The organism is Paenibacillus sp. S33 (assembly GCF_053615415.1).
In genome coordinates this window covers 3432913-3490583 of the sequence record NZ_JBSIEZ010000001.1, presented here as the reverse complement: position 1 = coordinate 3490583, position 57671 = coordinate 3432913, and the positions used below count along the sequence as shown (strand labels likewise).

The following is a 57671-nucleotide window of genomic DNA, read 5'->3' as shown; positions in this document are numbered from 1 at the left end:
CAGTACTGGCGCCCAAGGTTGCGGGACTGGTAAATCTGGACCAAGCCAGTAAGGACATTGCTCTTGACTTCTTTATCCTGTTTTCGTCAGGTACGGGAGTGGGTGGTAATGCAGGTCAGTCTGACTATGCTGCCGCGAATGCTTTTATGGACGCATATGCCTGGTACCGCAATACCTTGGTATCCTCCATGGAGCGTACAGGCAAAACGCTGTCCATCAATTGGCCGTTATGGAAAGATGGCGGAATGCGGCCTGACCAGGAGACGGAGAAGGCCATGCAGAAGGTGGGTATGTATGCGATGAGGACAGAGACAGGAATGAGCGCCCTGTACCAAAGCATAGCCTGTATTTCGGATCAGGTCATGGTGATCGAAGGAGACGTAGAGCTAATCAGCAACATGATGATCATGGAGGGACAGCTTGAAGAAAGCGGCAAAGCATCCCGGGATCAGGCGCTCGGATCAGAAGCTGAAGCATACATCGTTTCCTCCACAGCAAACAAGACAGAGTCCGGCCGTGAAGGAGACCTGTTGCGTGAAAAGACGGTCCATTACTTGAAGACCCTGCTTTCATCGTCCATCGGCCTGCCCGTATATCGAATTGAAGAGGATACCCCTTTTGAAAATTATGGGGTTGATTCTATAAAGTCTATGGAGTTGACCGACCAGCTGGAGAAAACATTCGATCAGGTATCTAGGACTCTATTTTTTGAATATCCGGATATCCGGAGTTTAACGGAATATTTTGTGGAAGCCTATCGAGACCAATTGATTGCTTTGTTTGGTATAGATCAGGTAGCGGTGGCAGGCGCGAAAGCTGACACAACTTTTGCAGCAAACGAGGAAGTGTCCGGCAGAGCAGAGGACCTGCTGCGTGAAAAGACGGTCCATTACTTGAAGACCCTGCTTTCATCGTCCATCGAACTGCCAATATATCGAATCGAAGAGGATACCCCTTTTGAAAATTATGGGGTTGATTCTATAAAGTCTATGGAGTTGACCGACCAGCTGGAAAAAACATTCGATCAGGTGTCGAGGACTCTATTTTTTGAATATCCGAATATTCGGAGTTTGACGGAATATTTTATGGAAGCCTATCGAGACCAATTGATCGCTTTGTTTGGTATAGATCAGGCAGCAGCTGCGGGTGCAAAAGCCGACACAACTTCTATAACAAATAAGGCAGTGTCCAGCCAGGAAGAAGAGCTACTGCGTGAAAAAATGACAAGTTACCTAAAGCGCCTGCTCTCTTCGTCCACTGGACTGCCGGAACAGCGCATTGAAGAGGACAAAAATCTGGAAAACTATGGTGTTGACTCCATAAAGTCAATGGAATTAACCGATGAGCTGGAAAAAAACTTCGGACCGCTATCGAGGACCTTACTTTTTGAATATCCGAATATCCAGAGTTTAATAGAATATTTCCTGGAATCGCATCGGGGCGAATTGATTGAATGGTTTGGTATGGAGCAGGTAAAAGCCCCTTCTCCGATATTCCGTCATCCCCAATTTTCGGCAACCGAGGGAGAGCCTTCGGAGGAGAAGAAACAAGAAACAGGAGCGATGGACATTGCTGTTATCGGGATGTCCGGGAAATATCCAGGTGCGGAAAATCTTCAGGAGTTCTGGAGCAATCTCCAAGAAAGCAAGGACTGCATTACCGAAGTTCCAAAAGATCGTTGGGAGCATGATCTTTATTTTGACAAGGAGAGAAACAAGGCGGGAAAAACCTACTGCAAGTGGGGCGGTTTCATGGAACGAATAAGCCTGTCAGAGCCAGCATTCTTTCATCTCACCCCCTATGAGATCAGTTTAATGGACCCAATGGAGCAACTCTTCCTGGGGATAATATGGAATTTGCTTGAAAGTGCAGGATATACGCGAGAGGCATTACAGAAGAAACACCAGAACAAGGTTGGCGTCTATGTGGGCGCTACGTATCACAAATACTGCTCCTGTGATATCGAACCGGACTCTGCTCAACGGGTAACATCATTTGGGTCTGTTGCAGTCGCAAACCCCATGTCGCATTATTTCAATTTCCAGGGACCGAGCATATCCATTGATACGATGAGCTCTTCCTCAGCTGTAGCTGTCCATATGGCATGTGAAAGCCTGATCAGGGGAGAGTGTCAAATAGCGGTAGCTGGCGGGGGGAATCTATTGACCAGTCCCAAAAAATATATTGAATCCAGTCAAAATCAGTTGATTGGAAGTCATGAAGATAGCAGAAGCTTTGCAGATGGGGATGGGTACCTTCCAGCGGAAGGAGTTGGAGCGGTACTCTTAAAACCGCTTCATAAGGCTGTACAGGATGGAGATTGCATTTTAGCGGTTATTAAATCCACGGCAACCAATCATGGAGGACATAGCAATGGATATACAATCCCTAACCCCAATGCGCAGGCGCAACTAGTCGAAGAAAACTTTTTGAAAGCCGGTATAGACCCCCGGACGATCAGTTATGTAGAGGCAGCCGCAAATGGGTCTACATTGGGAGACCCTATTGAACTCGCTGCTTTGAATAAAGCATTCCAGAAATTCACGACCGAGCAGCAATTTTGTGGCATTGGCTCAGTCAAATCCAATATTGGGCATGCAGAAGCGGCTTCGGGGATATCACAGCTAACCAAGGTCATATTGCAATTGTGGCATCGAAAACTGGTTCCTACCATTAAGGCCGAGAAGCTTAACCCTAATATTAATTTCAGTAATACTCCATTTTATTTGCAGCGGGAAGTTCAGAAATGGGAGCGGCCTGTAATTGAGATGCAGGGAGAAAAACGGGAATTCCCGTTGCGGGCAACCGTAAGCTCCTTTGGTGCGGGAGGCTCTAATGTGCATTTCATTCTGGAAGAATATATCCCTTCAGAAAAAGACAACATTCATTTACGAGTGGCAGATCAGCCCGAAGTGGTGATTCTCTCGGATATAAACCGGGAGAGACTGATGGCGCTTGCCAATCAATTACTGGGATATCTGGAGCAGCAGAGCGATGATGCCTTACAAGATATTGCCTTTACACTTCAGACAGGTCGCGAAGCGATGACATGGCGGGCGGCAATCGTAGCGAGTACGCGGCAGGATCTACTCACGGGTCTTAGGGAACTTCTCGAAATAGCTGATAGCGGCAACGGACCCGAAGGGGCATCTATTCCTTTATTTATAGGAGAAAGCGTAGAAGACTCAAACACGAGTGCGCTTCTCTCAGGGAAAATAGGAGAGACCGTTTCTCAATTGCTGCTAGAGGAGAAAAACATGGAAAATATAGCGATGTATTGGACCCAGGGGGGCAGGATTTCATGGGAGGCACTCCATGAGGATAAAGATGTCCGCAGGATTCCCCTACCGATAACCCAGTTTTAAACATAAACAGGGAACCGATCACTATCAGATAGAAATTACAAATTATTCTGGAGGTAAATCATGAGGGAATTTAAAGATAAGATAGCCGTAGTTACAGGAGCTGCCAGTGGGATTGGCCGCGCTATTGCGGACCGATGTGTAAATGAGGGCATGAAGGTCGTTCTTGCGGACATTGAGGAGGAGGCCCTTCTAAGGGCTGAAAAACAATTGAAAGACATGGGCGCAGAAACGTTATCCGTAGTGACGGATATTTCCAAAGAAGCTGATATACGTGCATTAGCGCAAAAAACGGTTCAGACATTTGGAGCGGTGCATCTTTTGTTCAACAATGCAGGGGTGGACGCCGGCACGGGCTGCTTATTGTGGGAAAATACGGTGGCAGATTGGCAGTGGGTAATAAACGTAAACATATGGGGGATTCTCTTTGCAACTGAAGTTTTTGTTCCTATTATGCTGAAACAGAAAACCGCATGTCATATTGTAAATACAGCATCCATCGCCGGACTATTGTCCGGCCCCGGTAATGGAATATATAGCGCGTCAAAACATGCCGTTTTAAGCTTGTCTGAAACGCTACACCAAGAACTCAGATTGATAGGTTCCAATGTAGGAGTTTCAGTTGTCTGCCCTGGGTTCGTACGTACCCAAATTATGGATGCGGAACGGAACCGACCGGCGGAGCTGAGTAAGCAGACCGGACTAGGAAATCTTCCCCCGGAAAGACAAGTCATTAATCAATTGGCCCGTAAGGCTGTCCAGAATGGAATACTTCCAGAGGATGTAGCAAATCAGATGTTTGAGGGAATCAAAAAAGGGCAGCTATATATCATAACAGAGCCGAAATTCAAACCTGCAATAAGACAACATATGGAGAATGTTCTTAACGAAAGCAATCCTACACCTTCCCAAATGCAATTAGTTCGCAATTTACTGTGAAATATTTATTTTAAATGGTTTTATTAGGATTTTATCAATGAGTATGTTGTGGGAGGTTAGAATGGACAGATCTGTGATTTTTATGTTTTCAGGCCAAGGCTCACAATACTACGGCATGGGAAGAGAATTATATAGGTTAAATTCAGTTTTTCGGAAATGGATGACCAAGCTGGATGAGATTCATACGGATATTACAGGCAGGTCCGTATTAAAAATGCTGTACGACGACAACCGTGGGAGGGGGGACGTGTTTGATAGCCTGTTATATACTCACCCTGCAATTTTCATGGTGGAGTATGCCCTCACACAGGTATTACTGGAAAAGGGGATTTATCCTGATTATGTTTTGGGTTCCAGCCTCGGTGAGTTTGCATCTGTTGCTGTGGCTGGCTGTATGAGTTATGAAGATACTCTTCAAAGCCTTGTCAAGCAAGCACAAATGGTAGAAAACTACTGTCCAAAGGGTGGCATGCTGGCCGTAATTGGCGACCTCAGTCTGTATGACCAAATATCCGTATTGAATGCCAACTCAGAGTTAGCATCAATCAATTATGACTCGCATTTTGTCATTTCGGGCAGCTGTGAGGAACTGGAAAAAATTGAACGCTACTTGATAGCTAATGAGATTATTTGTCAAAGACTGCCGGTCCAGTTTGCTTTTCACTCTTCCTTAATGGACCCTATAGCCTTGGAATATACAGCGTTTTTAAAGCTTAAAACTCTAAGGAATCCGACCATAAATTTGGTCTCATCTATGTACGGAGGCAAGGCAACATCCCTTGACAACCGTTTTCTTTGGGATGTTGCTAGAAAACCTATCCGTTTTCGGAACGCTTTAAAATGTCTGGGAGACGGGGACGGGATTATCTATATTGACCTTGGACCCTCAGGCACTCTTGCTAATTTTGTGAAGTACAATTTTGGTAGCAAGAAAATGGCAAGTATTTGTTCTATTCTTTCGCCTTTTCAAAACGATATGAAAAATTTGGATCGTCTATTTAAAATATTCGACTAATATGCATTCACTAGCAAAAAGGAGGACACAAATGATCGCATATCTGTTCCCTGGACAAGGGGCTCAAGCCAAAGGCATGGGAGTAGAACTATTTGACGAATTTCAGGAATTGGTTGCAAAAGCGGATGCTATTCTTGGTTATTCTATTAAAAAACTGTGTCTTGAAGATCCTGCCAATCAACTAGGACAAACGGATTTTACCCAACCGGCGCTATTTGTCGTAAACGCTTTGAGTTATCTTAATACATTAAAAGAGACTGGAAGAAAACCCGATTATGTTGCAGGACATAGCCTGGGTGAATACAATGCCTTATTTGCCGCAGAGGCATTTGACTTTGAAACGGGCTTGAAGCTGGTTAAAAAAAGAGGAGAGCTGATGGTCAAGGCTACCGGTGGTGGTATGGCAGCGGTCATAGGCTTGAAGGAGGAAGTATTTAGAGAAGTTATCGAGAAAAATAATTTAAGGGAGATTGATGTTGCCAATTTTAATTCGCCAAGTCAGATTGTCATCTCAGGACCGAAGGAAATGATTGAACGGGCGCAGCCAATTTTTGAGGATGCAGGAGCCACAAACTATGTGATTTTAAATGTAAGCGGAGCATTTCACTCCAGGTATTTGGAAGATGCCAGACAGAGATTTGAGGCCTATGCGTCACAGTTCGAATTCTCAAAATTAAAAATACCAGTCATTTCAAATATCTATGCCAGACCCTACAGGCAGCAAGATGTAAGAAGTACGCTGATCAACCAGATCGTAAGTCCGGTCAAATGGTCGGAAAGTATAAGATATCTAATGGGTAAAAATGTAACCCAATTCATCCAGGTTGGACCTGGAAAAGTCATAACAGGGTTAGTTAATGCAATACAACGAGAAGCAGAACCGCTGATTGTGAGGGAGGATGAAGAACATAGCGAGCAGGTACAGGAAGTAAAGTCGAGGAATAGTATATCCGGCCAACGATTTACAGCGGAGTCTCTTGGTCATAGCGAATTCAAACAATATTATGGACTTAAATACGCGTATCTTATGGGTTCGATGTATAAGGGAATATCTTCAAAAGAGATGGTCGTTAAGGCAGGTAAGGCAGGAATGATGGGATTCTTTGGGGCAGGGGGAGTCAAAATTGGGGCCCTTGAAGAAGCTATAAAGTATATTCAGAAAGAATTGAACCAAGGCGAAGCCTATGGAATGAATCTTATTCATGTTCCCGATCACCTGGAAATAGAAAATAACATCGTTGATTTATACATAAAATACGGTGTTAGAACTATTGAAGCCTCTGCGTTTATGAGTATAACGCCTTCTTTGGTAAGGTACAGATTGAAAGGTTTAAAACGAGATGAAAAGGGGATCGTAACACCGCAGAACAGGATTATAGCGAAAGTATCAAGACCCGAGGTTGTGGAGGCATTCTTGAGTCCTGCGCCTCAGAATATCGTAAATATACTGCTAGAGGAAAATAGGATAAGCCGGGATGAGGCCCGGATGGCGATGGAAATTCCTATGGTAGACGATCTGTGCGTCGAGGCTGATTCAGGCGGGCATACGGATCATGCGGTTGCATATGTACTGGTTCCGTTAATGCTTAAAATGAGGGATGAAGCGTTACTTAAGTATAAATACAATAAAAGTATAAGGGTAGGGGCAGCCGGGGGGATAGGGACTCCACAAGCAGCTGCGGCAGCGTTTATACTGGGTGCGGATTTTATCATGACAGGATCAATCAACCAATGTACGGTTGAAGCAGGGACAAGTGATGATGTAAAAGATTTGCTCCAGCAGTTAAATATACAGGATACAGACTACGCTCCCGCAGGGGATATGTTTGAAATAGGAGCGAAAATTCAGGTTATGAAAAAAGGAGTTTTTTTCCCGGCCAGGGCGAATAAATTATATGATCTTTACCGTAATTATAACTCCATAGATGAAATTGATAGCGGAACCAAAAAATATATTGAAGAAAAGTATTTTAAGAAGAGTATTGAACAAGTATATGAAGATATTAAAGCTTATTACCCGGCTGAGATCATTGAAAAAGCTGAAAGGATTCCTAAACGTAAGATGGCGTTGATATTTAGATGGTACTTTACTTATTCTACACGACTTGCAATGAATGGAGACAAACACAGTAAGGTTGATTATCAAGTACACTGCGGACCAGCCCTTGGCGCTTTTAACCAATGGGTCAAGGGAACAATCTTTGAGAATTGGAAGAACAGGCATGTTGATGAAATAGGACAAAAAATAATGGTTGAAACTGCGGAATACCTGAATGAAAGGTATAAAGCTTTAACGATAATGTGAGTATAAGTATGGAGAAAAATAGAAATTACTAAGATAATAGGGGATAAAAGAAAGTGAGGTTTTTCATGCATAGTTATAGGACTCATAACTGTGGAGAACTGGATCAAAAACATGTCGGCGAAGTAGTGAGAATCGCAGGATGGATAAAAAATATGCGTGACCATGGCGGGGTTATTTTTATTGACCTTAGGGACCATTATGGAGTAACGCAGGTTGTTGTTTCTGATAATAACGAATTGAAAGATTTTGTATCAAAGATCAGCAGGGAGTCAACCATTTCTGTTACAGGTACTGTATGTAACAGATCTGAAAATACGATTAGTCCCACTATGAAAACCGGGCATATTGAGTTAGCTGCCAATGAGATAAAAGTTTTAGGGAAGGTAGTGAATCCATTACCTTTTGAAGTAACTTTAGCAAATGAAGCTCGGGAGGATTTAAGATTAAAGTATCGTTTCTTGGATCTGCGGAATGAAAAACTACACAATAATATTATACTTCGTTCTAAAGTAATTCAAAGTATCAGAAGAAAGATGATCGATTTGAATTTTTTAGAGATTCAGACACCTATCCTGACAAGTTCATCTCCAGAAGGCGCCAGAGACTATTTAGTTCCTAGTAGAGTGCATCCAGGTCAATTTTATGCCTTGCCTCAAGCACCTCAACAATTTAAACAATTATTAATGGTTTCGGGCTTTGATAAATATTTTCAAATTGCTCCGTGCTTTAGAGATGAGGATGCAAGAGCAGACAGATCACCAGGCGAGTTTTATCAGCTGGATTTGGAAATGGCTTTCGCAACACAGGAAGATGTCTTTAATATAGTTGAAAATATGCTATATGAAGTTTTCTCCGAATTTACAAATTTTAAAATCTTAAAGCCTTTTAGCAGGATTCCATATCAAGAAGCCATGCTCAAATACGGGAGCGATAAACCTGATTTAAGGAATCCATTAATTATCCATGATGTTACAGAGCTGTTTACAGAGACTGATTTTAAAGTATTTGAAAATAAAACGATAAGAGTTATTGCTGTTCCTGGTTGTGGAGCACAGCCAAGAAGCTTTTATGACGATATAGTAAACTTTGCTGTTGAAGCTGGAGCGAAAGGCCTCTCATGGATTAAGTTCAATGATGATATGTCTCTTAGTGGCTCTATTGCAAAATTCATCTCTGAAGAGGTAAAAAACCAATTAATACATGTTACGCAAGCTAGTTCAGGATATGCACTGTTTTTTGCTGCTGACCAACTTAAAAATGTAGAAAAAATAGCCGGTGCTGTCAGAAATCAATTAGGAAAAAGACTGGATTTGCTGGAAAAGGATATATATAAATTTTGCTGGATAGTTGATTTTCCTATGTTTGAATTGGATCCTGATACTCATAAAATTGGATTTAGCCATAATCCTTTTTCGATGCCACAAGGTGGTATGGATGCGCTACTGAATATGAATCCTCTTGATATCCTTGCGTACCAATATGATATTGTATGTAATGGGATTGAACTGTCCTCGGGTGCTGTCCGGAATCATGATACGGAGATTATGGTAAAAGCCTTTGAGATTGCAGGTTATACATATGGAGACATCAAGAGTAAATTTCCTGCACTCTTTAATGCTTTTCAATTTGGGCCGCCGCCTCATGCAGGTATAGCACCTGGAATTGATAGGATTGTTATGATCATTGCAAATGAATCGAATATCCGCGAGGTTATTGCTTTTCCAATGAATAGCAAAGCGCAGGATATATTAATGGGAGCACCTTCGGAGGTTACTGAAAAACAATTGAGAGATGTTCATATAAAATTGGTAAATACTCAGCCAGAAACAGAATAAACAGATTCAACAACATACTGAAAGCAAAGGCTCAATCCGGCACGTATTTAAATCTCATTGAGTGTGTTAAAAACTCTCCCTGCTAGATGCAGAGGAGAGTTTTTTTATTTAGCTCAGATTAGGGTTGTTCACGATGACAATCTTCATCGGTACACTGGAAGGTATGGCAGGCTTATCGAGTGGAGCTATACCAAAAAGTAGAAATTATAGGAATACAGGAAAATCGAAATAGCTAGAAACGAAAGAATCAGCGTCGCGGTGTATGCCTTTCTTAACCATGTAGTTTGGGTAACACTGCATCTTCTTACAGCAAGATAGGCGGCCGATACAAAGGCAAGCCCCAGTACCCAGAAAAAGATAATATTCAAATTGAAATTGGACATAGGCTGATAGGGGTCGTCTATCAATTGGATGCTTGAAGCAATGAGATTGACGATCACAAGCAGACCCAGCAAGGGTATTACGGTTACACTGTCAGGCAAGGGAAGCCGCGAAGTACTCTTCTGCTTTCTTGCGTCCTTGAGCTTCCGCAGCCATCCAATAATACCGAAAATAGACCCAAGCGCAAACCAAATACCACATCCCCCAACCAGAATATAACTGAAAATGGATGTTTGCAGGAAGGATATCGGCAATTGGTCATCGATCACTCCATATGACAACTGCGTCACTTTACCATCGGCATTGGTTAAGAAAAAAAGACGGCTGATATTTAGGCCCGCATGATCATAAGGAGTGCTCCCGGGAGTCACACGTTCAAAAAAATAGGGTTTGGTTTCTACATAATCAACATTAATATTCATGGATGGAATACTCAGAGTGATTCCGCCATTGCCGTTGGCTGTGACCACTTCTTCCGCATTGGATAATACGGGTATAAGCTTCAATATACCAGATGATACTGCGCGAGCAGAACGGTATTTTCCCGCCACATCCGCGCTATGCTTCAACGTGCTGTCCGCTTGCGGAGTAGCGTCGGAACCCCCGACAAACAGGTCAATGAGTTCGCTTCTCGCCCCGGACATTTCATTTTCCACATTAGTCAGAATACTGATCCCAAAGTTTTGATCCGACACGATAGAGACCAGAGAGGAGAATGAATCTGTATTTCCACCGTGCTCGATAACACGATAATCTCCCGCGAACCGTTCCCAAAAGCCATGGGCATTCCCCGGAAGCTCGGGATAGTGGGTATACGAAGCCTCATGCATTTCTCGCAAGGTTTCATTCTTGTTGAACAGCGAATATTTTAAGGAATGGTCCATGTTCAGATGAGCAAGCATAAAATGAGCCATGTCCTCCGAAGTAATGTTTAACGCACCAGCCGGCACATCATTAAAGAAAACATTCGGTTTTGCCACCCAGTTTCCATCCTTCTTGGAGTAGCCTGTTGCTTTATGTTCGATAACCTCTGGGATAAGATCATACCGTTGTGTAAAGTAAGAATGTTTCATGTCCAGAGGCTCAAATATATGTTTCTGAATATAGGTTTCAAAAGGCATTCCGGATACACGTTCTATAATATAACCGGCCAGGTTGGTCCCATAGTTGGAATAAGCAATCACTGTTCCGGGCTCATAAATCTGTTGAGGCTGATTTCCGGGTGCGATATGCTCCTTGAGAGGCCTAAGATCAGCAGCATCATGAACCAGAAGTTTTTCCAGGCGCTCCTCAAAACCTGCCGTGTGGCTCATCAGTGATTTCAGGGTAATAGGCTTATCAAAAGAAGGCTTGAGAAAGCCGTCAGGCAAGTATGTGCGGATGTCCGTATTCAAATCCAGCTTTCCTTGCTCAACCAGTTGCATTACTGCCGTCCAGGTGAACAATTTCGATACGGAACCGGCCTCCATATAGGTTGTTTCCGTACTCATGGGTGTTTGTTTCTCGATGTTTGCGTATCCGTAACCTTTTGAAAAAACAATTTTTCCGTCCTTTACTATGGAAACCGCAGCACCAGGAATCGCTGTTCCTATATATTTTTTCATAATTTGATCTGTTCTGTTTTCGATTTCGGAAATCGGAATTCCAGAGGGAGTGGTTGGAACGGACCCAGAAGCATATGCCTGGACCGGGATAAATGCCATCAATGCCAACAGGAACAAAGAGGCAAATCGTTTTTTCAATTTCATATCAAGTCTCCTTTTTGCTGCGCTTGAATCTTTAAGAGCAGTCTGTTTTTTGGAACATTTTTAGTGTAGCAGTCAAGTCTTTCTTATTTCTCTCCTGTTCCTTACTTTTTTCTTTCTCAAATGAAGCTTCAACTCTCAAATGATTTACCGAAAAAAAGCTATATTTACGTTGGTACAGCTTTATATGTATGTTGACAACCTATAAAATAAAGACAAGAAGAATCCTCATAGTTGAAAAAAATAGGAGATGACAATAAATGAAAGCCTGTGAACCTCTGACTATTTCATCTGAAAGCGGATACAATCTTCAAACTGATGAAAGTGTGCCCATTGCCCACGCTTGGAACATGATTGCGCGAGATCATAAGCAAGTGTTTGGCCGCGAACCATTGCTAACAGAAGTAGAGCCCTCGATCATTATCCGTTATGCGCAGGAAGGAGATAGCTGTCCGCATTGGCCAGAGGGCTATTGTCTGCGTTTTGTTGCTGGTAGCAAGGGAACGGTACTCCATATTATTGGCCGTGATGAATTAGGAATTATTTATGGACTGCTTCATTACAGCCGTTTCGCTCTGGGTGTGGAGCCGTTCTGGTTCTGGGCGGAGATTCTACCGCCTAAGCGGGATACCATAGTTTTGCCGAGTCAGAATGTTGACAGTATACCGTCCAAGGTCCGATATCGGGGATGGTTTGTCAATGATGAGGTATGCTTGATTGGCTGGAAGGATGATTATCCACCGACGGAGCAGGTGTGGCAGCCCGTTTTTGAAGCGTTACTGCGCTGTGGTGGAAATATGGTGATTCCCGGAACCGATTTACCACGCACAGGTATCCATCATAAGCTTGCAGCAGACATGGGCTTATGGATCACACATCATCATGCTGAACCGTTGGGGGCGGAGATGTTTTTGCGCGCCTTTCCGGGTAAACAAGCTAGCTACAGAGAGCATCCCGAGTTGTTTGAACAGCTGTGGCAGGAAGCGATTGAACGGCAAAAGGAAGAGAAGATTGTATGGGTATTATCTTTTCGCGGGCAGGGTGACAAGCCTTTTTGGGAAGATGATCCTTCCTTAAATACGCCGGACAAACGTGGACAATTAATCTCATATGTGGTTCGCAAGCAGTACAATATGATCTGTGAATTTGTGGAGCATCCCGTGTGCTGCATGGCGATGTATGGTGAGATTGCCGAGTTATACAAGCAGGGGCATATTGAAGTACCCGAAGGGGTGATCAAAATATGGGCGGACAATGGTTACGGTAAAATGGTATCTCGACGCCATGGGAATCTTAATTATCGTGTACCAGCATTGCCTGAGGCGCAGGATGGGGGCAAGAATGGAGTATATTACCATGTGACCTTCCACGACTTGCAAGCGTCAAACCATCTTACCCAATTTCCCTCCTCAGCCAGCTTGATTGTAGAGGAATTAACAGCAGCGTTTACTTCAGGGGCAGACGAGTACCTGCTGGTCAATTCAGGTAATATTTTGCCACATGTATATACGCTGGATTTAGTAGCAAATTTATGGACGAAGGGTGAAGTGGATGCTGAAGATCAGCTTACTGATTTTATCGGGCGGCTGTACAGTAGTCAGCTTCAAGAGATTTCCCAATTATACCGGGATTATTCCCGCTGCACGATCGTTTATGGCCCGCACAAGGATGATCGAGCAGGGGAGGAATTCTATCACCATCCAGCTCGGCAAATTATGGGGCATTGGCTACAAGGCAAAGAAAGCCGTGATGAACGGCTGTACTGGGCTGCTGGAGAAAGGCCTTTTCCTGACCAGGTTCGCTGGTTCAAGGAAAAAGCTGAGTCGGTAATCCCGGACTGGGTTGAACTGCGAGAGCGGTGTCTACGAATTATGAGGCAGTTGTCAGAAGATGAATGTCGAAGGCTGTATAATCAACTGCTTGTGCAGATTGAACTGCATCTAAGTGGCTCACGTGGACTGGCAAGCTTATGTAGCGCTTATGGGCTGTTCCTTGAAAAAGATTATCCACGAGCATTTATACAAGCTTCTCATGCCGTTTGGAGCTACCGAATGGGTAAAGAAGCTTTATCGCTCGCAGGAACTGGAAGATGGGAGCATTTCTACCGGGCAGATTGGTTAACCAATCTAGATAACACTATTTCTCATGCGGACACTGTGCGGAGATTTCTTCGTCTTCAGGGAGACAGTCCGGATATGTTCCTGTGGTCCAAACAATATTTAATGCCAGAAACAGAGAAATATATCTACCTAGAGAATACGCATCGCAAGCCCCTTCCCGATGATGAGTTGGCACGCAGTCTGGAGAAGGTATTATATTAAAAAGGAAGGCATGTAGCATAAGAAGCAACAGCGTCTGCCTGCAACCTTTCCAGCTTATACTACGTCAATGAAGTTGTTAATGGCCAAGCGGCCTAATTCAACTACAAGGTGGAACTTAACATGAGTATGAGAAAAAGTGCATTCGCAGCCATTACAACCGTAGCCATTTTGTCCTTCTCCTTTGGAAGTCAATTGTCTGCGGCAGACAGTCAATTCAAGGATTTGAACAACGTAAGCGGCAAAGAAAAAATCATATCCCTTAAAGATCAGGGTCTACTCAAAGGTGTCTCTGACACGCAGTTTCTCCCGTCATCTAAAGTGACCGCTGCCCAAGGCATTCAGTTGATCTCCGGCGGACTCCAGCTCAGTTTGGCCGCGATTGATTTTAATAAGGCGCCACAGGCCAGCGGACTGTTTACCCATGTTAAGGATACTGCATGGTATGCCGAAGCCTTTATCAACGCGCATTATAATGGCGTAGAGATTCCAAAGGATATTGATCCTGCCAAAGCTCTGACTAAGGAAGAGTTCACCTACATGCTGATTCAGGGTATGGAAAAAGCAGGCGCTCTTCCGATGATTAAAATCGCACCTGCGAATATTGCGGATGACAGCGAACTGGAGCCTTCTTACCAAGGTAGCATTCAACGCTCGCTAGTCTACAAGGTCAATACCTTGGATGCAAATGAAAAGTTTCATCCAAAAAAAGAGATTACACGTGCCGAAGCTGCTGTTATGTTATATAATGCATTGGAATACCTGAATACTCATACAAAATCGTAATAAATACAGCAATAAAGAGCTTTTCTTCTGAGGGGATTTAAGCTTTCAGTTACTTGACATCATTATCGTTAATGTTATAATAAGGAAATCGAATTTAGACCTGCGGTAGCTGATTACCGTAAGGATATTTTCCTGGTCCTTCGGCATATAACACAGGTAACGAATAAATAAGCTGGCTCCGGATGAGGAGTTCAGCTTATTTTTTTGGATCAAAAAGCTTACCGTTTTCACAGATCTACATATTGAGAGGAGACAGGGGTATGTTTGGAAATGACTGGGATGATGTACTACGAGAAGAGGTCGAAAAGCCATACTTTAATGAATTAAGGTATACGTTAGCCCGAGAGTACAAGTTACATAAGGTATATCCTCCAAAAGAAGACTTGTTTTCCGCACTTAAATTAACGCCATTTCATCTGACCAAAGCGGTTATATTGGGACAGGATCCATATCATGGAGAGGGACAAGCTCACGGTTTGAGCTTTTCTGTTAGACCTGGTGTGCGAACACCGCCATCTCTACTAAATATATATAAGGAGCTTCGCGATGATATCGGTACTCCCATTCCGAATCAGGGATACCTCGTTCCTTGGGCTGAGCAAGGTGTGCTGCTGCTAAACAACGTGTTAACCGTGCGTGAAGGACAACCGCAATCTCACCAGGGAATAGGTTGGGAACGTTTCACGGATGCTGTCATTGAAGCGATTAATGAGCGCGAGCAGCCAGCAGTGTTTATTTTGTGGGGGAGCCATGCTCAGAAAAAAGCAAGCTTCGTGAATACCAGCAAGCATTTGGTGCTGAAATCCGTTCATCCGAGTCCATTGGCGGCTCACAGAGGCTTTTTTGGCAGCAAGCCTTTTTCGCGTACCAATGCATTTTTGCAGGAGCATGGAATGGAGCCGATTCGGTGGGAGATTCCTAACCGCTAGCACTGGAGGTGAGGACATGCGTCAATGGAAGGGACGTCAGGTCATTTTATATCACGGCAACAACGATCATACCCAGAAGGTGCGCGGCACGCTTGAAAAATGGGATGATATACGAAAGTGCGTTATTTTAGGCCCGAAAATGCTGGCTATTCCTTTTGAAAATATTACATATATTACCATGCTACCTCCGGGGCGTGAGCGTAGAAGCCGCCATCCGGCGAAGCTCAACGCTATCGGTTATGTAATGAGTGTTCCGTTACAGTTTGATAATGCCATTCATTTTCAGTCGGCGGTGACGATTTGGAGAGAAGATCAGCTGATTGCTTATAATGTAAAGCTGGTTAGTCACTCGGCACACAATGTAATCCTTGAAGATGGACAAACCTTATCTAAAGAAGAGCATTTGTTTGTGGTAAGGTCACTGCGTGGAGAACTTTAACTGTAATTATTCACCTTTTTTTGATGAAGGGTTCAATTTAGTAAGCTGCTAACCGATAAAAGTAATGGGATTGTTAATTCTATCCTATTTTATAGAGATGAAACTAAGGGAGAGAAACGAATGGAGCGTATGAAACGTATGAGCAAACGGAGTACCTTCTTACTTGCTTTGCTGATGTTTGTATTTGCAGCATGGCCAGCGGGTTTGATCCGGGCTGAGGAGAGCACGACCTCCACGGTACAGTGGGACAGTCAAAATCCGACTACATTGAATCTGGGTGGAAGCCCCGCTCAATTAAAAGTGTGGTCATTGACTGAAAAGGGCAAAGAAGATGTTACCCAAAAGGCAGAATGGATCTCTGGGGATTCAAGCATTTTAAAGGTTGATAAGGGGCTCATTACTCCTGTGTCAAAAGGGCAGATTAAGGTTGTTGCCACATATGAGAAGCAAACGGTAAGTACAACGATTACAGTAAAATCGCCTTACAGCAAGCTGCAATTAAATCCGTCTAGTCCCATTAATTTGACGATTGGCGGAGAATCAAAGCAATTGACTGCTCAAGGTGTACTTACTGGAGGTGGGACGGAAAATGTATCCGGTGTCGAATGGACTTCTTCGAATGCGGCTGTTGCTACCGTTGAAGATGGTCTTGTTCGTCCACTTGCCAAAGGCGTGACTTACATTAAGGCAAGCAAAGATGAACTTAAAGCACAAACGATTGTGTATGTGCGTTCTTCTTCTCAGGCGTTAGTATTGAGTGCAACTGGGGCCAAATCGGTCTTTCTGGGTAGCTCCCCAATTCAGGTTAGTGCAACCGATGTTAACCTGACTGGCGGCAAAACAGATGTAACCAACACGGCAGAATGGACTTCCTCTAATCCGCTGGTTGCCACAGTCGAGCAAGGTAAAATCACACCAATGGATGCAGGCAATTCGACGATTACAGCGTCCTATCACGGTTTGAGCAAGACTCTGAAGATTAATGTACTTCCAACGGTTGAAAAACTGGTTTCGAGCAAAGCCAGTCTGACTCTCGAAACAGGAGGCAAAACTTCTCTTCCGAGTATATCTGCTTATTTGGTCAATGGAGCAAAAAAAGCAGTTCAATCCGATGTAAAATGGAGCTTAAGCAGTGAAAGTGCAGTTAAAATAGCAAATGGTAAGCTAGTTGCAGTGAACCCAGGCAGTGCAACATTGACAGCAACGGTAGGTGCACTCAAACTTGATATTCCAGTGACTGTGCAATACAAAGTACTTAAACTAACCGCTTCAGAGAAAAAATACGTATTGGTTGCAGGCCAAGAAGCAAATATTCCGACAGTAAAAGCACACATGGCTGGTGGCGGAATCCTTGATGTTACCAATCAGGTAAGCTGGGTAGGTACAACAGCCGCAGTTACAGTAGCAAATGGTAAAGTAAAAGCGGTGAATGGCGGTAACTCTGGAATCAAGGCTATGTATATGAACAAATATGTGAAAGTACCTGTCATTGTGGAAGGAGCCATTTCTACATTGACACCAAGCTTTTCGAGTGCTGATATGAATTTGAAAGGAAGTAAGTCCATCAAAGTCATCGGTATATATACGGAAGGTAAAAAAGCTACGCTGAGCAGTAAAGTGAAATGGACAACATCGAATGCTTCCGTAGCGATCGTAAAAGGCTCTTCCATTAAAGCCGTTGGAATTGGAAACGCAACGATTACGGGCACATATCAGGATAAGTCGTTTAACGTTGAGATCAAGGTCACACCTAAGCTGCTCAAACTGGTTTTGAGCAATAAAAACCTGAAGCTACCTAAAGGTTCCTCTCAAGTGCTTAGTGTGAATGCAGTTTATGATTCAGGTGCAACTACCGATGTGACAAGCTCAGCGGTATGGACATCTTCCAAACCGTCGATCGTACAGGTTACTGGCGGTCAGGTGAAGGCGATTGATACCGGAAGTTCCAGTATCAAAGTAGTCTATGGTGGTAAGACTGTAGCGACATCGGCTAGAGTGTTAAAATAGTCTACGCATATTGCCACATCCACTTATACAAAATAACCCCCGGTCCAAAGACCGGGGGTTATTTTCAGCTTATTCTACGCCGTCCTGATAATGATTTTTCCAGTGCTTATCGCCTTTGTGTGCGAAGTCTTCAACTGTCTTTTCCAAAGTAGCTACCAGTTGGGCTTTAATCTCAGAAATTGTGTCTCGGAACAGTCTTTCTTCTGTACCATTGATTTTTTCACCATATAGAGCCTGAGCGGCTACAAATTGACGATGTTGCTCCACAAAACTGTCAATCGAATGCAATGCATGCTCCACGTATTGGGAAATGCTATGATGCTCGTTAGGCAGTTGCAATTTTAATTCATGAACTCTGTTTAATAATGCCATGATGATCACCTCGTGCGTTTTGTTATGTCAATAATTATACATCATTTTCGGAAAATTTTCATTAAATTTTGATTAAAATGTGACTTTTATTATGTCATGATTGCATTTTCACTGGTGATCAGGCATAATTTTCGGAATTATTTCGTTATCCCTTTGTGTCGTGATTTTAAAATTTAATATATATGATACGAAGATGATATAAGAGCAAGCTGCGACAGCTGTCTTTCTGACATGTTATAATGGGGAAAAAGCCCAGTCGGAAAGGTTGTCAGTAAGGTATGAAGCTTTTTAAAGGTTTATTTTGGGGGATTCTGATCAGTCTTCTCCTGTGGTGTGCTTTGTTCGGGCTTGTCCACTGGATGTCTCATTAAGTCGCTCCCTGTATCTTATACAATAACTCTTGTGACCGTATCCACGTCATTAACGGAAATCGTATATACGTGTTCGTCATCGTAGAGCTTGAATTGCTGAGTTTCTTGGTCAGATAGGAGCTTAGGCCAGCCAATTAAGGTACTTCCATTCAGTAACCGGACTACAACGGCTTGCATTTGGCTCACGGCCAGTTTGATCTCATCGTTCATTCGTACAACCTCCTCTCTATACTATTTGTCGTCGAATATTCAACCTTTTTTTATAGTCAGTAAGGGGTTGCAAAAAATAAAATCCGGGGATTACCTTAGTTGAAGGTATCTACTGGAATAGCTTGAAGGGAAGAGGGAAATTGAAGAAAAAATTGCTAAGTTTTATAGCTTTAGTGCTGCTAGCTTTGGGCGCGTACTGGTTTGAAGGAGGCAATCTTCTTACGAAAATGACAGGAGAGAACCCGCCTTCATCGGCTCAGGTTACGCTGCAATTCCCGTCAGGTCGTTACCCTGAAACAGCGCAGCATATTAAGGAAGCCATTCAGGCGGGAAAATCACCGGTATGCACAATTGACCGTGAAGGAGCCGAGCAAAATCGCAAGCATTCGCTTGCAGGTGTTCCCACTCGTAAAGGATACGATCGTGACGAATGGCCGATGGCTATGTGCTCAGAAGGTGGTAAAGGTGCAAATATCAAATACATAGCCCCTAAGGATAATCGTGGGGCAGGATCATGGGTAAGTCACCAATTGGATGAGTATGAGGATGGAACTCGTGTGAAATTTGTTGTGAAATAGTGCTGTTACTTTTTATTACCTTGGGCTGTTTCCTGTCTGGCCTTAATCAACGCCAGAAAATCAAAAAAATCACCTAGTGTATTGAAGCCGGCACCTAAAATGGCCAAGTCTTCAGCGGATAGTTGGTCAAACCATTCCATTTGCTTAGCATCAAACATATTATCACCGCCAACCATTGATAATGTATAGTATGTACTGACGGCAACGAAGGTCAGGGCTCTGGCATACCATTTAAGTATGCCTGTTTTTTGTGCAGAGGATGTGTAGAATTCATGTTTAAATTTAATTTTTATACTAAAATCGTCTCCATCGTTATCGTATTGCTCATACCTGTGCTGATCCTGTATGTCTATTCTAATCAGACAACGACAGGTGTATTACGTGAGGAACTGAATCAATCTAATTATAATCAGCTGACTTTTTTTCAAAACCAGGTGAATACGAATATTGAAATGATTTCCTCCTGGCCGCATCTGCTGATTCATGATCCTGATGTAGCCAGTTTTCAAGCGATTTTTTTGAAGGACAAGGTTCTCAATCTGGATGGAATTAACCTTGTCAAACGGATTCAAACCAAGCTTGGGCTTCAGGAAAGCTCTTCTAATTGGAGAACCGGGCTGAGTATCTATTCTCCTTCGCTTGGACGGGTTGTATCGGAGAATGGAGCAGGTTTATATGACCAGAAAAAACTAAATCAGCTGATAAAAGACGGCTGGCAGGTATCCAAAAAAAGATCATACGGGAAAGACCAATTTATATTTTCATTGTATACATTATCCCCGTTTTCTTCGCTTGGTAATCCCGAAACCGCTAACACGATTATTAAAGTTGAATTTGACAGCAGTAATATTCAGGATATGCTTGACCGCTTCAAAGGTGATGGCCGAAAGGAGCCTTTTTATTATAAAAAAGGCGTAGGAGCGATCTATAATCGTACTGCCAATGAAGAGCTGTCTGGACAGCTGATTTCAAAATTAGAAAAAATGGGGCTCCATGAAGTTGATAATCTGACTGTGAAAATTGGAGAAGAAAGCTACCTGGTTCATGCCGTTCTTTCGCAAACGACGGGGTGGTATTTGATTGATTATATGCCTTTGTCCGATATGATGTCTCCGATTTACTCATCGAATCGACTGTTTTATATAACTGTTGTTGGCTCGCTGCTGGTAGGCTTGATTGGCGCTTACTTGCTTCATTCACAGGTACAAGTGCCGATTCTTCAGCTTGTGCGGGCATTTCGGAGACTAAAGGATGGAGACTATGCTGTTCGATTAAGTCTAAGGGGGAGTCACGAGTTTGCTTTCCTGTCTAGTCAATTTAATCTGATGGTCGAACAGATTCAGGAGCTGTTTGAGAAGGTGTATGTTGAGCAGCTGCATGTCAAGGAAGCGCGACTAAAGCAGCTCCAGTCACAAATCAATCCGCATTTTTTTTATAATTGTTTTTCGTTTATTACAAGTATGGCGAAGTTGCGCAATCATGAGGCGGTCGTGGCCATGGCCCATAATTTATCCAGGTATTATCGATATACAACCAGACAGGAGCGGGATTTGGTTCCATTGTCAGAGGAAGTCGAATTTGTTCAATATTATTTGAACATACAGCAGATGCGTATGCCAAGGCTAACGTTCTTAATTCATGTTTCTTCACAGGCTAGCAGTCTGCTGATTCCGCCGCTTGTAGTGCAGCCACTGGTGGAAAATGCGGTGCTGCATGGGATAGAGCCTCAAGCGGAGGATGGTGTAATCCATATTTTAACCGAGCGTGTTGGCTCGTATATGTACCTGATTGTGGATGATAACGGACTCGGTTTGAGTAGAGAGGCTATAACTGCCCTGACATCAACGCTTGACAAGCCTGTGGGAGAGGATCATGGATACGGTTTGTGGAATGTGCATCAACGTATGCGATTACATTTTGGAGAAGATGCAGGACTGGAATTCTCTTTGTCTCCAATGGGAGGATTGCGTGCAGTTTTAAAATGGTCGCTCTCAACAGAAGGAGAGCATGCGAATGGTTTAATTGAGCCTTCGCCAAATTCGAATATAGTTAAAACGGAGGGAACAGATGGTTCAGATATTACTAGTAGATGATGAGAGTTATGTAACAGAAAGTCTGGCAGCTACCATTCCGTGGGAGACGCTAGGCATCGAGAGGGTTCATCAAGCGGCTTCCGCATTAGCAGCAGTGGATGTGCTGGAAGCGTACGATATTGATATTCTGGTTACGGATATTCGTATGCCTGGTATGACGGGACTGGAGTTGATTGTTGAAGTAAACGAGCGATGGCCGCATATCCGAAGTTTGTTACTGACAGGCTATGCCGATTTTGAATATGCTAAAAAAGCGCTTCAGCTTAAGGCTTTTGATTACATTTTAAAGCCGGTGGATGATGAAGAGTTTATCAAATGTGTGTCAGTCGCCATGGATTCGCTAAAGGAAGAATGGGAAGCATTTGACAAGGTTCATCAATTACAATATAGCCGCAGAAACGATTTTGGTGTACTGCGGACCCATTTGATGCATGATTTGCTACTCGGGCGTGATTTACCAGTACCCAAAATAGAGAGTAAAATGTCCGAGTACGAAATCAAGCTACGCACGGGACATCCTGCCAGTATGCTGCTTATTCAGCTAGGAAAGCATTTTTCTGATATGGACTATCATTCAGTCTCCTTAATTGAGTATGCGATTGGAAATATTGCCGAAGAAGTGTTCGCACCTGATTTTCACGTTTGGCATTGCAAAGCGCCGCATGACTGCTTAATTGTATTAATAGAAGGGGATTGGAATTCATTTCCTGAACGGAGTGTGGATGAGCAGAATCGTTTTTTGAGTGCGGCGATTGAGACCTTTCGAAAAAATGTGAGCAATTACTTGAAAGGGGAAATTTACGTTGCATTAACCGGATGGTTTAAGTTTCCAGAGGAACTGCCTAAGCTATATCAGACAGCGATTAGATCCTTATACTGGAACCATCAGGAGGAGACGGATACACTGCTATTCATAGAAGAACAGATAGAACAGCCACACAGCTCAGTTAAGTCACTGGAGGGGCTATATATGCACCCTACGCTTACTCATCTGCTTGAATCCAGACAATGGGACGAGGCCGAAGCGAAAGTGAGCCGTGTATTTGGAAAAATAGAAGAGGTGGGATATACACGCGAGCATTTATATGAGCTGTTTATTTCGGTGACGAGTGCCTTTATGTATACAGCGCACAAACAAGGACGTTTCATTACGCAGATGGATCAAGTAGGCTTCGATCCGTTACATGCGCAGAAAATGGTTCATTCGTTCTCCCACCTCAAAGAGTGGATATTTTCCATGATGAACAAACTTAAATCTGAATGGTCCGCAAGCGAGCAAAGCGCTAAAAGCTATGTGGTCAAGCAGGTTCAGGAGCTCATCTCCCAGGATAAAGGCCAGGAGCTGTCTGTTAAGACGATTGCTGATCAGGTTTATCTTCATCCAGTCTATCTGTCTAAAATTTATAAAGCTGAAACCGGAGAAGGTCTGGGTGACTATATTATCCGAATGAGAATGGAGCGGGCTCTTTATTTGCTCAAATATTCCAACAAAAAAATATACGAAATTACGACGGAACTAGGCTACCAGAATCCCCAATATTTCAGTAAGATGTTCAAAAAGCATTACGGAATGACTCCGCATGAATTTCGGGACCAGTAAGGACGAAACCAGCAAAGATCAGTTGGGAAAGGTGCAGAAATATTTATTTTGTGACATAGGCTGTGAAGAAAAGCCCTCTTATAATAAAAGAGTAGAAAATGATTTTTAGAGGGGGAACAATATGCGAGTTCATTCGAAGAAAAAGCTGTTGTCGTTGCTCGCCGCAACTATGGTATTAGGAGTGGGCCTTGTGGGCTGCTCAGGTACGGGGAATGATGGAAATGCGGACAGCACAGCTAAAACTGAAAACGTATACAAAGAAAAATACAACCCGGAAGTCACAATTTCCACGGTATGGGGTGTAGATCCCGCCTTAAAATTTAAAAATGGTGAATCTATCGAAAATAACATTGCGACAAAATGGGCTAAAGAGAAATTCGGTATTAATATCAAATCACTCTGGTCCGTCACGGATACGAATGGCGCATTTGCTACGAAACTGCGTTTGGCTATGTCCTCCGGTCAGGAGATGCCGGACGTCGTTGTACTGGGGACGGAGAATGAGCAACTGGCACAAGACATGATCGATTCTGGTATGTTTGCAGAGGTGGGCCCGTTGTTTGATAAGTACGCTTCGGATTCTTGGAAGCAGGCGATGAATCAGGATACAAACGTATGGAATCAGTATAGCCGAGATGGTAAGAAAATGGGTATTCCTGTGCTTGATTTTGCCTACAACCATGATTATGTATTGTGGGTACGACAAGATTGGTTGGATAAGCTGGGTATGAAGGCTCCTGAGACGATGGATGATCTGGAAAAAGTGATGGATGCCTTTAAAAATAAAAATCCGGACGGACTGGCTCCGAACAAAGTGATTCCGCTCAGCATCGGTTTCAAAACATCCATGAACACTTGGATGGGTGACCCATCCTGGATTTTCGGGGCATATGGCACTCTACCTCAGCAGTGGAACAAAGGTACAAATGGCAGTTTGGAATATGGCTCCGTGCAGCCTGGCATGAAGCCGGGTTTGCAAAAGCTGAGCGAGTGGCTCAAAAAGGGATATATTCCTCAGGAAGCAGCATTGTGGGATGAAAATAAAACGGCAGAACCTACAGTCGCAGGAACAGCCGGTATGATTCCTGGACCATATTGGATGAGCGGCTGGCCGCTTCAGGATACAGTCAAAAATGCGCCGGGTGCCGTGTGGAAGCCGATCAAGATTCCAGCGGGTCCTGACAACAAAGCCATGCGTCACGGAACGCAATACACCAATGGTGTTGTATTAATCAACAAACAAATGCAGCATCCTGAAGCCTTTTTCACTTATCAAAATTATTTGTTTGACCATTATGCTAATGCAAAACCGGACGGCGATTTGTCGAATGGGCTGTTTAAAGGCTACGATTATGATTTGGATGCGAGCGGAAAGCTAATGTCTATCGATAAAATACCAGGCGGTTATGTAAACTCTATTCGTTATTTGCTGGTTCGTGATGGTGCGCGTATACCTGATGCCCAAATGAAGGCTTTGCTAAGTTTGGCTAACGGCGCAGAACCGAAGACCCGTCTGGAGAAAGATGTAATGGTGAACTACGGGAAAGATACTCCCGCAGCTGCCAAAGTGCTTATGGAACAGAAAGATATCTCCATGAAAGATCAGTTCACAGGCCCTACTACGCCAACTATGAAGGCTAAAAAGGACTATCTGGATAAGATTGAAAGTCAGACCTTCAATGAAATTATTTATGGCAAGCAGCCGATCTCTGCTTTTGATACCTTTGTGCAGACGTGGAAAACAGCGGGTGGCGAACAAATTACAAATGAAGTAAACGAATGGTATAAAAGCGTCGAAAAGTAAAAACCAATGATGTTGTAACAGAGTAGGAGGGCTGTCCCGAGGTGGGCAGCCTTTTTACTACAGCTTCATCCGTATCGAGTGGAAATGAATGCGCTATCATGGTGTGTTTGAAAAAAAAGTTTTATTCGTTTGGCGAGCTTAAAAAATGATTGCTTTTGTGCCATGTATGTTGGTTTTTTGAACTGTTGGGATAGCGAAAACGATTTTATAATTGAAGTATACCATGAGAGTTACAGGAGGAACTGCAATGAGAAGTCTGCAACGTACGTGGCCATTTCATATCATGCTGCTGCCAGCCATCATTTTCTTAATTGTATTCAGCTACATTCCGATGGGCGGCATCGTGATGGCCTTTCAAAATTACAAACCTTGGCTAGGCATAACGGGTTCCGAGTGGGTTGGACTGGATAACTTCCGCTTTTTGTTTCAACGGGAGGACAGTCTTCAAGTCGTCTGGAATACGCTAATTATTGCTGTGTTAAAGATGTTTTTCAATCTGGTGGTTCCGTTTGTTTTTGCTATACTGCTGAATGAAATTCGCAAGGTTGGACTTCAGCGATCCATTCAAACACTGGTTTATCTGCCACACTTTCTGTCGTGGGTCATCTTGGGCGGAATTCTGATTGACCTGTTGGCTACAGATGGATTTATGAACCGTATTCTCGGTAGTTTCGGGATTCAGCCTATCTTTTTTCTAGGTGATAATAACTGGTTTCGGTTTACTGTCATTGTATCGGATATATGGAAGGAGTTCGGATACAACACCATCGTATTTCTTGCTGCACTGGCGGGTATTAATCCTTCGTTGTATGAGGCTTCTGAAATGGATGGAGCAAGCCGCTGGAGACAGACGCTACACATCACTGTACCTTCGTTAATTCCGATGGTAGTCGTTGTTGGAACGCTTGCACTTGGCAATGTTCTGAACGCCGGTTTTGACCAGATTTTCAACCTTTATAATCCGCTGGTTTACCAAAAAGGCGATATTATTGATACATTCGTCTACCGGACAGCGTTAATCAATGGGGAAATGGGCTTTGCTACTGCTATCGGCTTGTTCAAATCCGTTATTAGTATGATTCTCATTCTGATATCTTATCGACTTGCTTACAAATGGGCAGGTTACCGCATATTTTGATTCCACGAGGCTGAAAGAGGGAGAGTCATGTATCATAAAACAACGCCATACCGCATCTTTAATGTGTTTAATATTTGCTTGCTTGTGATTTTGTCCATCATGTGTATCGTTCCGCTGATTCATGTGTTAGCGGTATCATTTAGTGCTAAATCAGCTGCAGATGCCAATCTGGTTGGACTGTGGCCGGTACAATTTTCATTAGAAGCCTATAAGAAGACGATGAATAACCCGATTTTTCTGCACTCCATCTGGATTTCTGTCTGTCGGACTGTATTGGGAACCGGCTTAACACTGCTTATTACCTTTTTAGCTGCTTATCCACTTTCAAAGGAAACATCTGTGTTCCGTAGCCGAAACGTATATTCATGGTTGTTCGTATTCAGCATGATTTTTAACGGTGGTCTGGTTCCATTCTATATGGTTATTCAAAAGATCCACCTCATGGACAGCTTCTGGGTACTTGTTTTGCCAGGAGCGGTCAACACATTTCTGGTCATCCTAATGTTGAACTTTTTTAGAGGAATTCCCAAAGAGATGGAAGAGGCCGCATTGATCGACGGAGCAGGACATTTTCGGACATTGTTTAGTATCTTTTTACCGATATCCATGCCTTCCATTGCTACGATTGCGCTGTTTAGTATGGTATTTCATTGGAACTCCTGGTTTGACGGTCTGCTCTATTTGAGCAATGCAAAGGATTATCCGCTGGCGACGTTCCTGCAAACTGTAATTATTCAGAAGGACATGAGTTCCATGAGCATGAGTCCCAAAGAGATGGAATTACTTTCTCAAACGACGGTTAATGCAGCGCAGATTTTCATTGGTGCAGCGCCTATTCTAATTGTATATCCATTTTTACAAAAGTATTTTGTTAAAGGTATGACGCTAGGTTCCGTCAAAGAGTAATAGAATTCATAGAAGGAGATGATTTGTAGTGACGAATCAAAACATAATCAAGTACCCTCCCATTAGTGAGCGAGTTCCACGTATGCTGCATGGAGCGGACTATAACCCGGAGCAATGGCAGCATTACCCTGAGGTATTAGCGGAGGATATCCGTCTAATGAAACTAGCCAAATGTAACGTGATGTCTGTCGGTATTTTCTCATGGGTTTCATTGGAGCCTGAGGAAGGTGTATTTACATTTGAGTGGCTGGACCGTATTCTGGATTCGTTTGCTGAGAACGGAATTTATGCGTTTTTGGCCACTCCGAGTGGAGCAAGACCAGCCTGGATGTCACAAAAATATCCTGAGGTGCTGCGTGTGGAGGCTAACCGTGTCCGTAATCTGCATGGGTTTCGCCATAATCACTGTGCTACGTCGCCTGTTTATCGGGAAAAAGTACGTATCATGAATACGAAGCTAGCCGAGCGTTATGCTAACCATCCTGCTGTTATTGGCTGGCATATTTCAAATGAATTTGGTGGAGATTGTCACTGTGATTATTGTCAAGAGGCATTTCGCGCTTGGGTCCAGGATAAATACGGTACGCTGGACAAGCTTAATCACGCATGGTGGACGACCTTTTGGAGTCATACGATTACGGATTGGAGCCAAGTTGAGTCCCCCGCACCTCACGGTGAAACACAGGTCCATGCCATGAATTTGGACTGGAGACGGTTTGTGACCGATCAGACCGCAGATTTTATCAAGCATGAGATTGTGCCGCTCAAGGCTGCCAATCCAGCCATTCCGGTCACAACCAATTTGATGGAGTTTTTTGAAGGATTGAACTACTGGAAGTTTGCTGATCTGCTCGATGTTATATCCTGGGATAGTTACCCGACGTGGCATGACCGTGAGGGAGATGATAGCCGTCAAGCTGCGAAAGTGGCTATGATGCACGATATTATTCGTTCAATCAAGGGAGGCAAGCCTTGGATGCTCATGGAGAGTACGCCGAGTTTGACAAACTGGCAAGACGTCAGCAAGCTGAAGCGGCCGGGAATGCATCTGCTATCGTCTTTACAGGCTGTAGCACACGGGTCAGACACCGTTCAATATTTTCAGTGGCGGAAAAGTCGGGGTTCGAGTGAAAAGCTGCACGGTGCGGTCGTCGATCATGTCGGACATGAGCACACTCGGGTATTCGGGGATGTGACCCATGTCGGTAATGCGCTGGAAAAACTGGAGGAGGTTATCGGTACAACTGTACCGGCGGAGGCCGCAGTCATTTTTGACTGGGAGAACCGTTGGGGAATCAACGATTCACAGGGACCGCGGAACAAAGGTGTGAAATATGAGGAGACAGCTGAAGCGCATTATTTGGCACTTTGGGAGCAGGGTGTGCCTGTAGATGTCATTCATATGGATGCAGATTTCTCCAAATACAAACTTTTGGTAGCTCCGATGTTGTATATGGTCCGCAGTGGTGTGGGGGAGCGTATACAGAAATTTGTTGAAAATGGCGGCGTTTTCGTAGCAACCTATTGGTCTGGTATCGTAGATGAACATGATTTGTGCTTCCTTGGAGGCTTTCCGGGCCCGCTTCGTAAGACGCTGGGGATCTGGTCGGAAGAGATTGACGGATTGCATGATCATGACCGTAATCACATTAAGCCGGTTGAAGGCAATGAGCTGGATCTGCAAGGGGAGTATGAAGCTGTAGAATTGTGTGATCTCATTCATACGGAGGGTGCAGAGGTACTGGCTGTGTACGGGTCAGACTTTTATGCAGGCCGCCCGGCTTTGACAGTGAACCGTTTGGGACAGGGAAAGGCTTATTACATCGCATCACGTAACATCGGACTGTTCCACAGTCATTTTTACAGAAGTTTAATTGAAGATGCAGGAATCAGTAAAGCGCTCAATGTGAAGTTGCCTCATGGAGTGAATACGGCGATTCGTACCGATGGGGTTCATGATTATATTTTTATACTGAATTTCACGCATGAGTCGCAAAAGATTACGTTGGATGGACGAACTTATACGGATATGCTTGAAAATCATGCGATAGAAGACGGTAGCGTTCAATTGGATGCCTACGCTGTTAAGGTTTTAAAGACAGAGCGCAATAAATAGAACATGATATTAAAGTGTGATCTCTATCGTTTTCCCGAGTGAGGGAGCTGGTAGATTGGTCAGAGGCAATGAGGAGTATACAATTTGAATGGAGGATGTACTTATGAAAACAGGTAACCGCATTATGGTATTTGCGATGTTGATCTTGTTATCCAGCTTATTGTATCCGTTGGGCTCTGTGGGGTTAGGTGCGGCTTCGGCCGCCCCTGCTTTCGCCAAAGGAGCAGATATAAGCTGGGTAGCAGGAATGGAAGCGCAAGGTATGACTTGGAAGGATAAAAAGGGTGTTCGTCGGGATATACTGCAAATTTTGCGGGATGACTATCAGATCAACTCGGTACGTATCCGTGTGTGGGTAAACCCTGACATGAAAGATTATGCAAGCGGATACATGAATGCCGAAAAGGCAGCAGAACTGGCACAGCGAGCTAAAAAATTGGGCATGAGTGTTATGCTGACTCTACATTACAGTGATTCCTGGGCAGATCCAGGGCAACAGAACAAACCTTATGCGTGGCGCAATTTCACATTTACACAACTTATGGATGCAATCTGGTCTCATACGGTCTATGTTATGAACACGATGAAAAGCAAGGGGGTAACACCGGACTGGGTGCAGATCGGTAATGAGACGAACAATGGAATGCTCTGGGAAGACGGCAAAGCTTCGGTGAACATGAAAAACTATTCCTGGCTCGTCAATACAGGTAATAATGCTGTAAAATCGGTTAGCAGCAGTACTAAAACGATCGTACATTTAGCCAACGGGGATAACGGTTCCGTGTTGAACTGGAATATCGGTGGGCTGATTGATAATGGAGCTCAGTTTGATCTCATCGGGCTGTCTCTGTATCCGTCTCCTTCTGACTGGCAGGGTAAGGTGGACCAGACGATTACCAATGCCAATAACCTCATTGCCAAATACGGCAAAGGCATTGTCATCAGTGAAATCGGAATGGAATATAACGAACCTGCTGCTTCCAAGGCATTTATTTCTGCAATCAAAACAAAGGTTCGTAACATTGGAGGCGGCAAGGGTACAGGGGTATTTTATTGGGAGCCGGCTGCAACTCCAGGTTACAATCAAGGTTATAACAAAGGTGCTTGGCAGGCTGACGGTAAACCAACCTCAGCTTTGGAAGGATTTATAAATTAAGAAGTATGTAAGAGTAGATCAAAGAACCTCTAGTTCGCATTCTATGCAGACTAGAGGTTCTTTATTGTTATCTTGAGTTACTTGGAAGTTATAAAATTAGGCTTCCCGGTTCACCTTGAAGAACGAAATGAGCTCTTCCAGCTCCCCGGACATCAATGTAAGCTTGTCAGAAGCTTGGACAATAGAAGCCATAGACTCAGCCTGTTCTCCAATGGTATGCTCGATTTGTTTGCTGCTGTCGACTGTTTTGCTAACTGTCGAAGACAGCTCGTCAGAGGTAGCTGACATTTCCTGCGTGCTGGCCGAGATCTGCTCCGTTGCGCTGGATACCTCTTGAATTTGTGACGACACTTTATTAGACGCATCTAAAATTTCAGAGAACATTTCGCCTGTTTGCTTCGTAACTTCTAGCCCAATGTGAACTTCTTTTGTACCAAGGCTGATGCCTTTTACAGTCTGCTCAATTTCTTTTTGGATTTCTTCAATAAGCTCTGCAATTTGTTTGGCAGACTCTTGAGACTGTTCAGCCAAATTACGCACCTCTCCCGCTACTACTGCAAAACCTTTGCCCTCTTCACCGACTCTGGCAGCTTCAATAGAAGCGTTCAGTGCCAGCAGATTCGTTTGACTGGCAATGCCTGTAATGATGCTGACGATATTGCTGATTTCGTTAGAACGGTTCTGCAGCGCATTAACGGAATCAGCTGTACTTTCCATTGTAGTGGAGATGGAGTCCATTTGAGCGGAAAGCTTTTGGGCTACCTGATTGCCTTCAACGGAGCGTTTTTCCATAGAATAAGCTTGATCGGCTACGGAAGAGGAGCTTTCGGCAATCGTTTGGATAACTGTCGACATTTCATTCATAGCTCTGGAGCTTTCAAGTGCTGCGTGATCCTGAGCTTCAAGCCCCTGGGTTATTTCCTGAATATTGCTGTTAATGACGTTCGTATTCGTACTGTTTTTCTCGCTAATGCTTAACAATTCCTGGGCAGATCCCGTAACTTCTTGCGTCGTATCCTGTACTTTCACCATGGTATCGTTAAGGCGTTTGATCATAGAATTAAATTTTTGATTGATAATGCCAAGGTCGTCCTCGCCTGTCTTGATTTTTACATTCAGATTCCCCTCGCTGACTTCCTCAATGCCCTTCATCAAGCTACGAATCGGGGAGAGGGTCCGTTTTACCAGTAAATATTGGACCGTTAAGAAGATCGCAAGGAACAGAATGAGCAATGAAACACCATATACAAGCAATTTATGAAGTCCGTTAGGTACAGAGCTCGCGTCTACGTCAAAGTATATCGCACTTGTGATTTTACCGCTTTCATCTGTAATTGGGTAAACAATGGTCGTCCATGTGCCAAAATCGTCAGTATAAAAGCTGCTAAACGCTGAGTCTTTAGATTGAAGCATTTTATTTACACCTTGTACATTTTCGTCTGGAAGAGTGTACATATCCCCAATATTCATCTTCGAGTCTTGGAAAGCTTGGACTAAATTTGTGGGAACGCCAATAATGGAGGTTTGATTTCCTTCTGTTAGTTCTGTGCCAAATATGTAAGCTTGGGCAACATTAGGATAAAATGTGTGGATAGAATCTAGGAATTTGCGTAAATCCTGTTGAGCAGAACCGTTATAATCTTTTTCGCTTAATGCTTGTTGTACTTTTGTTTTGTCAACATCTTCTGCCCATTTTTTAGTCAATACTTTAACTTGGTCTTGCAGCTGCGTGGTGAGAATGTTCTTTTGAAGTATATAGCTGGATGTGATGAGAATAGCACCTATTAATACGATGTTAAGAAAAGAGATTAATAGATTTTTACCAAAAAAGGACATAGTTCTCCACTTCAAGTTTTTCACGTTTTCTTCTCCTTTGAATTAGCAATTTAGTTTCATATACAACCTACCCCATATATATTTCGACAATTTGCTTTCTAAATGTTAGGTATTTATTAAAAGGGAGAGTAGAAGGTTATTCAAAAAGAACGGCGGCCCCTAGTGAATGAAACGATGGGACCGCCGCTTGTCGGCAAAACTGGATTTTATGTTGTTTTTCCAACTCAATTCTTACTAAATCACTTTATTGTTCAAACAATATTTAAAAAATAAGATAAATGAGAGCAAACGGGTATGCTTTATACCTATAAATACCTGGATTGCATTGAGGGTTCTTAAGTTTCTGTTCCTATAAAAGAAGTGAAATGAGTAAGGGTAGTGAAATGAGCGATAAGACTGAGCTAATAACAAATGCAGATGCAGCTTCCGTTTCCAGTGTTTCATAACGGGTAGCAATCATAGCGGCCACAGCCGAGCCGGGAAAAGCGACAAGCAGTACGGCTTTGGTTACATCTTCATGGGATAGTCCTATTAGAACAGCAATACCGAGCATAACAATAGGCATCACGATGGCTTTCAGCACAGCGATGCTAAGTGCTTTTGGACTGAACGTAATCTTTTTGATACCAATGGTTACCCCGATGGCAAATAGGGCTGTACCAGCAGTAATATTGCCGATTTGATCAAACATGGATTGCAAAAGTTTCGGAGCGTGGAATCCACATAGAGTCAATACGACACCAAACAAGGGTACGCAGGCAAGCGGCTCGCTGAGTCCATGAAGGACTGATTTCATAGTGACTTTAAATAAGTTGCCTTTAGTGCCGTCGGATTCTGTTGTTTTGCGCTGACCGACCGTTCCCAAAATACTTGCAAGCGGATCAAGAATGGCATTAACGACGATCCCAGTAATCGCAATCGGGATGGCGACTGCCGCACTTCCGAACAAGCTGCCCAGAACCGGAATTCCCATGAATGCAAAAGAAGGCTGTGTTGAATTCAATGCGAACATGGAGGATTCAGTCAGGCCTTTTTTGGCAATTAAGCGATAAACAATGAGCAATACAATATAAAAGCCGATTACACCAAGTAGCAAAGCCACAAGAAAGGGCCACTTTTGAATCAACGTCTCTCTGGGTGTCGTCGTAATACCAATAAACAAGTGTGCAGGTAGAGCAAACTTCGTCACAAGTGTATTTAATCCCTTAGAAGAAGCAGGGTTAAAGGCCTTGAACAATCCTGCGAAATAACCAACTAAAATGACAAAGAAAATAGGAATTAAGATAATAAAAATATGACCTGTAGCCATGATGTCGCCTCCAATGAAGATGTCCGCCAAAAATGGCGGACATCAATTAAATAATCACTTTGCGTATGCAAGTACAAATTTGATGTTGTTCGCTATTTTTTAAACCAGGACGGCTTCCTGACCATATTGTTTGATGGGTTTATATTTGCAGTCCCACATCGCATCTCGAACCGCTTGTGCGATATCGTCCGGTTGATGACGCGCTACTCCATCCTGAACTGCTGCCTTAGCTACAGCCACGGCTACCGCTTCAGATACTTCTCGTAGCTCATTGATTTTTGGCAGCAGGGAAGCACCAGGCTGCGACAAATCAACCATTTGAGCTACTGCATGGGCAGCTGCTGCAAACATGCTATCTGTTATAATTTTGGATTTTACCACGATTGCGCCGAGACCCAGACCCGGGAATACGAAAGCATTGTTGGATTGCCCAATTTCAAACTTAATATTGTTATAGATCACCGGCTCGAAAGGACTTCCTGTTGCAATGAGGGCTTTTCCTTCGGTCCAGTGGATCAAATCTTGCGGAGTTGCTTCTGCCAGTGGAGTCGGGTTGGACATAGGCATAATAATAGGACGTTCTGTATGCTTGGCCATTTCTTTAACGATTTCCTCACTAAATGCCCCAGTAACACCGGAAGTACCGATCATAATCGTCGGTTTCACGCGGCGAATGACTTCAAGCAAAGGGATTTTGCCATCCTCAGCATGTTCCCAGTCACGGCATTCTGCAACATCACGCACATAAGGGACCTGGAATGGAAAAAGTCCTTCTGTTTCGTTGGTAAGCAGTCCACGGTAATCATAAGCCCAGAAGTTACGTCTTGCTTCTGCTTCTGACAGTCCTTCCAGCATCATGGCGGCGCTAATTTGGTCTGCATTGCCGATTCCAGCAGCTCCTGGACCAAAGACTAGAACCCGATGCTTGCTCAGTGGGATTCCGGACAATTGAACACCAGACATCACACCTGCGAGCGTAACCGCTCCAGTACCTTGAATATCGTCATTAAAAGTCAAAATACTATCTCCATATTTATTGATAATGTTCCGTGCGTTGACATTGCCGAGATCTTCCCAGTGCAGCAGGGCATTCGGGAAAAAGGAAAGTGCAGCTTGAACATAAGTGTCAATAAATTGGTCATATTGTTCTCCACGTACACGTTTATGACGATTCCCCATATATAAAGGGTCTTCCAATAGCTTCTCGTTGTTTGTACCTGCATCAAGAACAACTGCCAGCACCCGGCTAGGATCTATACCAGCAGCAGCTGTATACACAGCAAGCTTACCAATAGAGATATTAATACCTCCGACTCCCCAGTCCCCGATTCCCAAAATACTCTCGGAATCTGTGGCTACGATCAGGTCGATATCATCAGGGTCTAGGTTCAAATTCTTAAAAGCCTCTCCAATACCCGCAAGATTATCGATAGATAAATACATACCACCAGGCTTGTGATATTCATGACTGTATTCCTGTATAGCCTGGCCTACTGTTGGTGTATAAACAATCGGGAGCATTTCGCTTAGGTGCTCAGAGAGCAAACGATAATAAAGAACGGTATTCCGATTAAAAAGATCATTTAACGCAACATTTTTACGCAAATTATCCGGTTGGCTCTGAAATTGCTCGTAAACCCGCTGAACCTGCTCCTCAATAGTTAATATCGTAGGAGGAAGGAGACCAACAAGTCCAAGCTGTTTCCGTTCTTCCAGGGTAAAAGCCACTCCTTTATTCAGCAGGGGGTTGGCAAGTAGATCTTTTCCGGTTAATTTAGTTTCGATAGATCCGTCTTCCGTAAAATGAAAAGCACGCATTTCCAATTCCTTCTTTCTAAAAAATTACATTTTGTTAATCCTTGAACAATTCGTGAACAAGTATACGCCTTATTTTAAACCAAGTGAACAAGTATGTTGTGTGAAAAATGGTTATATAAGTGTTTACATAAGAAAAATTATGAAAATGAAAGCGATTTTCAATGTTTTTCGAATGAAAATTTCATTTAATTTTCATAATATTTTCGGAAAATATTGATTCAATGTGATAATTATCATAGTTTTTATAGGTGTGATTCGACTGAGTGTGCATGAAAAATAGCTTAACTTCATTTTATATAAACGAAGTTAAGCTATTTTTTTGGCTATAGGGATGGTTGAGGGACAATTCAATGCTTCGCAACTCTATGTTTAATGAACATCAGGCATTTAATTCTCCGATGCGCTTGACGGCTTCATCAGTAACTGTAGCAGAGCGTCGCATCCAGCTGTTACGCCATTTCAATTGCATGATGATGACGAGGGTAAAGGCACAGAACGTGATCAGGCTCAGAGAGATGAAGCCTGGCATATAGGAACCCGTTAATTTGTACAGATGACCCAGTATAAGGGGAAGAAAGTACCCGCCTATGCCACCAGCAGCGCCGACGATACCGGTCATGAGCCCGATTTCGTTGCCGAACCGCTGCGGAACGAGCTGGAATACGGAGCCGTTGCCAGCGCCAAGGCACATCATGCCTACGAACAGCAGCACAACTACCACGGTAAGTGGCGGTAAAAACGCAATGCCGGCGAGCATAATCCCGGCTCCCGCATACAAGTACATTAACATGCGTGAACCACCAATCCGATCAGACAAAAAGCCACCTACAGGACGAAAGAAGCTTCCGGCAATCACACAAATGGTCGCAAAATCGGCGGCATGTACCGCGGAGAGGCCATATTGGGTATTAAAGAAAATAGTCAAATAATTAGAAAGGCCAACGAATCCGCCAAACGTCACGCAGTAAAAGGCACAGAATACCCAGGCATCCCTCTGTTTGAGCACCGAAGCATATTGCGACAGACTTTTTGGTGCTGGGCGGTGAGGGCTGTTGCGGGCAAAAATACTGAACAGAACGAAGACGGTTAAGATGGGGAGGATAGCCAATCCGAAAACGGCTTCCCAACTGCCAAAATGTTGAGCAATGCGGTTGGCGAACAATGTCGCAAGGACGGTACCGCTATTCCCGGCACCGGCAATTCCCATAGCCAAGCCTTGATGCTCTTTGGGGTACCATTGACTGGCCAACGGCAGCGCAGCTGAAAATGATGCTCCGGCTACGCCCAGGAGCAGGGCAACAACGTACATGTGCTCTAGCGAATCAACCCACAGCCAGCCGAGCAAGAGAGGGATTATCGTGACAAGCATACCAATCTGTCCCGTGAGCTTCGGACCGATATAATCCGACATGAATCCGAGCACGAGCCGCAGCAGGGAACCACCAAGTATAGGTAGGGCGACAAGATTGGCTTTTTGTACAGGGTCCATTGGATAATCATTAGCAATTACAACGGCCAATGGTCCGATCATTCCCCAGATCATAAAACTGATATCAAAATACAGAAAGGAGCCAAATAGGGTGGGCTTGTGTCCGCTTTTCCAGAAACTTTTTTTGTTCATTCTCCATCTCTCCTGTTCTAATTGTTGTTCTTTGTCTGCAAAATGTAATTTGAACATGAAAAAGCCACAAATCGCCCCTACATGGTATCTAGGAAACGGTTTGCGGCTTCATTGCCGTGGTTGACACACCTCATTGTGAGTCGACTTGGTATGATCACGTTGGAGTGATTTTAATCAAATTATAAAAAGGGATCTGTTTTATGTCAATATACATAACACAAAATCGCAAAAAATTAAATATAAGGTGAAAAAATGCAGCCTTCATGTATTGAATATTGACATGACATTCACAATTCAGTAATCTTAGATACATATCGGCACAACGATGTGCCGACATTTACGGCAACGGTGCCCTTTTCCATTGAATGGAGAAGGGCTTTTTCTGTCTTATTTTATTCGGAGAATGGGGCTGGTTTAATATGATGAAAAAACTGGTCGTCGTCGGCAACGGTATGGCAGGCATTAAATGTGTGGAGGAAATACTTGATCTGGAGCCAGAGCGGTTCCAAATCACGATATTTGGTGCAGAGCCCCGTCCCGGGTACAACCGAGTGCTCCTGTCCAAAATGCTTCAGGAGGAGAGCTCATTTAAGCACATCGTTACCCATGACTGGGACTGGTATGAAGAGAACGGGGTAAAGCTGTACGCGGGTGAACGCGTCTGTCGTATTGATGTTGCAGCCGGGATGGTGGAAACGGAATCCGGCATCAAAGAACCTTATGACATGCTCATATTGGCAACGGGCTCATTGCCTTTCATGCCGCCCATTCCCGGAGCTCGAAAACAGGGGGTAATCGCTTTTCGTGATGTGAATGATTGTGAAACCATGGCAAGATATGCCAAAACATACCGTAAGGCCACGGTTATCGGAGGGGGGCTGTTAGGACTTGAAGCCGCTCAAGGCCTGTTGAATCTAGGGATGGAAACTGAGGTTGTTCATAATGCGCAGTATCTTATGAACCGTCAGCTTGATCGGACGGCGGCTGTGCTTCTGCAGCGAAAGCTGGAACAACAGGGCATGAGGTTTCATTTGGCGAAGGAAACGGTCAACATCATAGGCCGAAACAGGGCGCAAGGATTGATGTTTGCGGACGGGAACAGGTTGGAAACGGATTTGGTTGTGCTGGCGGTTGGTATCCGACCGAATATCGAATTAGCTCAGGACAGCGGTCTGACCGTAAACCGTGCCATTGTCGTGGATGATTATATGCGCACGAGTATTCCCGGTATTTATGCCGTCGGCGAATGTGCTGAGCATCGCGGGATTTCATACGGGCTAGTGGCGCCGCTATATGAGCAGGGCAAAGTGCTGGCAAAAGTTATTTGTGGTCGCGAAACGGCTCCCTATGAAGGGACGGTTCCGTATGCGCAGCTCAAGGTAGCGGGGATTCATCTGTTTTCCGTAGGAGACATTCGCGAAGAGGGAAGCGAAATAGCGGTCATGGAGTATAACGGGATGCAGGAGGTTTACAAAAAAGTGATGATGCATGCCGGTGCTGTCACTGGTGCCATTTTATTCGGAGATACGGCGGAAAGTAACTCCCTGCTCGGTATGGTACGGCGCGGCGCGTCGGCTACAGAGCTTGCATCCCAGGATAACAGCGAGAGCAGAGCAGAGGATGCGGTAGCCGCACTGCCGGAAGAGGAGATGGTATGTGTATGCAACGGCGTAAGTAAGGGGGCTATTTTGCGAGCGATTGCCACGGATAAGCTGAAGACGGTGGAAGAAGTGAAAAGCCGGACCAAAGCATCCGGTTCCTGTGGGGGCTGTCGGCCGCTGGTGGCTGCACTGGTCAAAAATAGTTTGTCCCGATCGACAGTTTCCGGGCCTGTAGTTACTTCGACCGCCCAAGAAGTTGTCCCTGTGTGTGGATGTACGCACTACGATCATGATTCGCTTAAGACAGCTATGGTGGACGCAGCCTGTCAGACACCAAAGGAAGTAGTGTCCCGTCTCGGTTGGACCAGACAGCAGGGGTGTGAATTATGTCGTCCGGCTGTACTTTATTATTTGGAATCTCTCGGGTTGCGCGACAGATCTGCGACAAATCCATTAAGTTCTGGTGTTGCGGTTCAGGTCGCCGAGCAGTGCGGAGGAGAAGCGCCTTCTGCGGGTCTGCGCTTTACGAACCTAAATGCTGAGAATCAAGCTTTTGTTGAGTCGGACCTGATGGATCAGGCATTTGTAGAAGTAGCCTGGCTAAGAGAGCGGTTGGCAACTTTATGGGGAAGTCTCGCATTGCCCTCGTTGGTTACAGTTTCTGTTTGCCCTGGATCGGATTATCCAGGAGGTGTACTTGTCCACGATATTGGAATATCCCGATCTCCAGCAGGCTGGGAGGTTTATGCCGGTGGTCATGCTGAGCATCCGGTTCGCCAGGGGCAGCTGCTTGGATTGGAGGAGGACCCGACAGAAGCGGTCCTGCTGGCTGCAGTTTGCTTGCGAATATACCGACATAGTGCCCGGTACGGGGAGAAAATGTGGGAGTGGATTGAAAGGACTGGTGTTATGGCGCTACGGGAAAGTGTGCTTGATGCTGCTCTTCGAAGTGAACTGGCGGGCAGCCTACGGACCACAATGCTGACAGGATGACGGGTTGAGTTGGAGTTGTGGCGATATATCTAGCGTGTGCAGACAATAAAATCACGAAAAATGGCGAAGGGGAGGTGACTTTGATGTGTCAGTCAGGAGAAAGCAAACCGGAAGCTGGGCTACATGTATCGTCAGTAATGGATACGCAGTGCCCGTTTTGCAGCGTGCAATGTAAGATGACCGTTAGCACGGGTACAGAGACACTCGCGGGTATCATCCGTACAGTGTATAAGGCGGAAGGGAAGCCTAATGCAGCCTCGCAGGGTAGGCTGTGCATCAAGGGAATGAATGCGCATCAGCATGCGACTCATGCGGAAAGGCTGGTACAGCCTCTCATACGCAAAGAGGGCAAACTTGTTCCCGTCAAGTGGGAGGAGGCATTGGATACTATAGCTAGCAGTTTCTCTACGCTACTGTCCACACAGGGTGCCGATGCAATCGGAATTTACGGTGGAGGTTCACTCTCCAATGAAACGGCCTATTTACTCGGTAAATTTGCAAGAGTGGCTGTAGGTACGCGATATATCGATTATAACGGGCGCTTCTGCATGTCGGCAGCGGCATCCGCTGGTAGTAAAGTGTTTGGCGTTGATCGCGGACTGACCTGCAGATTGGCTGATATTCCATTAGCTCGTTGTATTGTACTCGCAGGTACAAATATCGCTGAATGCCAGCCGACGTTAATGCCTTATTTTCACGAGGCGAAGGAAAACGGCGCGTTTGTCATCGTGATTGACCCGCGCGCGACACCAACGGCGGCGGCCGCCGATTTGCACCTGCAAATCAAGCCGGGTACGGATGCTGTGCTGGCCAATGCCATGCTAAAGGTCATCGTGGATGAAGGATTTGCGAATGAAGAGTTTATCCGCAAGCGGACCAACGCCTATGACCAGCTGTTGACTCATTTGAAGGGTGTGGATCTGAGCGAATCGGCTGCGTTGTGCGGAATTGAGGTAGAAATGATCCGGCAGGCAGCACGTGCCTTTGGCAGTGTGGAGACTGGCATCGTTTTTACGGCCAGAGGTGTCGAACAGCAGACAGATGGACATATGGCGGTGCGTGCATTTCTTAATCTAGTGCTGGCCACTGGCAAGATAGGAAGGGAAGGATGCGGTTATGGGGCTATCACAGGACAAGGAAACGGGCAAGGGGGGAGAGAGCACGGCCAAAAGGCTGACCAGCTTCCTGGCTACAGATCGATTGAGAATGAAGAAGATCGATTCTATGTGGCGTCCGTGTGGGGAGTTGAACCAAGCAGTTTGCCGGGAAAAGGGGTGTCCGCCTATGAAATGATGGAGCTTGTTCATCAGCGAGAAATCCAAGCTCTGTTCGTGATGGGCTCTAATCCTGTTGTATCTAACCCGAATGTCCGGCTGGTGGAGGAAGCCCTCAAAAAGCTGAATCTGCTGGTTGTGGCGGATATGTTTCTCACTGAAACCGCACGGATGGCCGACGTTGTTTTACCTGTGACGTCTTATTTGGAGAATACGGGGACGATGACCAATCTGGAGGGCCGCGTTCTGCTGCGGGAAGCGGCGAGGCCCGCACCGGGCGAGGCTAGAGATGACTGGAACATTTTGTGTCAGTTGGCTGCAAAGCTAAACAAGGGCAGCTATTTCTCTTACAGGGATGCTGAGCATATCTTTGAAGAACTGCGGCTCGCCAGCCGGGGCGGTCCTGCCGATTATTATGGGATCACATATGACAGGCTGCGTCGTGAAGAAGGAGTATATTGGCCATGCCCGTCTACGGACAGAGCCGGTATGGATATGATGTTTCGGGAAACCTTTGCCCATTCCGATCAAAAGGCTGTTTTTACGGTGGTTGAAAGCTGTGGAGCAGGAGAGGAGATATCAGAGGAGTACCCGCTTATTTTGACGAACGGCCGTGTACTGGCTCATTATTTGACCGGTGCACAAACGCGCAGAAGTCCGTCGCTGGCCGCGCGAGAGATTGAAAATTATGTGGAAATTCATCCGCGGACAGCGCGACGCTGGCATATCAGGGACGGGGAGTGGGTAGAAATAGCATCACAGCGCGGCAACTTCACTGTCCGCAGCCGAATCAAACCACATATCCGCGAAGACACGCTCTTCGTACCCATGCATTGGGGTGGGATACAAAATGTAAATCGGGCGACCCGACCCGATCTTGATCCGTTCTGCCGGATGCCTGGCTTCAAAACGGCAGCTGTACGTATTCGTCCCCTTCACCTAGCCGCAGCAGCAAGCAGTGCAGATAATGGGGAGTGGTCTGAGTTCTAGAGCAGGATGGAGTAAGTGACTTTTTCTTTGCATAAAAGACCAGTCCTCATTGTATGAATGAGGGCTGGTCTTTTTGGGTTGGACAGTTAATGGCCTGCAATCACAGACCGCGTGAGGCCGATATTATAATTGCAATCGGGTTTCGGATATGTTTGCTCCCGTTTTTATTTCTGTTCTGAGCATAGCTTCCCGCCATTGTTTATACAAATTCCAGGCGTCCCCGTTTTCTAGCAGCGGTTTGCAGGTATACAAACCTTCCTCTATGGAGTCGACTCGTCCTGCAACGAACAGTCGGACCGCACTGTTGAGTAACACTTGATTCGAAAAGGCTATAGAAGCTGTACCTTGTAGCACTTCCTCCGTAATGCGCAGTTGTTCAGCGGGGGTCCAGTTATGCTCTGGTACCACCGAATCCAGCCCGTACATTTCTGGATCAATAACCTGTAGTGACACCTCGCCGTTAGCAAGCAGGTAAGTCCGGGTCGGCCGATCGATGAACAGGTCCTCCGATCCTTCGCTCCCCTGGACGATCAGAGCCCTGCGGTAATTGAGATTTTGCATGAGTTTCGCCGTCTTCTCGAACACAGTATTGTGGAAAACGCCGAATACAATATAGGGGGAAGAACCGTAATCAACCAGTTTCTCGGCAGTATTCAGCACCGTGCGAAGCCCCAGCTCTTCGCGAATGGACCGCAGATCTCGCAGGGGCGCGCACCACTGTTCGGAGGCTATGAATAGTACACCAGCCAGCTTCGCGGCATGAATGGCGGTTTCGCGTGTCATGTTCCCGGACGTAACCCCCATTTCCTGCAGTAAAAGCGGTAACGTAACCCCCCATTTGGGAGGGAGAGGTGCGCTGCCATGCATCGTTACAGGTATTCCGCATGAGGCGAGTACGAAGGCTGTTGCGAAGGTGGCGATAAACGATGACTTCCTGCCATCGTACGGACCGGCAAAATCAATACCTTCCTGCATCGGGAAGCGATGGGTATATTTACGGCAGACGTTTACGAATGCTTCCAGCTCGGCAACGCTCTCCATTTTAATGCGCTCCGCGGCAAAGAAAGCTCCGATTTGAGCAGGGGTTGCTGACTGGGTCATAATAAGTTCGGCAGCAGCTTCGGCTTCGGCGTAATTCAGATCCCGGGCGCCCCTTTTGCCACGACCCACTTCTTTTAATATTTCAATGATATTCATGTTCAGGCCCCTTTCAGATTTATGCTTTTAGCATTTGCTGTGCCTTGACGATGGAGATGGCCACATCAACGATACGTTTGCGTTCGTTCATTGCTTTTTTGCGTAGCACATCATATGCTTCCGCTTCCGGGATACCGTTTACTTCCCCCAGTATTCCTTTGGCCATATCAATCCATTTGCGTTCTTCCAGTCGAGCGGTCAGTTGCTTGCGTTCACTTTGCCAATGCTGGCGTTCAAAAAAGCGTTTGGCACTAAAATGAAGAGCCCAATTCAGTTCATGGGCTGCCATTGAAGGGGTTAGAATGCCATCGACAGTGACATCAGCTTCACAAGCCTCTGTCGATGATAGCGCTGATTCTGCGCTGCACCACCAGAGCAATGGGACCGCTTTGGCTTGCTCCAGCCTGTCACTCCATATGCTGATAGTGCCAACAGGTATGTTTAGTACCGCCGCATCTGCATTAAGGATTAGCTGTTTGATTTCGGATTCATTGCGGCAGGGCAGAGTTAGGTATCCGTTGGACTCTAAAAGGTACTCAGGTCCTGCTTGGCATGAGGAAACGGCGTGTGTCTGCTCAGATACATGGTCAGAATGTAAGTGAATTACCAACAAGGAACGCAAGCGGGCTCCTCCTCTCTGTAACATGAAGGGTGGTTAGGGATGAGATAGTATTCATTGATAACAAATATGACATGAAATTTTATCTGTCTGCTTATTTTTTTCACCATCATCAAATTAAAACGGACTTTTAAACCATTTTGGCGTGTTTTGGTCTGAAAATCAATCCTAATTTTGTAGGAGAGTGATATTTTATACGTCATAGATATGTTACATGGTGATAAAATATAATTTTTTATAAGATATTGCGTAAGGAATGTTGACATATCATTTGAACCATTATATATTAGCTACAGTACTTTTTAATTCCATACTCTGATGGATACAACGGCGTATTCGATGAAACGGCAATGGAGCCTGTTTTCTCATGTGAGGGATATTATGAATCCCCATATGTGAAGCAGGCTTTTTATGTTTTAAGGATACAAATGGAAGGGGAGTGACCTGATGAACGATATCCAAAAGTTAGTGTTGATCGGCAACGGAATGGCGGGAATACGCACTCTCGAACATTTGCTGAAGCTTGCACCAGGTAGCTATGAAATTACGGTATTCGGGGCCGAGCCCCATCCAAACTATAACCGGATCATGCTGTCCTCCGTTCTGGCGGGAGGGGCTGGTTTGCAGGATATTGTCATCAACGACTGGAGTTGGTATGAAGACAACAATATTCGATTGTATACCGATGATCCTGTCACAGCTATCGATACGGAAAAGCAGCAGGTGACGTCGCGCTCCGGCGTATGCATCTCTTATGATTTGTTGTTGTTGGCAACAGGTTCTAAAGCCTTTATTCTGCCGCTTCCAGGAGCCGACAAGGAAGGTGTTATCGGTTTTCGGGATATTCGTGACTGTGAAACGATGATGGAGACGGCAAAGACGCACAAAAAAGCAGCCGTCATCGGCGGCGGATTGCTTGGGCTAGAGGCAGCTAGGGGGCTGCTTAACTTGGGAATGGACGTCACCGTTATTCATATTAACGGATATATTATGGATCGACAGCTGGATGAGGCTGCTTCCCTTATGCTACGGCGTGAGCTGGAGGAGCAGGGAATGACTTTTCTGGTCAATAAGCGGACGGCGGCTATTACGGGGCGTCGCCGCGTGGAAGGGTTGAAATTTGCCGATGGCAGCGAGCTGGAAGCAGATCTGATCGTTATGGCGGTAGGCATCAAACCAGACATTGAACTGGCGGTGTCGGCGGGAATCCCTGTAAACCGCGGCATCATCGTAAATGATTACATGGAAACGAATATCCCTGGAATCTACGCCGTTGGAGAATGCGCAGAACACCGGGGAATCACTTACGGGCTGGTTGCTCCATTATATGAGCAAGGTGGTGTACTGGCTCAGCGGCTCGCGGGAATGGAGATTCCCGGCTACAGTGGTTCTGTTACCTCGACAAGGTTGAAGGTATCGGGTGTCGACGTGTTTTCAGCAGGGGATTACAAGGATGAACCGGGAACACGTTCCCTGCGGTATCAGGATGATATTGGCGGCGTCTACAAAAAAATCGTGATCAAGGAAGAAAAACTTATCGGAGCTGTTCTGTTTGGGGATACGTCTGACGGAGCCATGCTGTTTTCTTTGATCAAAAGTGGCGAGTCGGTGGTTGGCCGAGAGAAAGAGTTATTACTTGGCTTCAATCCCGGTCAACCTGAAGCTAGTGGCGCCATGATGCTAGAGCAGATGCCTGATGACGAAATTGTATGCGGATGTAATGGTGTATCCAAGGGTGACATTGGAGAGGCGGTTGCGGCTGGCTGCCGGAGTGTCGGGGAGATTAAGGCATGCACAAAGGCATCGGCATCATGTGGCGGCTGCAAGCCATTAGTGGAGGGACTCTTACAGCTATACGCAGGCGCAGAAGCCGGAGAAACGCTGAAAGAGGGAATTTGTAGTTGTACGACGCTTGACCGGGAAGCGATCATTGATGGCATTCGGGAGATGGGATTGAAGAGCGTCAAAGAAGTGATGAATGTGCTGGGCTGGAACGAACCGGAAGGTTGCACTAAATGTCGACCGGCCCTCAATTATTATCTAGGTATGCTATGGCCGCTGGATTATGAGGATGAGAAGGAATCCAGATTCACGAATGAACGGTACCATGCCAATATACAGAAAGATGGCACCTATTCTGTCGTGCCCCGCATTTATGGAGGAGTTACTTCACCTGCCGACTTGAAGAAAATTGCTGCTGTCGCAGAGAAATACAATGTGCCTCTGGTGAAATTTACGGGGGGCCAACGCCTTGACCTGCTTGGTGTGAAGAAGGAGGATTTGCCGGGGATCTGGGCTGAGTTGGATATGCCGTCTGGATATGCCTATGGAAAGACGCTGCGAACGGTTAAGACGTGCGTAGGTAACACCTTTTGTCGCTTTGGCACTCAGGATGCTATGGGTATGGGCATCCGGTTGGAAAAGGCATTTGAACGTCTGAATGCGCCATCCAAAGTCAAACTGGCTGTATCTGGTTGCCCGCGTAACTGCGCTGAAGCGACGATCAAGGATTTGGGCGTCGTTGCTATTGACGGTGGATGGGGGATCTACGTTGGAGGTAACGGCGGTATTAAGGTTCGGGCAGCTGAACTGCTTTGTACCGTTAAAACTGAGGATGAAGTGATGGAATGGACCGGTGCCTATCTGCAGTATTATCGCGAGCAGGCCAATTGGAACGAACGCACAGCCCATTGGGTGGAACGGGTCGGAGTTGAATCCATCAAACAGGCACTCGCGAATGCAGAGACGAGGAAGCAACTGGTGACCAGAATTGAGGAGACGTTAAGCACGACGACTGATCCGTGGCACGAAATTATTCACAACGAAGAGCTGCGCAAAAATTTTGTGCAACTGCCGGAACTTAAGCCAGTAATGGAATAGGGGGCTGACAAAATGGAGACTAATACGACAACCAACAGAATCAGAATAGCTGATCTGAACGAAATTGACCGACGTGGAGCAAGGACAGTTCGCATTCATAATACAGAGATAGCTGTATTCCGTCTGAGCGATGGCAGCGTGCATGCGCTTGAGAATCGTTGTCCGCACAAAGGGGGACGGTTATCTGAAGGAATGATATGTGGCTCAGCGATCCATTGTCCGCTCCATGACTGGAAAGTTGACCTTTCCACTGGCCAGGTGCAAGAGCCGGATACTGGATGTGTGACTGCTTACCCCACGGAGATTGACAGTGAGAGCGGGGAGGTTTATATCGTAATCTAAGAGTTCTATGCGTATTGTGCTGGAGGTTCTGCTTTTTTTCTTCTATATAATAGAAGGATCAATGTGAAAGGCTTTGTTGAAGAAGTAGGCATCATTTTGATTGAAAAATAGGTTATTGACTAAATCTTAGTCAATAACCTATTTTCTTTTCACAGGATAACTGGATTTATCTCGACACAAACAAAAAAGCCTTGAGTATCAAGGCTTTTGACGAATAGGACGGATGGGGATCGAACCCATGACCCTTACCCTGTCAAGATAATGCTCTCCCGCTGAGCTACCGTCCTGCGGTTACTAGATAATATCATGTATTAACCATATATGTAAAGTGGAAAAATAGAAGTCAGCCTGTACTTCATGAGCATTTATATATATAATTCGAATTTAGTGAGTTTGCAATCTGGAATTAATGATAGGGGGAACAGATGATGGCCGCAGAAATTATAAGTGTAACAACAGAGGAGCAGCTACAGGAGGCAATATCGATCCGTACCAAAGTGTTTGTCGAAGAGCAAAAAGTTCCTCTCGATTTAGAAGTTGATCATTATGACAAGCTGGGAGATACGGCCCATCATTTGCTAATTTGTGAACATGGTGAAATGGTGGCCACTGGTCGGTTGACATACTATGAGGAAGATACAGCTAAAATGCAACGTATTGCCGTTCTCAAGGAGCATCGTGCCGCAGGCTATGGACGTGTATTACTGCTAGCGCTGGAGGAACGTGCACGTGAATTGGGGCTAAGATACTCGCTGCTAGATGCCCAATGTCAAGCCGAGAAGTTTTACGAAAAGCTCGGTTATGAGACGATCTCCGATGAACCTTTTGACGATGCGGGAATACCGCATGTACGTATGCGCAAAAAGTTGTAGTCGACAGCGTAAGGTGCATACAAATCTGTACAATGTGCATGCTAGTAAAAGTTCCTCCACTAAACTATGGATAAGGAGCGATACAGCATGGCTAATACAGAACGGGAGCAAATTACAGCAGTACGTAAAAACGGGGATGGCGACCTTGCGTCTTTTCAGACATCTACCGGTCGGATTTTAGATTATAGCCAAGCATTGAACGAGATTGAGGCAGGCTCAATTGCAGGCGTTAACGTGTTCAAGGCCAAGGATGGAAGCAAACGAATTCGGGGAGATGCCGATGGAGATCCTTCTAATAACCTGGATCAACTGCCATTGTTCTGACCTTAACTCGCAACATTAGAATGCAAGTTCATCATTATATTCAAGAACAGCAAGCCGCTTGGCTATCCTTTGTAGGAAAGCCAGGCGGCTTTTTGTTAATTGTTCAAGCTGTATTTAGTATGCTACTCTGCTACTCTGCACGTTCCAACTCTGTAAGTGGATATACTCGTTGCTGCTCCAGAAAGGACATGACCCCTGCCTTCTCCCTGAACTGTTCCATATCATCACTATAGTGCATTAGATGAATCCGTTCTTGAAGAGATGGCGCCAAGCTTAGAAGCTCGTCCAATGTCGTATGGACTTCTCCAGCGCCTTGTAATTGAACCTCATGGAGAATACTCCGACATCCTCGTTCATGCACCAGATGATGAAGCAAATCAGGGTCAAAAACCATATCTGCACTATAAAAAAGGCGGTCATTAATGAATAGGGAATAACTGTTTTTACCAGGAATATGCCTTGTAGGGATTAGCTCCACCTGAATACCGGATACTAATGTAGTGGGTACACCAGGTGTTATTACGTTTACCTCGAATACATCTTCAAGCTTGTCAATCATACCCTGCTGTGACATTCCGCCCTTGAGTGTATGCTCCCATAAAGGGTAGATTAGTGGTTCGGCAATATAAAGTAGAGGCTTGCGACGATGGAGAATGTTCATTTGAAAACCGAATTCCTCCAAACCTCCGACATGATCTGCGTGAATATGTGTGATTAAAATTGCGTCAATATCAGGCAAAGGGACGTCCATTTGGTGTAATGCTAAAGAAGCGGTTGTACCGCAATCGATCAGCAGTTTGCCTTCTCCGCTGTCCAGCAGTGCGTTGTTGTTGTAATAATGCTTGGCAAAGGCACTGCCTGTGCCAAGCATTTGTATCGTTAGGCTCATTATGGATTTATCCTCCAGACTTTGTGTACTAGGACTTCTACAGTCGTATTTTATCACCTATGCTACCGGAACTAAAGATTTGGCTCCTTATGTAAAAACTTTGGACAATTTGTGAAACACAGCGCAACTTGTGCGGCTGAGCTAGGTATAAATGTACGACAGAAGGTTTTAAACAGATGACGATGGAGGGATTAGTAGTTATGAAATGGAGAAGAGTGATGGCCCTGATGATGGCCTTTTCAATAATGGGAGGGACCGCCATTTCGGCGGAATCCGCCAAGGACCAAGTGCAGTTGATTATTAATGGAGAAGTGTCAAAAGATGGTGCAGTTGTCATTGATGGGAAAACCTATGTGCCCATCCGTGATTTTAACGGACTTGTCAATTTTGATCCATCCGGTGGAAAAGTTGTTTTCGATCAGCCGAACGTGCATATGTTCCTGTTCAAGGGAGATACTGTGTTTGGTAACGTGAATAAAGGCAATAAAGTGAAATTTAATGTATTTAGTCAAATTGATACCTTGAAAACAGATATCTCCGGAGTGAAGGTAGCGATCACCGACCCTTCGGGCAACGTGAAGGATATTCAGTCTCAAGATATCAAAGGAGCGCAAAAGGATAACTTCTGGTTCCGTACGAACGACTTTACGTATGATTTCAAAACAGCAGGGAATTACCGGGTTGGTTTCTATATTAAAGAGAGCAAAGACGGCAGCTATACCTTGGTGTCCGAAAAAGTCATTACAGCGATAAATTAGGCATACCACAAATTGACCTGCACCCTTGATCATGTTACGATACGGGGGAAAATAAAACAATTTGAAGGTAGGTATTTCCATGAGTGATCACAAACATGAACACGGTGAAGCCTGCAACCACGATCATGACCACGAACATGAAGAAATGGTTCTTACGCTAACTGATGAAAATGGTAAAGATGTAGAAATGGTGCTGGTAGAGACCTTTGACGTAGAAGATCACATTTATGCTCTTCTGCTTGAGCGAGGCAATCCTGAAGCGGATGGCATTATTCTTCGTATGGAAGAAGAAAACGAAGAAATGGTGCTTTACAATATTGAGGACGAAGATGAGTGGAAACGTGTAGAAGCCGCATATAGCGAGCTTGTTGCCCAATACGAATAGAATTGGATGCAGCAGCTGTATAGCTCTTTAAGAAAAAAAGCCCCCGAACGGGGGCTCAGATTGTCGAGAAACCCCGTCTTTTTGAGACGTGGGTTTCTTTTTCTTTACATCATAAGGCTCTGGTCTCTGGAGAAACAGGGGGGTTACCCCTGTTTCTCCAGGCGATCCAGGTGGATCGCCATCTTCTTCATGTTCTGCACGGCTGCCGTCATAAGGGCTTGTTCCCTGACGTTTGGTAGACCGCGCAAACGGCAATAGCGAAACCCATGGAGCTCTTTGGCATCCGCGAAGCTTCGCTCAATCGTCTCTTTTCGTTTGCGGTACAGCCGTTTCCCGGATGGGCTTAGCCGGTTGCTCCGTACCCACTCTTTGCTGTCTTCCCAGACATGCCGAGTCACCACTTTGCGGTGGTTTCGAGACTGGGTACACTGGTCTAGCAGTGGGCAATGCTGGCACTGAGCTGGGTCAGAGGCATACTGCCGGTATCCCTTACGGTCCGTCGTTCGGTAGGGCAGTTCCTGTTGGGCTGGGCATCTATACACATTGCGTTTGGCATCGTATTCAAACTTCCATTTCGGAAACAGCCCTTGTCTGGGATGGAATCTTCGGTGAGCAATCACGGCAAAAATCTTTCGGTTTTGCAAACCTCGGCAAATCGGCTCGTTAAATAACCTGAATCTAGCGCAACAGCTTCTACTTGAAAACCAAAGCGTTCTCTTTGTCGATCCAAACGGGACAAATAGGGGACAGAATCATGTACATTCCCCGGCGTCACATGCACATCCGTAATCAGATTGTACTTCATATCCACTGTGCGGTGGTCCAGATAGAAGAAGCCTTCAGGCTTGCCATCACGGATCATATAGCCGCTGTCCGGGTCGGTTTTGCTCACTTTAATTTCTTTTTCTTCGTTCACTTCCTCTCGGGATTTCAAGGCTTTTTTCCGTGGTTTTTCCGGTCCTCCTTCACTGCTTCGTTAAGCTCGTCCATATAGTCTTTGGTATTCTGCAACACTTGTTCTTTGGTGTACTGGTGCCTGTTAGCATTGGCTTTGACGTGTGTGGAATCGGTAACGAGAACACGCCCACCCACCATTCGGTGAGAGATCGCCTGCAGCACAATTTCATCGAAGATATCTTGAAAGATCGTGGTGTCTTTAAAGCGAGTGCGACGATTCCAGCTAATCGTCGTATGGTCTGGAACTTTATCCGTTAAACCCAGCCCCAGGAACCAGCGATAAGCCAGGTTCGTCTGAATTTCACGCTCGAGTTGCCGTTCTGAGCGAATGCCATAGAAATAACCGAGAAAGATCATTTTAAACAACACGGTAGGATCAATGGCAGGACGCCCGTTGTCCGCACAATACAGCGGGCTTACCTTCTCATGAATAAAGGAGAAGTCTATATATGTATCCACTTTACGAAGCAGATGATCTTGCGGTACCAGTTCTTCCAGAGAAACCAATTCAAAAGATTGTTGTTTGTCTTGATGAGGTCGCAGCATATCAACACCGTCCGTTCTACAATAGTTACCTATATTATATAACATTAACGCGGTGTCGTCTTAAATAAAATGAACATAAAAAAAGCTGTCGAGACTTTCTCGACAGCCTGAGCCCCCGAACGGGGGCTTTTTTTCTTGACTATCAACATGTTTTTTAAGCATGTATTGACAGTTCAATATTATGAAATAGCGTCAGTTTCGACGATAACCTTCACCTGATGTACTGTTCGGTCCTCGGGTCCTTTAACAGGCAGGCCTACTTCTACATGATCAACAATATAATCAATATTGTCCTGCGAAATAACTTCTCCTGGCAGTAAGATTGGAATACCAGGTGGATACACATAGATGAATTCTGCAATAATGCGACCTGCAGATTCCTTGAAAGGCACGATTTCCGTATCTCCATAAAAAGCGTCTCTTGGAATGAGGGAGAGCTGAGGGATATCCGGTATCTTTACAACTAGCTCATGCTCCTGACCTGTGGAATAGTGCAGAGAAGCCAGCTCACGCAGAGCTTTCAACAAAATTTCAATTTCCTCTTTGGTATCACCAGGGGTCACCAAACAGAGAATATTGTACATATCGCTAAGCTCAACCTCGATATTGTAGTGATCTCTCAGCCAATTCTCCACATCGTATCCGGTAAGGCCCAAATGGCGGATATGAACCGTAATTTTGGTTGGATCATAATCATAGGTAGCTTCCGTGCCAAGAATTTCGCTGCCAAAGCAATATAGCCCTTCAATCTTGTTGACCTCTGAACGACAATATTCAGCCAATTCCAGAGCGCGTTGTGCTATTTCATGACCGTTAAGGGCCAGATTACGTCGGGATGTGTCCAACGAAGCCAGCAGAATATACGAAGTCGACGTTGTTGTCAGCATACTGAAAATCGTTTGTACACGCTGTGGGTTAACGTATCCGTTTTTCGTATTTACATTCAGAATTGAGCTTTGAGTCAAGGAACCACCCAGCTTGTGAACGCTTGTAGCTGACATGTCTGCTCCCGCCTCCATGGCGGACATCGGTAGATCAGAGTGAAAATGAATCAGTACTCCATGAGCCTCATCGACCAGGACCGGCACATTATAGCTGTGAGCGAGATCTACAATTTCCTTCAAATCGGCGCACACACCGTAATATGTCGGGTTGATAACAAGGACGCCCTTGGCGTCAGGGTGGCGTTCCAATGCCCGGCGTACGGACTTGGTTGTAACCCCGTGGTGAATACCGAGATTCTCATCACTGACTGGAGAAATAAATACCGGCTTTGCACCAGCAAAGATAATGGCAGACATTATAGATTTGTGTATGTTTCGGGGTACAATAATTTTATCACCAGGTATGCAAATCGACATAATCATGGTGATGATGGCTCCGCTTGTCCCCTGTACACTGTAATACGTATAATCAGCTCCGAAGGCCTCTGCTGCAAGCTTTTGAGCTTCTTCGATGACGCCTGATGGCTGATGCAGATCGTCCAATGGAGCGATGTTGATCATATCTATGGAAAAGGCATTATCCCCCATAAATTCGCGAAATTCCGAATCAGCTCCCACTCCCTTTTTATGGCCTGGGATGTGAAATTGAACCGGGTTGCTCTGAGCATGCTTTTTCAAAGCAGTAAAAAGCGGGGTGTTGCTTTGATTCATTAGTGTTGTCACAACCTTTCGTGCAGGATTTCGACAATCCTGTGCAAGTGATAATAGAACAAAATTGAGTATAGCAGTTTGAAGTAGGAATGCAAGCGATTGAGGGCGCATTTATTTGCGAAAGAGTGGAGTAGGCTGATAACCCGGTCTATACAGCCAAAAAACGAAGGTGGAGGAAGTGGATTAGATGAGGCAAATAGGAAGAAAAAAAGCTTCGCAGCGGTGGTGGACTCCTTTTTTTACCAAATTGTGGATTTTGGTATTTCTGGTCGAATTTATGAAAGGATCTCTTCTGGTATCCATCCTGCCGGTATATATGGGAGAAACGCTTGGTTTGTCGGCCGGGATTATTGGTTTGGCCTTTTCACTTCAGTATTTTGGAGACAATGCGTTCCGGGCACCGGCGGGCTGGGTGGCTGAACGGCTCGGCTACCGTGGAACGATGTCGACCGCACTGTTGTTTACGCTTGTAGCGATTATTATGCTGAGCGTATTGACAGAGCCCGTGTGGCTCGTCGTTGCGTGTCTGCTGCTCGGTCTGGGTACTTCTCCGCTCTGGCCTTGTGTTATGACCGGAACGACCGAAATGTCCGGGCCTAATAACAGCAATGGCGCGGCGATGGGCACACTGGAAATTGCGTCTATGGGTGGAACGGGATTGGGTCCGCTCATTATGAACTTTGCCATATCCCACTATGGGCATTCTTACGGCATGGTGTTCATGATTTTGATAGGATGCAGTATTGTATTGTTGTTGGTTGCTCTTATGCTGCCAGGACCGAAAAGGTCTCCTGATAAAGGTGACCTCGAACAGAGCGCTCTAGTGTCGTCTGATGGGTACACAAAGCAGAAACAGCAAATTCTGAAAGGAATCCAGGAGACGATCGGCGTGCTCAAAACAAAGCTTAACGTCAATCCGTTAATTTACCCGGCGCTGTTTTTGCAGTCTTTTGTTATCGGTTTAATCAGCCCGGTACTGACGCTATACGCTCGGACGGACCTCGGGATTTCACCTAACCTGTACAGCGTGCTTCTGATTGCAGGCGGTGGGGTGACTGTGCTGGCACTGATCCCTTGTGGCAAGTTGGTCGACAGACTTGGAACGGAGTATTTTCTACATGTTGGCTTTTTGCTAGCCGGAATTACGCTGTTTTTCTTCTCAATCGTTCGATCTATTCCGCTGGTGTTTGTATCCGTGGCGCTTATTGGTTTGGGATATGCGCTCATTTTGCCTGCATGGAACACCTTTCTTGCCCGATTGATTCCGGAAAGCGAGCGAGCAACGGTGTGGGGCTTTTTTTTAACACTTCAAGGCTCCGGCATGGTTATAGGCCCGCTCGTTTCAGGAGTGCTATGGGACCGTGCCGGACACACAGCTCCATTTATCATCAGTGGGGTCGTGATGCTGCTCATGTTTGGCTGCCACCTGGCTCTGGCGCGCAATCCACGCAGGAAGACTGTAGAGGCCTGAACAGCGCCTTGAAAAGCGGCGAGGGCTACTCTTTCGAGAAAGACATTCGGTACAGGGGCAGCAAATGCTCAAAGGTAGAACGCACTGCCTGTAATAATGCAGCCCCGTCGCTGGCAAGTGGATCTTCTCGGTCAATACGGATTCCACACATGACCTCCGCTTTTTTTACCTGTTGCAGCTTGCGGATGATCGTTTGAAAATCTTCATTATCCATATGTTGTTGTTCTGTGCCTTCCGGAGCCATATGATCCATGGACCAGTAAAAATGATCAGGCAGGTTAGAGCGCACATCGCTCAGATTGGCTTCGAGTGCCTGGGCAAATGTAGCTTTGTTAGGACTTTCATAAATAATTGCAAAAATAACGAATAGGTGGGAAGCGAACATACCTACCTCAAAATGCGGCAGCGCCTTGTACCCGCGCTTATTTGCCGCCCAGGCTACCCAAGTATCTTTGGGGGGATTGACTTTGCGTCGTGCATGCTTGGCGACGTGAACGTGCATGGGCTCTCCACATAAGTCCGTCAGAAATGGGGCTAATTCCTCGCCAATTGCCTCCAGCTTGGGCCGAACCTGCTGAATCAGCACTTCCATACGAGGCTCCAATCCCGGTATTTCGAAAACATCGAAGTCCTTTGCAGTAAATCCACTAAATGTCATTCCTTTTCCTCCTGTAACTGGGTTAAGCCATAACGAGTGGCGTAATATGTCCAATTATAGCATAATGCCGCCGGGCTTGGCCGACTTTAGACTAGGTTTGAAACAAGCATATAAGGCAAAAGTAGGATTGTTCGCTGTTACTCATAAAAATAGGTCAAATAACCAAGTACCCTTACATAAAATGAAGTATAAAATAGAGCAAGGGAAGATCAAGCGGGAAAGCCGCAGGCTTGCTGTAGCCGGACTTCTTGAATCGGACTTGAAAAAGGAGGGAATGCCGTGAACAAGGGCTGTGAGGTAGAATATTGCAATCTAGAGCTCCGGTTTAGCCGTCGGCATATCCATAATCTGATCAAGGATTTGATATCGGAAGGGTATTCGCTGTACTGGAGCGAGGATGAGTCGTACCTGGTTTTGTCGGTGAGAACCGGGCGTAAGCTGGTGAAGCTCCGTTTTCAACAGCTGCGCACAGGACACTACAAGTTGGCTGGAGATTATGTAATCCGCGATGCCAAGCTGGCTGAGTGGTTGGAGAAGCTGATTGGAAGCACCCGAGGTCATGCCATTGTCAAAAGAGTCAAGGATCATCATATTTTGGTAGAAAATATTTTGTTTGGTGAGGTCATTCGTCTGGTCGAGGTTACAGGCTTTAAGCAGCGTGTCATTTATCAGAAGGGACCGGTGCTGTCCGCACAGGAAATGGAGGATATGTACGCTTCCAATGAAGGAGAAACCCGACTGCTGCTGCTTAAAATGGAAGTGGACGATGAATTGGAGAAGCTGTTCATAGCGATGACAGACGGAGATAAGGCTAAAATCGGGAATTGCCATGAACGCCTGCAAACGCTATCCCACCAACTGCTGATGATGGAAGCGTAGTACATCTGAACACCTCATGTAAATGGGGTGTTTTGATCTGTGAATAGACAGGGGTTCACTTCTTACATCAAAAACGTTAAAATAGAAGTGCACGTGTTCCGATTCACATAAAGTGTAATGCGGTAAAGCGGCGATATAGAAGACAAAATATGTTGCAAAGGATGAGGAACCAGATGGCAAAACAGCAAATTGGTGTGATCGGCCTGGCGGTAATGGGTAAGAATTTAGCCCTTAACATTGAGAGCAGAGGCTTCACCGTCTCGGTTTTTAACCGCTCTCCAGAAAAAACGCACGATCTTATCAAAGAAGCAGAAGGTAAAAAACTGACGGGTACTTTCTCTATTGAAGAATTTGTGAACTCATTGGAATCCCCCCGTAAAATCCTGATCATGGTTCAAGCTGGTAAAGCAACAGATGCCACGATTGAACAGCTTGTGCCTCATCTGGACAAGGGCGACATTATTATAGACGGAGGTAATGCCTACTTCCCTGATACACAGCGCCGCAGCAAGGAGCTGGAGGAAAAAGGACTTCGCTTTATTGGTACAGGCGTATCCGGTGGTGAAGAAGGTGCCTTGAATGGTCCTGCTATCATGCCGGGTGGACAAGAAAGTGCCTATAAACTGGTAGAGCCGATTCTAACGGCAATCTCTGCTAAAGTGGAAGGCGACCCTTGCTGTACATATATCGGTCCTGACGGTGCTGGTCACTATGTAAAAATGGTGCATAACGGTATCGAGTACGGCGACATGCAATTGATCGGTGAAGCGTATCACTTGTTGAAATCAGTCCTGAATGTGAATGCGGAAGAGCTTCATGAAATCTTCACGGAATGGAATAAAGGGGAACTGGACAGCTACCTGATCGAAATTACAGCTGACATTTTCTCCCAGTATGATGCTGAAACAGGCAAGCCAATGGTAGACGTTATCTTGGATGCTGCTGGTCAAAAAGGTACAGGTAAATGGACAAGCCAAAGCGCGCTGGATCTGGGTGTGCCATTGTCCATGATCACCGAATCCGTATTCTCCCGCTTCTTGTCTGCTATGAAAGACGAGCGCATTGCGGCAAGTAAAGTGCTGAGCGGTCCTAATGCTGAGTCCTTCAGCGGCGACAAAAAAGAATTTATCGAAAGTGTACGTAAAGCACTGTTTGCAAGTAAAATCGTGTCCTATGCTCAAGGTTTCGCTCAAATGCGTGCAGCTTCCGATGAATATGATTGGGATTTGAAATACGGAAAAATCGCTATGATCTTCCGCGGCGGTTGCATTATCCGCTCGCAATTCCTGCAAAACATCAAGGATGCATATGACCGCGATCCTGCCTTGAAAAACCTGTTGCTGGATTCTTACTTCAAAAATGTGGTTGAAACGTATCAAGATGCATGGCGTC

42 protein-coding genes, 1 tRNA gene and 1 pseudogene (2 of these 44 only partly in view) are annotated in these 57671 nt (G+C 45.2%); 29 read left to right on the top strand and 15 right to left on the bottom strand.

Annotated features, from left to right (window positions below; genetic code table 11):
- The 5 genes from ACWGXJ_RS16045 to aspS all read left to right on the top strand — a co-directional run.
- Positions 1-3365: the end of an SDR family NAD(P)-dependent oxidoreductase gene (locus tag ACWGXJ_RS16045; protein ID WP_452567146.1), read on the top strand. 5518 nt of this gene lie to the left of the window's left edge; only the last 3365 of its 8883 coding nucleotides appear in the window; its start codon lies beyond the left edge, outside the window; the stop codon is at positions 3363-3365.
- 60 nt (positions 3366-3425) lie between these two features.
- Positions 3426-4301: an SDR family NAD(P)-dependent oxidoreductase gene (locus ACWGXJ_RS16040; protein WP_452567145.1), complete on the top strand. Its 876-nt coding sequence runs from the start codon at positions 3426-3428 to the stop codon at positions 4299-4301.
- A gap of 37 nt (positions 4302-4338) precedes the next feature.
- A complete protein-coding gene (locus ACWGXJ_RS16035; RefSeq protein WP_452567144.1) occupies positions 4339-5316 on the top strand; it encodes an acyltransferase domain-containing protein in 978 nt (325 codons plus the stop codon).
- Positions 5317-5347: 31 nt separating this feature from the next.
- Positions 5348-7621 (top strand): ACP S-malonyltransferase, encoded by a 2274-nt coding sequence (gene fabD / locus ACWGXJ_RS16030; RefSeq protein ID WP_452567143.1) that lies wholly within the window; start codon positions 5348-5350, stop codon positions 7619-7621.
- Positions 7622-7686: 65 nt separating this feature from the next.
- Entirely contained in the window at positions 7687-9456 is a 1770-nt protein-coding gene (gene aspS / locus ACWGXJ_RS16025; RefSeq protein WP_452567142.1) for an aspartate--tRNA ligase, read from the top strand.
- A gap of 185 nt (positions 9457-9641) precedes the next feature.
- On the opposite strand, the gene ACWGXJ_RS16020 is transcribed toward aspS, so the two are convergent.
- Entirely contained in the window at positions 9642-11585 is a 1944-nt protein-coding gene (locus tag ACWGXJ_RS16020) for a serine hydrolase domain-containing protein (RefSeq protein WP_452567141.1), read from the bottom strand.
- Between the two features lie 257 nt (positions 11586-11842).
- On the opposite strand from ACWGXJ_RS16020, the gene ACWGXJ_RS16015 reads away from it, so the two are divergent.
- From ACWGXJ_RS16015 to ACWGXJ_RS15995, 5 genes are all read left to right on the top strand, one after another.
- Positions 11843-13903: a glycosyl hydrolase 115 family protein gene (locus ACWGXJ_RS16015; RefSeq protein WP_452567140.1), complete on the top strand. Its 2061-nt coding sequence runs from the start codon at positions 11843-11845 to the stop codon at positions 13901-13903.
- Between the two features lie 120 nt (positions 13904-14023).
- Positions 14024-14686 (top strand): S-layer homology domain-containing protein, encoded by a 663-nt coding sequence (locus ACWGXJ_RS16010; RefSeq protein WP_452567139.1) that lies wholly within the window; start codon positions 14024-14026, stop codon positions 14684-14686.
- 260 nt (positions 14687-14946) lie between these two features.
- Positions 14947-15615: a uracil-DNA glycosylase gene (locus ACWGXJ_RS16005; protein WP_013310967.1), complete on the top strand. Its 669-nt coding sequence runs from the start codon at positions 14947-14949 to the stop codon at positions 15613-15615.
- A gap of 16 nt (positions 15616-15631) precedes the next feature.
- On the top strand, positions 15632-16054 hold the full coding sequence (locus tag ACWGXJ_RS16000) for a hypothetical protein (protein WP_061828460.1): 423 nt from the start codon (positions 15632-15634) through the stop codon (positions 16052-16054).
- 120 nt (positions 16055-16174) lie between these two features.
- On the top strand, positions 16175-18061 hold the full coding sequence (locus tag ACWGXJ_RS15995; protein WP_452567138.1) for an Ig-like domain-containing protein: 1887 nt from the start codon (positions 16175-16177) through the stop codon (positions 18059-18061).
- 69 nt (positions 18062-18130) lie between these two features.
- Here the strand turns inward: ACWGXJ_RS15995 and ACWGXJ_RS15990 are convergent, their stop codons facing one another.
- Positions 18131-18433, bottom strand: a complete 303-nt coding sequence (locus ACWGXJ_RS15990) for a hypothetical protein (RefSeq protein ID WP_061828458.1) — start codon at positions 18431-18433, stop codon at positions 18131-18133.
- Positions 18434-18819: 386 nt separating this feature from the next.
- A complete protein-coding gene (locus ACWGXJ_RS15985; RefSeq protein WP_452567137.1) occupies positions 18820-19014 on the bottom strand; it encodes a hypothetical protein in 195 nt (64 codons plus the stop codon).
- 140 nt (positions 19015-19154) lie between these two features.
- Here ACWGXJ_RS15985 and ACWGXJ_RS15980 point away from each other — a divergent pair, with 140 nt between their 5' ends.
- Positions 19155-19592, top strand: coding sequence for a NucA/NucB deoxyribonuclease domain-containing protein (locus tag ACWGXJ_RS15980; protein ID WP_023989364.1), 438 nt, complete (start codon positions 19155-19157; stop codon positions 19590-19592).
- A gap of 5 nt (positions 19593-19597) precedes the next feature.
- Here the strand turns inward: ACWGXJ_RS15980 and ACWGXJ_RS15975 are convergent, their stop codons facing one another.
- Positions 19598-19750, bottom strand: coding sequence for a hypothetical protein (locus ACWGXJ_RS15975; RefSeq protein ID WP_172828254.1), 153 nt, complete (start codon positions 19748-19750; stop codon positions 19598-19600).
- Positions 19751-19864: 114 nt separating this feature from the next.
- Here ACWGXJ_RS15975 and ACWGXJ_RS15970 point away from each other — a divergent pair, with 114 nt between their 5' ends.
- The 7 genes from ACWGXJ_RS15970 (at position 19865) to ACWGXJ_RS15940 (ending at position 30405) form a co-directional block, all read left to right on the top strand.
- Positions 19865-21685, top strand: a complete 1821-nt coding sequence (locus ACWGXJ_RS15970) for a sensor histidine kinase (protein ID WP_452567136.1) — start codon at positions 19865-19867, stop codon at positions 21683-21685.
- The gene (locus ACWGXJ_RS15965) at positions 21660-23285 is read left to right on the top strand and encodes a response regulator transcription factor (protein ID WP_452567135.1); all 1626 of its coding nucleotides are present in this window, start codon (positions 21660-21662) and stop codon (positions 23283-23285) included. The genes ACWGXJ_RS15970 and ACWGXJ_RS15965 overlap by 26 nt, the downstream gene beginning before the upstream one ends.
- 121 nt (positions 23286-23406) lie before the next feature.
- Complete coding sequence (locus tag ACWGXJ_RS15960; protein ID WP_452567134.1) at positions 23407-25089, top strand: sugar ABC transporter; 1683 nt, start codon at positions 23407-23409, stop codon at positions 25087-25089.
- A gap of 247 nt (positions 25090-25336) precedes the next feature.
- Positions 25337-26227 (top strand): ABC transporter permease, encoded by an 891-nt coding sequence (locus ACWGXJ_RS15955; protein ID WP_029517681.1) that lies wholly within the window; start codon positions 25337-25339, stop codon positions 26225-26227.
- 27 nt (positions 26228-26254) lie between these two features.
- Positions 26255-27133: a carbohydrate ABC transporter permease gene (locus ACWGXJ_RS15950; RefSeq protein ID WP_069010559.1), complete on the top strand. Its 879-nt coding sequence runs from the start codon at positions 26255-26257 to the stop codon at positions 27131-27133.
- A gap of 28 nt (positions 27134-27161) precedes the next feature.
- Entirely contained in the window at positions 27162-29249 is a 2088-nt protein-coding gene (locus ACWGXJ_RS15945; protein WP_452567133.1) for a beta-galactosidase, read from the top strand.
- A 103-nt stretch (positions 29250-29352) separates the two neighbouring features.
- On the top strand, positions 29353-30405 hold the full coding sequence (locus ACWGXJ_RS15940; protein ID WP_452567132.1) for a glycoside hydrolase family 53 protein: 1053 nt from the start codon (positions 29353-29355) through the stop codon (positions 30403-30405).
- A gap of 96 nt (positions 30406-30501) precedes the next feature.
- Here ACWGXJ_RS15940 and ACWGXJ_RS15935 read toward each other — a convergent pair whose 3' ends face one another.
- The 4 genes from ACWGXJ_RS15935 to ACWGXJ_RS15920 form a co-directional block, all read right to left on the bottom strand.
- Positions 30502-32265, bottom strand: coding sequence for a methyl-accepting chemotaxis protein (locus tag ACWGXJ_RS15935; protein ID WP_061828450.1), 1764 nt, complete (start codon positions 32263-32265; stop codon positions 30502-30504).
- A gap of 325 nt (positions 32266-32590) precedes the next feature.
- Positions 32591-33550: an AEC family transporter gene (locus ACWGXJ_RS15930; RefSeq protein WP_452567131.1), complete on the bottom strand. Its 960-nt coding sequence runs from the start codon at positions 33548-33550 to the stop codon at positions 32591-32593.
- A gap of 99 nt (positions 33551-33649) precedes the next feature.
- Positions 33650-35368, bottom strand: a complete 1719-nt coding sequence (locus tag ACWGXJ_RS15925) for an NAD-dependent malic enzyme (RefSeq protein ID WP_452567130.1) — start codon at positions 35366-35368, stop codon at positions 33650-33652.
- Between the two features lie 379 nt (positions 35369-35747).
- Positions 35748-36989 (bottom strand): nitrate/nitrite transporter, encoded by a 1242-nt coding sequence (locus ACWGXJ_RS15920; RefSeq protein ID WP_452567129.1) that lies wholly within the window; start codon positions 36987-36989, stop codon positions 35748-35750.
- Between the two features lie 419 nt (positions 36990-37408).
- Here ACWGXJ_RS15920 and nirB (ACWGXJ_RS15915) point away from each other — a divergent pair, with 419 nt between their 5' ends.
- Positions 37409-39583, top strand: a complete 2175-nt coding sequence (gene nirB, locus ACWGXJ_RS15915; protein WP_452567128.1) for a nitrite reductase large subunit NirB — start codon at positions 37409-37411, stop codon at positions 39581-39583.
- 83 nt (positions 39584-39666) lie between these two features.
- Complete coding sequence (nasC, locus tag ACWGXJ_RS15910) at positions 39667-41847, top strand: assimilatory nitrate reductase catalytic subunit NasC (RefSeq protein WP_452567127.1); 2181 nt, start codon at positions 39667-39669, stop codon at positions 41845-41847.
- A gap of 123 nt (positions 41848-41970) precedes the next feature.
- Here nasC and ACWGXJ_RS15905 read toward each other — a convergent pair whose 3' ends face one another.
- Positions 41971-43044, bottom strand: coding sequence for an anthranilate phosphoribosyltransferase (locus ACWGXJ_RS15905; RefSeq protein ID WP_342418516.1), 1074 nt, complete (start codon positions 43042-43044; stop codon positions 41971-41973).
- 19 nt (positions 43045-43063) lie between these two features.
- Entirely contained in the window at positions 43064-43666 is a 603-nt protein-coding gene (locus tag ACWGXJ_RS15900; RefSeq protein WP_254325321.1) for an ANTAR domain-containing response regulator, read from the bottom strand.
- A 444-nt stretch (positions 43667-44110) separates the two neighbouring features.
- On the opposite strand from ACWGXJ_RS15900, the gene nirB (ACWGXJ_RS15895) reads away from it, so the two are divergent.
- Both nirB (ACWGXJ_RS15895) and nirD read left to right on the top strand, forming a co-directional pair.
- Entirely contained in the window at positions 44111-46543 is a 2433-nt protein-coding gene (gene nirB / locus ACWGXJ_RS15895; RefSeq protein WP_254329788.1) for a nitrite reductase large subunit NirB, read from the top strand.
- Between the two features lie 12 nt (positions 46544-46555).
- Positions 46556-46885, top strand: coding sequence for a nitrite reductase small subunit NirD (gene nirD / locus ACWGXJ_RS15890; protein ID WP_061828981.1), 330 nt, complete (start codon positions 46556-46558; stop codon positions 46883-46885).
- Between the two features lie 215 nt (positions 46886-47100).
- On the opposite strand, the gene ACWGXJ_RS15885 is transcribed toward nirD, so the two are convergent.
- Positions 47101-47172, bottom strand: a tRNA-Val gene (locus ACWGXJ_RS15885).
- Positions 47173-47313: 141 nt separating this feature from the next.
- On the opposite strand from ACWGXJ_RS15885, the gene ACWGXJ_RS15880 reads away from it, so the two are divergent.
- Together ACWGXJ_RS15880 and ACWGXJ_RS15875 are read left to right on the top strand one after the other, a co-directional pair.
- A complete protein-coding gene (locus tag ACWGXJ_RS15880) occupies positions 47314-47757 on the top strand; it encodes a GNAT family N-acetyltransferase (RefSeq protein ID WP_069289898.1) in 444 nt (147 codons plus the stop codon).
- Positions 47758-47844: 87 nt separating this feature from the next.
- Positions 47845-48081 (top strand): DUF3892 domain-containing protein, encoded by a 237-nt coding sequence (locus ACWGXJ_RS15875; RefSeq protein ID WP_016822393.1) that lies wholly within the window; start codon positions 47845-47847, stop codon positions 48079-48081.
- Between the two features lie 130 nt (positions 48082-48211).
- Here the strand turns inward: ACWGXJ_RS15875 and ACWGXJ_RS15870 are convergent, their stop codons facing one another.
- Positions 48212-48970: an MBL fold metallo-hydrolase gene (locus ACWGXJ_RS15870; protein WP_452567126.1), complete on the bottom strand. Its 759-nt coding sequence runs from the start codon at positions 48968-48970 to the stop codon at positions 48212-48214.
- A gap of 200 nt (positions 48971-49170) precedes the next feature.
- On the opposite strand from ACWGXJ_RS15870, the gene ACWGXJ_RS15865 reads away from it, so the two are divergent.
- Together ACWGXJ_RS15865 and ACWGXJ_RS15860 are read left to right on the top strand one after the other, a co-directional pair.
- Complete coding sequence (locus ACWGXJ_RS15865; protein WP_013310940.1) at positions 49171-49728, top strand: hypothetical protein; 558 nt, start codon at positions 49171-49173, stop codon at positions 49726-49728.
- A gap of 79 nt (positions 49729-49807) precedes the next feature.
- Entirely contained in the window at positions 49808-50113 is a 306-nt protein-coding gene (locus tag ACWGXJ_RS15860) for a DUF1292 domain-containing protein (RefSeq protein WP_061828984.1), read from the top strand.
- A gap of 143 nt (positions 50114-50256) precedes the next feature.
- Here ACWGXJ_RS15860 and ACWGXJ_RS15855 read toward each other — a convergent pair.
- A pseudogene (locus ACWGXJ_RS15855) lies at positions 50257-51616 on the bottom strand (IS1182 family transposase).
- A 179-nt stretch (positions 51617-51795) separates the two neighbouring features.
- Complete coding sequence (locus ACWGXJ_RS15850) at positions 51796-53271, bottom strand: aminotransferase class I/II-fold pyridoxal phosphate-dependent enzyme (RefSeq protein WP_061828985.1); 1476 nt, start codon at positions 53269-53271, stop codon at positions 51796-51798.
- Between the two features lie 187 nt (positions 53272-53458).
- Here ACWGXJ_RS15850 and ACWGXJ_RS15845 point away from each other — a divergent pair, with 187 nt between their 5' ends.
- Positions 53459-54742 carry an MFS transporter gene (locus ACWGXJ_RS15845; protein WP_322161142.1) on the top strand — a complete coding sequence of 428 codons (1284 nt, stop codon included), beginning with the start codon at positions 53459-53461 and terminating at the stop codon, positions 54740-54742.
- 25 nt (positions 54743-54767) lie between these two features.
- Here ACWGXJ_RS15845 and ACWGXJ_RS15840 read toward each other — a convergent pair whose 3' ends face one another.
- Positions 54768-55400: a YktB family protein gene (locus ACWGXJ_RS15840; protein WP_235309488.1), complete on the bottom strand. Its 633-nt coding sequence runs from the start codon at positions 55398-55400 to the stop codon at positions 54768-54770.
- Between the two features lie 279 nt (positions 55401-55679).
- Between ACWGXJ_RS15840 and ACWGXJ_RS15835 the strand changes: the two genes are divergently transcribed.
- Together ACWGXJ_RS15835 and gndA are read left to right on the top strand one after the other, a co-directional pair.
- Positions 55680-56279 (top strand): hypothetical protein, encoded by a 600-nt coding sequence (locus ACWGXJ_RS15835; protein WP_165177417.1) that lies wholly within the window; start codon positions 55680-55682, stop codon positions 56277-56279.
- Between the two features lie 173 nt (positions 56280-56452).
- Positions 56453-57671, top strand: partial view of an NADP-dependent phosphogluconate dehydrogenase gene (gndA, locus tag ACWGXJ_RS15830; protein ID WP_013310934.1) — the 5' portion only. Its footprint extends 188 nt past the window's final position; 1219 of the gene's 1407 nt are visible here — the first part of the coding sequence; the start codon lies at positions 56453-56455; its stop codon lies beyond the right edge, outside the window.

What these genes read in the sequence shown, in the direction of transcription:
- ACWGXJ_RS16040 (WP_452567145.1), top strand. Translation starts at nt 3,426, where the DNA reads ATGAGGGAATTTAAAGATAAGATAGCCGTAGTTACAGGAGCTGCCAGT.
- ACWGXJ_RS16035 (WP_452567144.1), top strand. Translation starts at nt 4,339, where the DNA reads ATGAGTATGTTGTGGGAGGTTAGAATGGACAGATCTGTGATTTTTATG.
- fabD (WP_452567143.1), top strand. Translation starts at nt 5,348, where the DNA reads ATGATCGCATATCTGTTCCCTGGACAAGGGGCTCAAGCCAAAGGCATG.
- aspS (WP_452567142.1), top strand. Translation starts at nt 7,687, where the DNA reads ATGCATAGTTATAGGACTCATAACTGTGGAGAACTGGATCAAAAACAT.
- ACWGXJ_RS16020 (WP_452567141.1), bottom strand. Translation starts at nt 11,585, where the DNA reads ATGAAATTGAAAAAACGATTTGCCTCTTTGTTCCTGTTGGCATTGATG.
- ACWGXJ_RS16015 (WP_452567140.1), top strand. Translation starts at nt 11,843, where the DNA reads ATGAAAGCCTGTGAACCTCTGACTATTTCATCTGAAAGCGGATACAAT.
- ACWGXJ_RS16010 (WP_452567139.1), top strand. Translation starts at nt 14,024, where the DNA reads ATGAGTATGAGAAAAAGTGCATTCGCAGCCATTACAACCGTAGCCATT.
- ACWGXJ_RS16005 (WP_013310967.1), top strand. Translation starts at nt 14,947, where the DNA reads ATGTTTGGAAATGACTGGGATGATGTACTACGAGAAGAGGTCGAAAAG.
- ACWGXJ_RS16000 (WP_061828460.1), top strand. Translation starts at nt 15,632, where the DNA reads ATGCGTCAATGGAAGGGACGTCAGGTCATTTTATATCACGGCAACAAC.
- ACWGXJ_RS15995 (WP_452567138.1), top strand. Translation starts at nt 16,175, where the DNA reads ATGGAGCGTATGAAACGTATGAGCAAACGGAGTACCTTCTTACTTGCT.
- ACWGXJ_RS15990 (WP_061828458.1), bottom strand. Translation starts at nt 18,433, where the DNA reads ATGGCATTATTAAACAGAGTTCATGAATTAAAATTGCAACTGCCTAAC.
- ACWGXJ_RS15985 (WP_452567137.1), bottom strand. Translation starts at nt 19,014, where the DNA reads ATGAACGATGAGATCAAACTGGCCGTGAGCCAAATGCAAGCCGTTGTA.
- ACWGXJ_RS15975 (WP_172828254.1), bottom strand. Translation starts at nt 19,750, where the DNA reads ATGTTTGATGCTAAGCAAATGGAATGGTTTGACCAACTATCCGCTGAA.
- ACWGXJ_RS15970 (WP_452567136.1), top strand. Translation starts at nt 19,865, where the DNA reads ATGTTTAAATTTAATTTTTATACTAAAATCGTCTCCATCGTTATCGTA.
- ACWGXJ_RS15965 (WP_452567135.1), top strand. Translation starts at nt 21,660, where the DNA reads ATGGTTCAGATATTACTAGTAGATGATGAGAGTTATGTAACAGAAAGT.
- ACWGXJ_RS15960 (WP_452567134.1), top strand. Translation starts at nt 23,407, where the DNA reads ATGCGAGTTCATTCGAAGAAAAAGCTGTTGTCGTTGCTCGCCGCAACT.
- ACWGXJ_RS15955 (WP_029517681.1), top strand. Translation starts at nt 25,337, where the DNA reads ATGAGAAGTCTGCAACGTACGTGGCCATTTCATATCATGCTGCTGCCA.
- ACWGXJ_RS15950 (WP_069010559.1), top strand. Translation starts at nt 26,255, where the DNA reads ATGTATCATAAAACAACGCCATACCGCATCTTTAATGTGTTTAATATT.
- ACWGXJ_RS15940 (WP_452567132.1), top strand. Translation starts at nt 29,353, where the DNA reads ATGAAAACAGGTAACCGCATTATGGTATTTGCGATGTTGATCTTGTTA.
- ACWGXJ_RS15930 (WP_452567131.1), bottom strand. Translation starts at nt 33,550, where the DNA reads ATGGCTACAGGTCATATTTTTATTATCTTAATTCCTATTTTCTTTGTC.
- ACWGXJ_RS15925 (WP_452567130.1), bottom strand. Translation starts at nt 35,368, where the DNA reads ATGCGTGCTTTTCATTTTACGGAAGACGGATCTATCGAAACTAAATTA.
- ACWGXJ_RS15920 (WP_452567129.1), bottom strand. Translation starts at nt 36,989, where the DNA reads ATGAACAAAAAAAGTTTCTGGAAAAGCGGACACAAGCCCACCCTATTT.
- nirB (WP_452567128.1), top strand. Translation starts at nt 37,409, where the DNA reads ATGATGAAAAAACTGGTCGTCGTCGGCAACGGTATGGCAGGCATTAAA.
- nasC (WP_452567127.1), top strand. Translation starts at nt 39,667, where the DNA reads ATGTGTCAGTCAGGAGAAAGCAAACCGGAAGCTGGGCTACATGTATCG.
- ACWGXJ_RS15905 (WP_342418516.1), bottom strand. Translation starts at nt 43,044, where the DNA reads ATGAATATCATTGAAATATTAAAAGAAGTGGGTCGTGGCAAAAGGGGC.
- nirB (WP_254329788.1), top strand. Translation starts at nt 44,111, where the DNA reads ATGAACGATATCCAAAAGTTAGTGTTGATCGGCAACGGAATGGCGGGA.
- nirD (WP_061828981.1), top strand. Translation starts at nt 46,556, where the DNA reads ATGGAGACTAATACGACAACCAACAGAATCAGAATAGCTGATCTGAAC.
- ACWGXJ_RS15880 (WP_069289898.1), top strand. Translation starts at nt 47,314, where the DNA reads ATGGCCGCAGAAATTATAAGTGTAACAACAGAGGAGCAGCTACAGGAG.
- ACWGXJ_RS15875 (WP_016822393.1), top strand. Translation starts at nt 47,845, where the DNA reads ATGGCTAATACAGAACGGGAGCAAATTACAGCAGTACGTAAAAACGGG.
- ACWGXJ_RS15870 (WP_452567126.1), bottom strand. Translation starts at nt 48,970, where the DNA reads ATGAGCCTAACGATACAAATGCTTGGCACAGGCAGTGCCTTTGCCAAG.
- ACWGXJ_RS15865 (WP_013310940.1), top strand. Translation starts at nt 49,171, where the DNA reads ATGAAATGGAGAAGAGTGATGGCCCTGATGATGGCCTTTTCAATAATG.
- ACWGXJ_RS15860 (WP_061828984.1), top strand. Translation starts at nt 49,808, where the DNA reads ATGAGTGATCACAAACATGAACACGGTGAAGCCTGCAACCACGATCAT.
- ACWGXJ_RS15850 (WP_061828985.1), bottom strand. Translation starts at nt 53,271, where the DNA reads ATGAATCAAAGCAACACCCCGCTTTTTACTGCTTTGAAAAAGCATGCT.
- ACWGXJ_RS15845 (WP_322161142.1), top strand. Translation starts at nt 53,459, where the DNA reads ATGAGGCAAATAGGAAGAAAAAAAGCTTCGCAGCGGTGGTGGACTCCT.
- ACWGXJ_RS15840 (WP_235309488.1), bottom strand. Translation starts at nt 55,400, where the DNA reads ATGACATTTAGTGGATTTACTGCAAAGGACTTCGATGTTTTCGAAATA.